This is a genomic window from Sulfitobacter sp. 15WGC, assembly GCF_005068605.1.
In the GTDB taxonomy this organism is placed as follows: Bacteria; Pseudomonadota; Alphaproteobacteria; order Rhodobacterales; family Rhodobacteraceae; genus Sulfitobacter; species Sulfitobacter faviae.
The window spans coordinates 74661-132331 of sequence record NZ_SZNL01000009.1 but is presented as its reverse complement, the minus strand read 5'-3'; the positions used below and the strand labels follow the sequence as shown (position 1 = coordinate 132331).

Annotated in this window: 45 protein-coding genes and 1 tRNA gene; 29 read left to right on the top strand and 17 right to left on the bottom strand. The window is 63.3% G+C overall.

The genetic code is table 11. The features are described from left to right. Positions 1-62: 62 nt before the first annotated feature. From yidD to rpmH, 3 genes are read right to left on the bottom strand one after another with little or no spacing between them, the layout of a single operon-like run. Positions 63-284: a membrane protein insertion efficiency factor YidD gene (gene yidD / locus FCK22_RS09810; protein ID WP_067267460.1), complete on the bottom strand. Its 222-nt coding sequence runs from the start codon at positions 282-284 to the stop codon at positions 63-65. Then, on the bottom strand, positions 281-703 hold the full coding sequence (gene rnpA / locus FCK22_RS09805) for a ribonuclease P protein component (protein WP_067267461.1): 423 nt from the start codon (positions 701-703) through the stop codon (positions 281-283). The genes yidD and rnpA overlap by 4 nt, the downstream gene beginning before the upstream one ends. 26 nt (positions 704-729) lie before the next feature. Beyond that, positions 730-864, bottom strand: coding sequence for a 50S ribosomal protein L34 (gene rpmH, locus FCK22_RS09800; RefSeq protein ID WP_007118882.1), 135 nt, complete (start codon positions 862-864; stop codon positions 730-732). A 316-nt stretch (positions 865-1180) separates the two neighbouring features. On the opposite strand from rpmH, the gene FCK22_RS09795 reads away from it, so the two are divergent. The 4 genes from FCK22_RS09795 (at position 1181) to FCK22_RS09780 (ending at position 4880) form a co-directional block, all read left to right on the top strand. Then, positions 1181-1915: a VTT domain-containing protein gene (locus FCK22_RS09795; protein WP_067267463.1), complete on the top strand. Its 735-nt coding sequence runs from the start codon at positions 1181-1183 to the stop codon at positions 1913-1915. Then, entirely contained in the window at positions 1912-3333 is a 1422-nt protein-coding gene (locus FCK22_RS09790; RefSeq protein ID WP_067267465.1) for an FAD-dependent oxidoreductase, read from the top strand. The genes FCK22_RS09795 and FCK22_RS09790 overlap by 4 nt, the downstream gene beginning before the upstream one ends. Before the next feature lie 8 nt (positions 3334-3341). Then, a complete protein-coding gene (locus FCK22_RS09785; protein ID WP_067267467.1) occupies positions 3342-4727 on the top strand; it encodes a HAMP domain-containing sensor histidine kinase in 1386 nt (461 codons plus the stop codon). A 76-nt stretch (positions 4728-4803) separates the two neighbouring features. Continuing rightward, positions 4804-4880, top strand: a tRNA-Arg gene (locus tag FCK22_RS09780). Positions 4881-4918: 38 nt separating this feature from the next. Here the strand turns inward: FCK22_RS09780 and FCK22_RS09775 are convergent. The 6 genes from FCK22_RS09775 to FCK22_RS09750 all read right to left on the bottom strand — a co-directional run bounded on the left by FCK22_RS09775 (position 4919) and on the right by FCK22_RS09750 (position 17244). Next, positions 4919-5560, bottom strand: a complete 642-nt coding sequence (locus FCK22_RS09775) for a 2-hydroxychromene-2-carboxylate isomerase (RefSeq protein ID WP_067267471.1) — start codon at positions 5558-5560, stop codon at positions 4919-4921. Positions 5561-6183: 623 nt separating this feature from the next. Then, complete coding sequence (locus FCK22_RS09770; protein WP_067267472.1) at positions 6184-6912, bottom strand: hypothetical protein; 729 nt, start codon at positions 6910-6912, stop codon at positions 6184-6186. 225 nt (positions 6913-7137) lie between these two features. Then, a complete protein-coding gene (locus FCK22_RS09765) occupies positions 7138-12879 on the bottom strand; it encodes a DUF11 domain-containing protein (protein ID WP_136720400.1) in 5742 nt (1913 codons plus the stop codon). Positions 12880-12998: 119 nt separating this feature from the next. Next, positions 12999-15632, bottom strand: a complete 2634-nt coding sequence (locus FCK22_RS09760; protein ID WP_067263981.1) for an NEW3 domain-containing protein — start codon at positions 15630-15632, stop codon at positions 12999-13001. 60 nt (positions 15633-15692) lie between these two features. After that, positions 15693-16205 carry a hypothetical protein gene (locus FCK22_RS09755; RefSeq protein ID WP_067263978.1) on the bottom strand — a complete coding sequence of 171 codons (513 nt, stop codon included), beginning with the start codon at positions 16203-16205 and terminating at the stop codon, positions 15693-15695. Between the two features lie 418 nt (positions 16206-16623). Continuing rightward, positions 16624-17244, bottom strand: coding sequence for a response regulator transcription factor (locus tag FCK22_RS09750; protein WP_067267389.1), 621 nt, complete (start codon positions 17242-17244; stop codon positions 16624-16626). A 251-nt stretch (positions 17245-17495) separates the two neighbouring features. Here FCK22_RS09750 and FCK22_RS09745 point away from each other — a divergent pair, with 251 nt between their 5' ends. From FCK22_RS09745 to FCK22_RS09705, 9 genes are all read left to right on the top strand, one after another. Further along, complete coding sequence (locus tag FCK22_RS09745) at positions 17496-17978, top strand: molybdopterin-dependent oxidoreductase (RefSeq protein ID WP_067267391.1); 483 nt, start codon at positions 17496-17498, stop codon at positions 17976-17978. A gap of 78 nt (positions 17979-18056) precedes the next feature. Further along, entirely contained in the window at positions 18057-20591 is a 2535-nt protein-coding gene (locus tag FCK22_RS09740) for an ATP-binding protein (protein WP_231886429.1), read from the top strand. 529 nt (positions 20592-21120) lie between these two features. Next, positions 21121-26232 carry a GEVED domain-containing protein gene (locus FCK22_RS09735; RefSeq protein ID WP_067267395.1) on the top strand — a complete coding sequence of 1704 codons (5112 nt, stop codon included), beginning with the start codon at positions 21121-21123 and terminating at the stop codon, positions 26230-26232. Positions 26233-26420: 188 nt separating this feature from the next. Continuing rightward, positions 26421-27338: an iron-siderophore ABC transporter substrate-binding protein gene (locus tag FCK22_RS09730; RefSeq protein WP_082852132.1), complete on the top strand. Its 918-nt coding sequence runs from the start codon at positions 26421-26423 to the stop codon at positions 27336-27338. Continuing rightward, positions 27338-28339 (top strand): iron ABC transporter permease, encoded by a 1002-nt coding sequence (locus FCK22_RS09725; RefSeq protein WP_136720399.1) that lies wholly within the window; start codon positions 27338-27340, stop codon positions 28337-28339. The genes FCK22_RS09730 and FCK22_RS09725 overlap by 1 nt, the downstream gene beginning before the upstream one ends. Continuing rightward, positions 28336-29367, top strand: coding sequence for an iron chelate uptake ABC transporter family permease subunit (locus tag FCK22_RS09720; RefSeq protein ID WP_067265487.1), 1032 nt, complete (start codon positions 28336-28338; stop codon positions 29365-29367). Before FCK22_RS09725 ends, FCK22_RS09720 begins: the two co-directional genes overlap by 4 nt. Further along, positions 29364-30188 carry an ABC transporter ATP-binding protein gene (locus tag FCK22_RS09715; RefSeq protein WP_067265489.1) on the top strand — a complete coding sequence of 275 codons (825 nt, stop codon included), beginning with the start codon at positions 29364-29366 and terminating at the stop codon, positions 30186-30188. Before FCK22_RS09720 ends, FCK22_RS09715 begins: the two co-directional genes overlap by 4 nt. A gap of 98 nt (positions 30189-30286) precedes the next feature. Beyond that, a complete protein-coding gene (locus FCK22_RS09710) occupies positions 30287-32383 on the top strand; it encodes a TonB-dependent siderophore receptor (RefSeq protein WP_067265492.1) in 2097 nt (698 codons plus the stop codon). A 60-nt stretch (positions 32384-32443) separates the two neighbouring features. After that, entirely contained in the window at positions 32444-33487 is a 1044-nt protein-coding gene (locus FCK22_RS09705) for a siderophore-interacting protein (protein WP_067265494.1), read from the top strand. Positions 33488-33494: 7 nt separating this feature from the next. On the opposite strand, the gene htpX is transcribed toward FCK22_RS09705, so the two are convergent. Both htpX and FCK22_RS09695 read right to left on the bottom strand, forming a co-directional pair. Further along, entirely contained in the window at positions 33495-34433 is a 939-nt protein-coding gene (gene htpX, locus FCK22_RS09700; RefSeq protein ID WP_067265496.1) for a zinc metalloprotease HtpX, read from the bottom strand. A 96-nt stretch (positions 34434-34529) separates the two neighbouring features. After that, positions 34530-35186 carry a GntR family transcriptional regulator gene (locus FCK22_RS09695; protein ID WP_067265499.1) on the bottom strand — a complete coding sequence of 219 codons (657 nt, stop codon included), beginning with the start codon at positions 35184-35186 and terminating at the stop codon, positions 34530-34532. A gap of 173 nt (positions 35187-35359) precedes the next feature. Here FCK22_RS09695 and FCK22_RS09690 point away from each other — a divergent pair, with 173 nt between their 5' ends. The 3 genes from FCK22_RS09690 (at position 35360) to FCK22_RS09680 (ending at position 38135) form a co-directional block, all read left to right on the top strand. Next, on the top strand, positions 35360-36169 hold the full coding sequence (locus tag FCK22_RS09690; RefSeq protein WP_067265501.1) for an ABC transporter substrate-binding protein: 810 nt from the start codon (positions 35360-35362) through the stop codon (positions 36167-36169). 80 nt (positions 36170-36249) lie between these two features. Then, positions 36250-36921, top strand: coding sequence for an amino acid ABC transporter permease (locus FCK22_RS09685; protein WP_067265504.1), 672 nt, complete (start codon positions 36250-36252; stop codon positions 36919-36921). Positions 36922-36995: 74 nt separating this feature from the next. Next, on the top strand, positions 36996-38135 hold the full coding sequence (locus FCK22_RS09680; protein WP_067265505.1) for an aminotransferase class V-fold PLP-dependent enzyme: 1140 nt from the start codon (positions 36996-36998) through the stop codon (positions 38133-38135). A 25-nt stretch (positions 38136-38160) separates the two neighbouring features. Here FCK22_RS09680 and FCK22_RS09675 read toward each other — a convergent pair whose 3' ends face one another. Further along, entirely contained in the window at positions 38161-39750 is a 1590-nt protein-coding gene (locus FCK22_RS09675) for an ATP-binding protein (protein ID WP_067265508.1), read from the bottom strand. Between the two features lie 249 nt (positions 39751-39999). Between FCK22_RS09675 and FCK22_RS19085 the strand changes: the two genes are divergently transcribed. Next, positions 40000-40236 carry a hypothetical protein gene (locus tag FCK22_RS19085; protein ID WP_211243562.1) on the top strand — a complete coding sequence of 79 codons (237 nt, stop codon included), beginning with the start codon at positions 40000-40002 and terminating at the stop codon, positions 40234-40236. Next, positions 40233-40853 carry a fumarylacetoacetate hydrolase family protein gene (locus tag FCK22_RS09670; RefSeq protein WP_282705402.1) on the top strand — a complete coding sequence of 207 codons (621 nt, stop codon included), beginning with the start codon at positions 40233-40235 and terminating at the stop codon, positions 40851-40853. Before FCK22_RS19085 ends, FCK22_RS09670 begins: the two co-directional genes overlap by 4 nt. 31 nt (positions 40854-40884) lie before the next feature. On the opposite strand, the gene FCK22_RS09665 is transcribed toward FCK22_RS09670, so the two are convergent. Together FCK22_RS09665 and FCK22_RS09660 are read right to left on the bottom strand one after the other, a co-directional pair. Continuing rightward, positions 40885-42957 (bottom strand): ATP-binding protein, encoded by a 2073-nt coding sequence (locus FCK22_RS09665; protein WP_136720398.1) that lies wholly within the window; start codon positions 42955-42957, stop codon positions 40885-40887. 162 nt (positions 42958-43119) lie between these two features. Beyond that, positions 43120-43983, bottom strand: a complete 864-nt coding sequence (locus FCK22_RS09660) for an alpha/beta hydrolase (protein WP_067265513.1) — start codon at positions 43981-43983, stop codon at positions 43120-43122. Positions 43984-44216: 233 nt separating this feature from the next. Here FCK22_RS09660 and FCK22_RS09655 point away from each other — a divergent pair, with 233 nt between their 5' ends. Further along, positions 44217-44822 (top strand): helix-turn-helix transcriptional regulator, encoded by a 606-nt coding sequence (locus FCK22_RS09655; protein WP_067265514.1) that lies wholly within the window; start codon positions 44217-44219, stop codon positions 44820-44822. Between the two features lie 13 nt (positions 44823-44835). Here FCK22_RS09655 and FCK22_RS09650 read toward each other — a convergent pair whose 3' ends face one another. Beyond that, positions 44836-45060 carry a hypothetical protein gene (locus FCK22_RS09650; RefSeq protein WP_136720397.1) on the bottom strand — a complete coding sequence of 75 codons (225 nt, stop codon included), beginning with the start codon at positions 45058-45060 and terminating at the stop codon, positions 44836-44838. Between the two features lie 286 nt (positions 45061-45346). On the opposite strand from FCK22_RS09650, the gene FCK22_RS09645 reads away from it, so the two are divergent. Together FCK22_RS09645 and FCK22_RS09640 are read left to right on the top strand one after the other, a co-directional pair. Next, entirely contained in the window at positions 45347-47872 is a 2526-nt protein-coding gene (locus tag FCK22_RS09645) for a PAS domain-containing protein (RefSeq protein ID WP_067265516.1), read from the top strand. 1 nt (position 47873) lies between these two features. Continuing rightward, positions 47874-48512 carry a response regulator gene (locus FCK22_RS09640; protein ID WP_067265519.1) on the top strand — a complete coding sequence of 213 codons (639 nt, stop codon included), beginning with the start codon at positions 47874-47876 and terminating at the stop codon, positions 48510-48512. Between the two features lie 104 nt (positions 48513-48616). Here the strand turns inward: FCK22_RS09640 and FCK22_RS09635 are convergent, their stop codons facing one another. Then, the gene (locus tag FCK22_RS09635; RefSeq protein WP_067265521.1) at positions 48617-49738 is read right to left on the bottom strand and encodes a Do family serine endopeptidase; all 1122 of its coding nucleotides are present in this window, start codon (positions 49736-49738) and stop codon (positions 48617-48619) included. 161 nt (positions 49739-49899) lie between these two features. Here FCK22_RS09635 and FCK22_RS09630 point away from each other — a divergent pair, with 161 nt between their 5' ends. The 6 genes from FCK22_RS09630 (at position 49900) to FCK22_RS09605 (ending at position 55653) form a co-directional block, all read left to right on the top strand. Then, the gene (locus FCK22_RS09630) at positions 49900-50571 is read left to right on the top strand and encodes a response regulator transcription factor (RefSeq protein ID WP_067265524.1); all 672 of its coding nucleotides are present in this window, start codon (positions 49900-49902) and stop codon (positions 50569-50571) included. After that, positions 50568-51917: a HAMP domain-containing sensor histidine kinase gene (locus FCK22_RS09625; protein ID WP_067265527.1), complete on the top strand. Its 1350-nt coding sequence runs from the start codon at positions 50568-50570 to the stop codon at positions 51915-51917. Before FCK22_RS09630 ends, FCK22_RS09625 begins: the two co-directional genes overlap by 4 nt. A 90-nt stretch (positions 51918-52007) precedes the next feature. Further along, positions 52008-53486 carry a cytochrome ubiquinol oxidase subunit I gene (locus FCK22_RS09620; protein ID WP_067265529.1) on the top strand — a complete coding sequence of 493 codons (1479 nt, stop codon included), beginning with the start codon at positions 52008-52010 and terminating at the stop codon, positions 53484-53486. Between the two features lies 1 nt (position 53487). Beyond that, positions 53488-54495, top strand: a complete 1008-nt coding sequence (gene cydB, locus FCK22_RS09615) for a cytochrome d ubiquinol oxidase subunit II (protein ID WP_067265532.1) — start codon at positions 53488-53490, stop codon at positions 54493-54495. Next, positions 54495-54605, top strand: a complete 111-nt coding sequence (locus tag FCK22_RS09610) for a DUF2474 family protein (RefSeq protein WP_136720396.1) — start codon at positions 54495-54497, stop codon at positions 54603-54605. Before cydB ends, FCK22_RS09610 begins: the two co-directional genes overlap by 1 nt. 82 nt (positions 54606-54687) lie before the next feature. Continuing rightward, positions 54688-55653 carry an NADPH:quinone oxidoreductase family protein gene (locus FCK22_RS09605; RefSeq protein WP_067265534.1) on the top strand — a complete coding sequence of 322 codons (966 nt, stop codon included), beginning with the start codon at positions 54688-54690 and terminating at the stop codon, positions 55651-55653. Here FCK22_RS09605 and FCK22_RS09600 read toward each other — a convergent pair. Further along, on the bottom strand, positions 55650-56630 hold the full coding sequence (locus FCK22_RS09600) for a DMT family transporter (protein WP_067265537.1): 981 nt from the start codon (positions 56628-56630) through the stop codon (positions 55650-55652). The genes FCK22_RS09605 and FCK22_RS09600 overlap by 4 nt on opposite strands. Positions 56631-56733: 103 nt before the next feature. Here FCK22_RS09600 and FCK22_RS09595 point away from each other — a divergent pair, with 103 nt between their 5' ends. Both FCK22_RS09595 and FCK22_RS09590 read left to right on the top strand, forming a co-directional pair. Further along, entirely contained in the window at positions 56734-57255 is a 522-nt protein-coding gene (locus tag FCK22_RS09595) for a carbon monoxide dehydrogenase subunit G (protein WP_067265539.1), read from the top strand. 63 nt (positions 57256-57318) lie between these two features. Next, positions 57319-57671: ATP-binding cassette domain-containing protein (locus tag FCK22_RS09590; protein WP_136720406.1), on the top strand; the 353-nt coding region annotated here is incomplete at its 3' end.

Here is a 57671-nt window from a genome sequence, read left to right as displayed (position 1 = left end):
GGTCTCTCACTATCAGCTTGGCTTCACCTAGGGCATTTTGCCCCTTTGCCGCAAGCGCGGCGCTAATCGGGAACGTTGTCGATCCCGCTTTGCCCCCAAGGGTGGCAGCGCGCGATCCGGCGGGCGGCCAGCCATCCGCCCCGCAGCCCGCCGTGTTTTTGCAAGGCTTCCAACGCATAGGCGCTGCAGGTGGGCTGATAGCGGCAGTTATGCCCGACCCATGGGCTGAAGATCAGCCGATAGCCGCGCACGGGCAGGGCAAGAAGCGCGGCCAAGGGAGTCATTTTCGGACCCCGTGCAGAATATCCAGCGCGCGGGCCAGATCGGCGAGCAATTGATCAAAGGGCAGGGTGGCTGTCGCCTCGCGCCGCCCGACAAAGACATAGTCCATGCCCGCGCGCCCCGCCTGCGGCAGGGTGAGCCGCGCGATCTCGCGCAGGCGGCGCTTGGCGCGGTTGCGGGCCACGGCATTGCCGACCTTCTTGGAACAGGTGAATCCCACGCGAATGGGCGCCGCGCTGGGCTCATCCTCCCGGCGGGGGCGCATTTGCAGAATGAAGCCGGGGGTGGCCACGCGTTTGGCGCGGCTGGCACGTTGGAAATCCGCCCGTTTGGTCAGGGTCTCCAGACGCAGAGAAACCGCCGGGGCAGGGTTCCCCTTCGTGGCGCAAGTGCCATTCAAGGGTGCCTCCGGCGGTGTCATATTCTGGTTCCGAAGATCGAGGGCGCTTATGCGCTCAGCGATTTCCGGCCCTGTGCGCGGCGTGCGTTGATGATCTTACGGCCGGCTTTGGTGGCCATGCGCGCGCGGAAACCATGGCGCCGCTTGCGCACGAGGTTCGAGGGTTGAAAGGTGCGTTTCATCGCTCCGTCTCCATCTAAAGCTGGCTGGGCACGGAATCACTTGAAGGTTCCACCGCGGCCAGCGTCAATTCAAGCCCGTCCTCTAATGCGGCGGGGCGCGCAAGTCAAACCCCCTGACAGGGAAAAACCGCGCTTTGCAACAAAATGCCGGTTTGCGGGGCCGGAATTGTTTCAGTTCACCCCGTAACTTTGCAAAATCGCCCTTTCCCGCACAAGTCCCATCAAGCGCGCGTGAGGAGCCTGTTCCCGCGCCCCGCTTCACGCCATCATTGAGGAAAGCGAAATTGGTCTGATGCAGGCCCAAGGAAGTGTGAAAATGAGCCGCAATGACCAAAGTAAACCCGCGCTGATGCGCTATCTGCCCCTTGCGCTGATCGCGGTCGTCGCTGCCATCGGGGCCTTTACCCTGCGCGATTACCTGAGTTTCGACGCGCTGCGTGACAATCGCGAGGCGCTGATCGCCTTTCGCGACAGCAACTACCTGCTGACCGCGCTGGTCTTTGTCGCCGCCTATGTGGTGATCGTGGCTTTCTCCCTGCCGGGGGCCACGGTGGCCACTTTGACGGGCGGCTTCCTCTTCGGGCTGTTTCCGGGCGTGCTTTATAACGTCAGTGCTGCGACCTTGGGCGCGGTGGTGATCTTTCTGGCCGCGCAATGGGGCCTTGGCGCACGGTTGAAAGACCGGATGGACGCCTCCGAAGGTATGGTGCGCAAGATCAAGGCGGGGATCGACGACAACCAATGGTCGATGCTCTTCTTTATCCGGCTGGTGCCGGTGGTGCCCTTCTTTGTCGCGAATCTGCTGCCGGCCTTCCTTGGCGTGCCGCTGTTTCGCTTCGTGATCTCGACGTTTTTCGGGATCATGCCGGGGGCCTTGGTCTTTACCTCGGTGGGCGCAGGGCTAGGTGCGGTTTTCGCCCGGGGTGAGTCGCCCGACCTTGGGATTATTTTCGAGCCGCATATTCTATTGCCCATTCTGGGCCTTTGCGTGCTGTCGCTGCTGCCCGTGGCGATCAAGACATTTACCGGTAAGAAGGATCTGCTGAAATGACCAACCGTATCAAGACCGACGTTCTGATCATCGGCGCAGGCTCTGGCGGGTTGTCGGTGGCGGCGGGGGCCGTGCAGATGGGCGCGGATGTGACCCTTCTGGAAGGGCATAAGATGGGCGGCGATTGCCTGAACTATGGCTGCGTGCCCTCCAAGGCGCTGATCAAGACCGGCAAGACCGCCTATACCCAGCAACACAGCGCGCAATACGGGGTGGAGGCTGCCGCCGGGGCGGTGGATTACGCCGCTGCCAAGGATCACGTGGCGGATGTCATCTCGCAAATCGCGCCGGTCGACTCGGTTGAGCGGTTCGAGGGCTTGGGCGTGCGGGTGATCCGCGAATACGGACGTTTCATTTCCGATAAAGAGGTGCAGGCGGGCGATACCATCATCACCGCGCGGCGCATCGTCGTGGCCACCGGCTCCTCTCCGCTGGTGCCGCCGATTCCGGGGCTGGCGGATGTGCCCTATGAGACGAATGAGACCCTCTTTGATCTGCGCGAGAAGCCCGAGCATCTGATCATCATCGGTGGCGGCCCCATCGGCATCGAGATGGCGCAGGCGCATGTGCGGATGGGCTGCAAGGTCACCGTGATCGAAGGCAGCCGCGCGCTTGGCAAGGATGACCCCGAATTGTCCGAGGTGGTGTTGCAGACCATGCGGGACGAAGGCGTGGTTTTCGAGGAAGGCAGCGATGCGGCCAAGGTCAGCGGTGCGGCGGGGGCGATCACGGTCGAGACCAAGGATGGCCGCGTGATCAAGGGCTCGCATCTGCTGATGGCCGTGGGGCGCAAGAGCAACATCGACCGGCTCGATCTGGATAAGGCCGGGGTGGAGACCACCAAGGCAGGCATCAAGGTCGACGACAGCCTGCGCAGCAGCAACCGCCGGGTCTATGCCATCGGCGATGTGGCAGGCGGGCTGCAATTTACCCATGTGGCGGGCTATCATGCCGGGGTGGTGATCCGCTCAATCCTTTTTGGCTTGCCGAGCAAGACGAAGCTGCACCATATCCCATGGGTCACCTATGCCGCGCCGGAACTGGCGCAGGTGGGGCTGACCGAAGCGCAGGCGCACGAAGAGCATGGCGACAAGCTGGAGGTCGTGCGGTTCCACTATAACCACAACGACCGCGCGATTGCCGAGCGTCAGACCAAAGGGTTCATCAAAGTCATGGTGGTCAAGGGCCGCCCGGTGGGGGCCAGCATCGTCGGCCATCAGGCGGGCGAATTGATCACCCTGTGGTCGCTTGCGCTGGTCAATAAGATGAAGATGAGCCAGATTGCTGCTATGGTTGCCCCTTACCCCACGATCTCGGAGATTAACAAACGCGCGGCGGGGGCCTATTTCAGCCCGCGCCTGTTCGAAAGCGCTCTGGTCAAAACGGTGGTGCGCGCCGTGCAGCGCCTCTTGCCCTGAGATCGCCCATGATCCACTCGCTTTCTGGCCGCCTGCTGATCCTCACCACCATCTTTGTGATGCTGGCCGAAGTGCTGATCTTTGTCCCCTCCATCGCGCGGTTCCGCGAGGAATATATGCTGACGCGGTTGGAGCGGGCGCAGATCGCCTCGCTGGCGCTTTTGGCCGACGATATGCTCGACCCGGAGTTGGAAGAGGAACTGCTGCGCAACGCCGAGGTGTTCAACGTGGTGCTGCGCCGGGATGAGGCGCGGCAATTGGTGCTGGCCTCCCCCATGCCGCGCATGGTGTCGCAGACCTATGATTTGCGCGATGCCTCGGCGACGGTCTTGATCCGCGATGCGATGTTGCGGCTGTTCCGCCCGGGGAATGAGGTGGTCCGCGTGATCGGCGCGCCGGTGCGCGAAGCGGGGCTGCTGATTGAGGTCACGATGGAGACAGCGCCCATGCGTGTCGCCATGCTCGATTACGGGATTCGCATCCTCATCCTTTCAGCGGTGATCTCGGTCATCACGGCGGTGCTTTTGTTCTTTGCCATGCGGGCCTTGCTGCTGAAACCGATCAAACGGGTGGCGGGGCATATGCAGCGCTATGCCGCGGCGCCCGAAGATGCGCGGCGGATCATTGAGCCTTCTGCCAGCGTGACCGAGTTGCGCGAGGCCGAAGAGGCGCTTCAGAAGCTGCAAACCGACCTTACGCAGGCGCTCAAACAGAAAGAGCGTTTGGCCCAATTGGGCAGCGCCGTCAGCAAGATCAGCCACGATCTGCGCAACATCCTCACCTCTGCCCAGCTGTTCACCGACCGGATCGAAATGTCCGAAGACCCGACCGTCAAGCGCATGGCGCCCAAGCTTGTGGGGTCGATCACCCGGGCGGTGCACCTATGCGAATCGACGCTGGCCTTCGGCAAGGCCGAAGAGCCGGGGCCGACGCTGACGCTCATGCCGCTCGAAGAACTGGTGGAAGAGGTCATAGACGGCGAACGCCTTGCCGATCCCGAAAGCATCGTGCGCTTTGCCGCGGATATTCCCGCGAATCTCACCGTGCGTGCGGACCCTGAGCAAATGTACCGCGTGCTGGCCAATCTCATGCGCAACGCCCGGCAGGCGATCACCGCCACCGGCAAACCGGGCGAGGTCTATCTGCGGGCCGAGGATATGGGCGAGGCATGGTGCATCACTGTCAGCGATACCGGCCCCGGCCTGCCACCCAAGGCGCGGGAGCATCTCTTCACCGCCTTTCAGGGCGGGGCGCGCAAGGGTGGCTCCGGTTTGGGGCTGGTAATCGCCTCTGAACTGGTGCGCGGCCACGGCGGCAGCCTTGCACTGCGCAACAGCGGGCCGGAAGGCACGGTTTTTGACATAACACTGCCCAAGGGGGACGGCGCCCTGTAGATTTTTGAAGAAAATTGCATTTCCTTGAAACGAGGGCTTGCAACTCCCCGGGGCTAAGACTAAACCCCCGCTCAGTGGACCGATAGCTCAGCTGGATAGAGTACCTGACTACGAATCAGGGGGTCGGGGGTTCGAATCCTCCTCGGTCCGCCACTACCCAAAATTGAAGAACCTAGCCCTTTCGGGGCGTCTTATCCGTCTCGCGGCGGGTTGTAGAAGCCCGTGTCGCGGTAGGGCTGGTCAAAGGCGTGATCCATCAGTTCCAGATGGTCTTGGCCGTAATACATGTCACCATTCAGAAAATAGCTAGGCGAGCCAAAGATGCCGCGGGCGATCGCCTCTTCGGTGTTTTGCGTGTGGATTGCCTGGACATCCTCCTCCATCGCCCGTGCGATCAGCCCGTCGCAATCGGGATCGACCGCTTCTGTCGCGCGGCGCAGATGCGCGGGATTCGCGAGATCGATATCATCGCGCCAATGGGCCTGAAGAATCGCAAAGGAAAGCGCGTCGACATCCCGCCCCGCCTGAGCGGCGGCGATCAGGTAGCCGTTTGCAAGGTTCAGCGGGTTGTCGTGGTGGGTCGGGCGGTGGTTGAGAATCTCCAGCCCGCGATACTGCGCCCAACGCTCAATCTCTCGGCCGAAGAAATAGTCTATGTAATGGGGCGTGAAACCGCGGAAATGGCTGACACGGCCTGAGGCGATCACGGGGGTGAGGTCAAAGGGACGATGCATCAGCCGCGCACCGCGGGCCGCGCAAATCTCCAAGAGCTTACGATGCCCCAGATAGGCATAGGCGGAATGGGCGGAATAGAAATATTCAATGGTGTCCAAGGTCGGCTCCCTCCGGTTTTGCCAGCATCATGGCGGAAACCGACGGGGAGACAAGAACGGGGGCCGAAAGCCGAGTGCGGAATCGCGGGTGTGGTCGCAACAGGATGCTTCTAGCCGCGATGACGCTTCAATACCGGCGGTTATGCAATCTGTTCGCCCGGGGCCGGGGCGCGATTGCGCGGACCTTCCGAGGCTGGGGGCGTTGCTTGGCCATGAATGCCACTGCCGCCACCGCGGCCATGATCAGGATCAAGAGTTCGTAAGTCCACATGAGCCATTCCTCCTAGGGCATGTTCATAAGGTTAACCTTAGCGATGCCCGATGGGTTCCGTCTTGGCCGGGATGGTGGCGGCCTTTGGCCGGGGCCGCAAGTCAAAAAGGCCACCGCATTTCTGCGACGGCCTTCTTCCGGCAGTGCCCGCTCCGGGCGTCAGCCCATTTGCCGCACCACGGCCATGGTGGCGATGGCGGGTAGGGTCAGTAGCGCGCCGATGGGCCTGAAATCTTCTTGGAAATGCCGCGCGAAATGCAGCACTGCGGCTAAAAAGGCGGCCAAAGCGGCGAAAATACGCGCGCTTTGGCCTGGAGGGAGACGGAGAGAGAGAAGAGAGTGGAGCGCGCGGTCAGGAGGTGCCGCGTGCCGTGTTTTCAAAGATGCTTTTCATATGGCTGTCGAACTCGTTCCAAGTGATGACAGCCCGGTTGCCCGCATGGCCGTGATAATAGGACCGGCCCGTCGAAGTGGGCAGCCCGGCCCAGATGCGGGCGAGGTTTTCCATGAAACGATGGCGGCTGATCTTGCCCTTCATGAAGGGGGTAAACCCCGCATCTTCGAGCAATAGATCGGCCAGCAGGTCTTGGACCTGCGGAGTGAACCGGTCACTCTTGCTTAGCCCCGCTTCGGCGACGAGCGTTTTCAAAGTGTTGGGGATGAACTGGTAGCGCCCGATGGCATGGGGCTGGCCGGGGGTGGCCTTGATCCAGCGATAGATTTCGCCGATGGTCATGCTTGTGGGGCGCTTGGGCGGCTTGACCCGCGCCCCATGTTGCACCGCGTCATAGCCTTTCGCGCCCGCCTCTGCCGAGGCGATGACATGACGCACCGCCGCCGATGGGCCACCGCGCGGGGGCAGGGTCAGTTTGCGGGGGGCCTGAGCATGTTTGACAGGCGTCTGGATCATGGCCCGGTTAAGGTGGATCCGCGCATCCGAGGCGGAGGGCGACAGGGCGAAGTTCAGGCCGGTGACGGCGATCTTGCGGCTGTCGAAACGGGCGAAATCATTTGCATTTGCCGCGCCGGAGAGGGTGGCGGCGATCAGGCAAAAGGCAGTGCTGGCAGCGAGCTTTTTCATCGGAGTTTCCCATCGGGCTGGAGGTTTGCATTGTCCCTGATCATGCGCCTTCAAAATCGATATTTCATTAATGCGGACAGCTAGTTAGCGTCTCGAAAGGATAGTCGGCCCGGCGCTTGGAGTAGGCCGGGTCGACTTTGGAGCGACGCCGCGCTCTGAAAGAGAAATGAGCCACGTTCCAGATGCGCTTGGAACGTGGCTCTCCCTCGGGGCTGAGTCTCCCGGTCAGCTTCCGAGGAACTGGTCGAACTGGGTCCAGAGTGAGTTGTCCAACAGCAGGTTGAACCGGAAATAGAACCCTTCGTCATAGAGGTTGCTTTGCCCTGCCACCCGGCCACGGGCCTTGTTGTAGCCGAGCGCCAGCAGGACACCTTCGCGCGGGGTGAAGCCAAATTCGGCGCCGATCCCGTTGGAAGAATTGCCCTCGCTGTCCCACAGATGCGTGGCGTTGAGGCCGAGTTGGAAACGGTCGTCGCCGAATTCGTAGTTCAGACCGCCTTGGATCAACTGCGTGGTGGTATTGGCCCGCGCGCCGGCATTGGTGCCGATCTTCTGATGCTGGCCGGCATATTTGCCGTTGATCCGCAGGTCGGCGTCGATCTCGTAATTCGCGTCGATCGACCACAGATGCGTTTCCGTGCTGGCGTGTTTCTCTTCCAGCCGGTGCTCGTACCACGCCAGCACATCCAGGCGGGCGTTGTCCTTAGGGCGATAGGCGGCCCCGATGCGGGTGCGCATGCGGCGGGAGTTCTCGCCCTCGCGGCGGTCAAGCGCGGCACGGCTGCGGGCCAGAACGGTCAGCTCAGGGGTGACATTGCCCGCGATGCCGAAGCTGGCATAATGGGTCTTGCCGCTCTCTTCCCAAGTGGTTTCCAGCTCGGCATCGCCGACCCAGTCACCATCCGCCGATTCCCAGCTTGTGCCGATGGCAAAGGAGGTGAGCTCCCCGTCATTGGTCTCAAGGTTGCGCGAATGCTCAAGGTCGGCGCGCAGATTGGTGCTCTCGTTGATGTCCCAATCGACCGACAGGCCCTGAACCATGGTGGTGTCGCTGGTGCCGCTGGCCTTGGTCATCTCGGTCCGGCCGGTGACCCATTCGTTCATCGTATAGGTGAAGCCATAGGCCGCGCGGGTGACCAGAGCGTCGCTGCCGAACTGAAGCTCGATCTCGTTATAGACGCGCCAGCCGTTCTTGGGCTCGTCGTAAAGGCCGAGGGTCAGTTCGGTGGGGGCGTCACCGCTGAGCGGGGCGCGCAGCTTGGCCTCGATCACGGTGCCGGGGCGGGCCGCTGGGGTCCAATGCGCGCCGAGGATCAGGGCGGTGTCGCTCTCGCTGCCGCTGGCGGTGCGGTCCCGGCTGTACTCAAGGCCGATCTCGCCGCGCAGGGTCTTGCTCAGATGCCGGGAATAGATCGCATCCACGGTCAGCCGCGTGCTGTCGTTGATCCGGTCGCGGGTGTATTCCGCGCCGAAGGCGATGTCGCTGCGCCGGTCGATCTCTTCGCCATAGCTCAGACGAACCTGCGTGGTGCCGGGGCGTGCCAGCCCACCCTGAGCGTAGAAATCGCGGCCCGTGTGGATCGCCTCGAAAGCGAAGTGGCGGGTTTCAGTCTTCAGCTCATAGGACAGGCGCGCAGCGTTGTCCTTGTCGCCCATGGCGTTCTCCGACCGGGCCACCTCGGCCTCCCACAGCCCGCCTTGGCGGTCTTCGTGCTGGAGGTAGGCAGAGTGCATCCGCTGGCGGGCCGCGTTGCCCAAGGGGGCGTCGGCATGGACCGCACGGGCGCCGACAGAGGTCCGCTCGGACAGGGCATAGTTCACCTCGCCTCCGTAGAGCCAATAGGCCTCGGCGCCCTCGGCCTCGACCTCATAGGTCACGCGGATCGACACGGGGTTGCCGTCAAGGTCGAACTGGCGCACCGGGCTGTCGAAAGTGATGGTGTTGCGGAAGAAGTCGAGCAGATAGTCGGTGCCGCGCAGCAGGGGCGTGGCCGACAGGATATCGCCGCCCTCTTCGTCCCGCACGAGGATCTCCACCCGTTCGGAGCCTTGCACATAGCCGCTCAGGTCAAGGTCATAGGGGCCAGAGACACCGCGCCCGCGGATTTCCTGAATCTGCTGCTCCTGCGCCGTCCGGGCGGCGAAGACGGTGACCGAGACGCGGTCGTTCTCCCAATGGCCCTTGGCGCCGGTGGCGACACGTTGCAGGCCGCCCAGTTTCAGCGCGCTCGCCTCGGGCGCGATGGCAATATCGCCGTAGAGCACATAGGAACGGCCTTTCTCCACTTTCACGAAGAGGTTGGACGAAGATTGCGCATCGGCCCCGCGTTCGGAATTGTCGCCGTAGACGGGGTAATATTCCTCACCCCGGATGTCGCGGAACAGGCTGTCTTCGGTGTCCCGGTCCGAGCTGTAGCGCAGGGTCAGCAGGGCATCGCCACGGATCACCCCTTTGAGGTAAAGCTCACCCCGGATCCCGGTGGTGGTGTCCTCGAAGGCGCTGATACGGTCTTCTTCGATAACATTGCCCGCATCTCCGCTCAGCGAAACCGCGCCTTCGATCACACCGATCAGCACACGTTCGTTCAGGTCGGGGGTGAAGGTCACCCGCGCCTCGGCCTCGCCAAAGGAGGAGCGCACGGTGATCAGATCGGGGCCGGAGGCCTGCGGCGGGATCAGGTTGAAGGTCGCCTCGCCATTGTCGAGATAGGCCTGCACGCCGGGCGCGCTGCTGCGGATGTCGGTCACATCCCAAAGCGACCGGCGAGCGGCGAGGGTCACGGTGCCCGATGCGGGCACCGGGCGGCCCCCGGCGTCAAGCACGCGTACCACGACCGGCACCACCGAGGCGGGATTGGCCGAAGCGGTTTCCGGCATCAGGATCTCGATCCGGGCAGGTTTGCCGGGGGCGGTCAGGCGCAGCTCTTTGCGGACGCGTTCGATGCCGAATCCGTCACGGCCCACCAGTGTCAGCACATTCTCGCCCGAGGCCAGTTTCACGGCCACATATTCCAGCGCCTGCACATTGTTTTTCGCCAGATTGGTGCGTTCGCCCACCCGGTCGCCGCCCAGCTCGCGCCCGTTCACCAAAAGCGACAGCGTGAGATCGGCCTTGCCCTTGATCCGGATGTTCTGCGTGGCGCGGGTGACAGACGTGTCTTCGGCAAAGTCGACAAAGCCCGGCGCGCTATCGAGGTTCTGGATCATGCTGTCGAGCGATTGACGCTGGGCCGAGGCACGGGCCGCTTGCGCGACAGAGGAAGGTTCTTGTCCGGCCTCTTCGCTTTGTGCCGCGATCATGCCGGGGGTCAGCTGGGTGGTGGTGGCGATGCCAGCCTCACCGCGCACGGAGCGGGTGCTGCTGCGCTGGCCGTCGATCGGCAGATCGGCTGAATTCATGCCGGGGGTCTGACGTTTGCCGGCGAAATGGTCGCGGCGTTTGCCGACTTCCTCAAGCGCTTCGGGGGTGCATTGGGCCACGGCAAAGTTCTCGGTCCGCAACTCGCCCTTCTTCAGCGGCACGATGCGCGAGCCACCCCGGCGCAGATCGTTGGTGCGGGTCACCTGCACCGCGGTTCCGGCGGGAAGGGTTTCGGGCTGCACGAGGAAGGCATGTGTCACCGGGCGCATGCCGTTGAGCGAATAGGCGCCATTGATATCGGTCACCACAAAGAGCCCTTCCTGGGTCACGATGCGCACACCGGGAATGCCGGGTTCATCCTCAACGCGGTCGCGCAGACCGTTGCCGTTGCAATCCATGAAGACGGCGCCCAGCACGGTGCCTTGGCGCGCAAAGACACCGCCCGAATTGTCGAGCCGGACCATAGCGCGCGCGGTCTGCGATTGTTGCAGCGTCCCGGTGCCCGCTTGGCGGCCCGACAGGATGGCGGTGTTCTCGTTGCGGCCTTCGCGGGCGGCGGCAGAGAATTGCATCACATAGGACAGCTCATGGCTCGACAGCGGCTCAAGCATGCCCACGTCAAAGCGCAGATCGCCATTGCCGATCTCTTGCGGGTCGTCCAGCGGCTCTCCGTTGAGAGTCACCGTGCCGGGCACGAAGTTCACACCATAGGCGGGCCGGTCGAGGATTTCGCCGCCGATCAGCGCTTGGTGCATGTTGTTGGTGAAGCTCAGCGTGTAGGTGACGAATTCACCGTGACCCACGCGGTCGAGGTCGGCGGCTTTGTCCAGCGCCAGCGGCGTGCCATAATTCGGATCAACCGGGATGTCGGAGACGAACAATGCGCCGCCGGCGTGACTGAACGCGCGGCCCCAACCGGCATCCATCACCCTGCGGCCCATACCGGCATAGTCCAGACGCGCGGAGGGGAAGATCCATGCGGGCGCGTCCATCACGGCATAGCGGTAGTCGCCTTCGGGCATTTCGGAGAAGGTGAAAAAGCCGCGCTGGTCGGTCTGGGTGCGGGCCATTTCGTTGCCCGAACGGGCATCGACAAGCGCCACCGCCACGCCGTCAATCGGGGCGTTGGTGACGGAGTTGAACAGAAAGTTGCCGGGGTTGATCATCAGATCGTCCTCAAGCACCGCGCTGTCGCAAGACGCCGTCGCGATGAAGCTATCGCCAAAGTCGGTGGCCATGACCTGATCCCCGGCAACGGCGGGCGACATCTGCGCCATCGGCAGGGCGGGGGTGAGGAAGACACCGGTGTTGGCCCCGGTCTCGGTCGCGATGATGGTTTCCACATCGCCGGTCAGCATGCTTCGGATGGTCACCGCCGTGCTGTCGACTTCGGTGCTGATGTTGCAGGCGCCCGAGGTGAGGCGCAGGCGGGTGTCGCTGCCCGGCGTGCCATAGGGCTGGTCCGCGCCGGTCTCAGGGTGTTCAAAGACCAAGGTGCCGACCGTCTCTGTATCGCGGTCATAGACCACGGTGTTAGAGGCCAAGAGCAGGGTGCTTTCTTGGTTGTTGTAAAAGGCCGAGGCGGTGTTCTGCACCTCTACCTTGCCCAAGTCGGCAGGCACGCGCACCGAGAAGCTGGGATCGGTCGCATGGCCGACGGCGTAGTCGCCCTCATGAAAGAAGGCCACCGCATCCACGTCATGGGAAAGCCCGGCTGGGGCGACGCTGACGTAGTGGTGGTCGGGCGCGCCGCGCATGTGAACCAGCGCGGTCATGGTGCCCGAATCCTGCACCGCGTGGAACACGGTGTTCAGCGGGATCGCATCGCGCAGCAAGACACCGGTCCGGGGGGTGCCATCGATCACGATCGGCTGGCCTTCGACCTCGGGGTAGCCGAAGGCGTCCCGCTCGGAATCGTTGCGCAGCCGCAGGGTGTAGGTGATGAGCGCGCCCTCGTCATTCTCGGCGACGACCTGCTCTTTGGAGACTTCGAGCCCGCCTTCCTCGACCCGCGAGACACCCATAGCGTCTTCGGTCAGGTTTTGGCCATCCTCGGTCACGGCAGATGCGGTCAGCATGCTGGTGAATTGGGTGCTGACGGGGGTCTCGGCGGAGATGCGGAACTCATAGATCAGTTGCAGCCGCTCGCCCGCGGCGAGCATGAAGGGCGCGGACATGTCGAAAGCGCGGTCTTCGGTATCGATCAGGCCGTTGCCGTTCAGGTCAGGGAAAAGCGATTGGCGCGACATCATTCTGGCGCTGCCTTGCTCGCTGATACTGACCGATGTGGAAAGCGGCACGTTGCCGCTGTTGATGACGTCGAAATGGTAGCGGCCAAAGGCACCACGGGTCAGCAGAAGGTCGGAGTAGCCGGTCACTTCCAGCCCGGGAACCGCGGCGACTTCGGCCCGTACCGGGTTCGAGAAGACGCGTTCCATGATGCCAAGGGAGGTGTTGAAATAGCTGACTTCTGCCACGTTGCGGATGAAAGACCCAGCGGGGGCCGGGGCGGCGGTGGCGGTCTGGGGGAGAAGGCTCAGGCCCAGTGCGGAGGCGCTGATCAGGGCCAGAGCCGGGCGGGCTTTAGACATAAGGAAACTGCGCATCAGCTTGCTCCTGTTGCGATCCCTGGGAAGGGCGTGAAAAATGGGGGAGACGGAAACGGGGGGAGGAGGGGGCGCCCCCGGGAGAGCATCGCTCAGCCCGGGGGCGCCCGAGAGGTCGCTTAGTCGTCGACCCGCACGGTGAACTCTACCCGGGCGAAGCCGCCGGGAAGGATGCTGCCATGCGTGCTCGATACGTTGGTCGAGGTGACGGTGGCCGTGCTGGTGCCCGGGAACAGGCTTTCAGGGCAGGCGCCGCCACAGTCCGTGATCGCGGTATAGGCCGGGGCCGCGTCCGTGATGATCACATTGTCCGCCGCAGAGGCACCTGTGTTCTCGGCTTCGACCATGTAGCGGATGCACTGGCCGGGCTCGACATCAAGGCGCGTCTTGGTGAAGGTGCCCACGGTGCCATCGCAGCTCGCGTCGATGTACTGATACTTGCTCAGTGTGACATCGCCCGAGATGATGACCACGCGGTCTTCGACGGCGTTGTTGGTCTGGTCGATATCGGTCCCGACACCGTTCAACGTGTTGTTGATGGTGATGGTGCCGACTTCGGACACACCTTGGGTGGCTGTCGACGGCGTCTGCACACGGTAGATCAGCGAGATGCTGTCGCCCGGGGCAAGTCCGTTCACACCCGGCGAGACGCCGTCGGTCAGGTCATTGAAGTTGTCGATCACCGGTTCGGACGGATCGATCACACCGTTGCCGTTCTGATCCCAGAAGATCGCGCCGGAGAAGTTGGTCAGGCCCGATTGCGTGATCGACGCTTCGGTGATGGCCACGTTCCCTTCGTTCGAGATGGTGTGGAGGATGTCCACGATACCACCCGGCGAAGCCTGCGCGCTTTGGTCTTCGATGATCTTCACGTCATAGATTTCATTGACCGTGACTTGGTTGACGATCCGGTCACCTTGACCCGAGACGGAAGAGACGACCGCGACGTCGACCAGCGTGTCACCCGGCAGAGCGCCATCGGCGGGCGTGATCACGGCGCGGATGGCCTGCGATGCGCCTGCGGGGATGGTGCCGGTGTTCGACACGATCGATCCGTCGGGCAGTTGGAACTCAACCGTCCAGCCTGCGGGCAGGGCCTGATCCAGCGACAGGTTGAAGCTGTCCGAGGTGGGGCCGTTGTTTTCGACCAGCATCTCGAAGACAACCGGTGCGCCCGGGTCTGTCGACTGGGTGACCCATGGGTTGCCACCGTTCGTCGGTGCCGCGCCATCGCCTTCGGAACCGACGACGGCGTTCTCAAGATCGACCGAAGCCGCAAGAACCGCGCCGGTGAATTCGGCAGTCGACACATCGCTGACGCCGGAGTTGTCCGAGGTCGTTGTGATGACGGCGGTGTAGTTGGTGGTGGCGGTTGGTGCGACATCGGTTGGCAATGTGGTGATCAAGGTCACCTTGGCGCTGTCACCGATACCCAAGGGACCGACAGAGCCGACCACCGGTGTGATACCGTCGGCGCCCACAAAGCGGAAGGTGGTGCCAGCCGGGAAGTCGCCATTGGCCACGTCGAGGGTCAGGCTGTCCGGGCTGTTGGAGAGGTTGGTCAGCACGAATTCCTGACGGATTGTGCCGCCCTGATAGACATCGCCGGATTCCGTGACGACATCGTTGTTGGCCGCGTCATCGTCGGTGGCCGAGGCAATCGCCGGGTTGGCCGTGCCGTTGGAGTTGATCGCCGTATCAGCAACCGCCACCGCATATTGGTTGTCCACGGTGACAGAGGCGGTGTTCGATGGCGGGAAGGCCACGCCGTCAACGTCCTGGGTCGCCACGTTGGTAATGATGCCCGCATTGGCGGTATCCGCGATCACGGCACGGAAGGTCACCTCACCCGAGCGGCCAGAACCGACAGAGGAGATCAGGAAGTTGACGTTCTGCGCGTCGTCATAGTCCCACGCGATGGTTTCGCCAGAGCCGTTTGTCGCGTCGACGACGGTGGAGCCGTTGTCATCGTCCAGCGGTGTGGCAGAGTCAGACCAGCGGGCCGAGCCGGGCACATAGGTCAGGCGGCCATCGAGCACGTCCTGCACAGAGTAGCTGTTGGCCGCGGCCAGACCGGTGCTGGAGTAGGTCAGCGTGATCGTTACCGTATCGCCCGCGTCGATGATATTGGGGTTGCCGCCCGAAGCCGGGTCCGCCGTCATCGATTTGACCAACTCGACAATCGCGTCGTTGGAGATTGTCAGCGTGTCCGTATTGGTGCTCAGCACGGTGCCGTCGAGGGTCGAGGCCGCCGTGACGGTGATCGTGTCGGAACCGGTCGCCGTGGAGGCGACGGAGGCTTCGATCACGATGCCGAACTGCTCACCGGGGGCGAGGGTCGGGGTCTCGGTCAGCGGGGTGGCGCTATCGGCCACGCCGTCCATGTTGGCGTCGGGGTAGAAAACCAGCTGCGAGGTGTCGAGCGTGCCGGTGTCGGTTTCCACTGCCGTCAGCGCAAAGGCATCCGGGCCGTTACCATCGTTGGTGATGATGTGCGGCAGGAACGCCTTACCGCCGGGGGCGATGGTTTCGGTGTTGTCAGAGGTCAGGGTGACGCCGGCAACTTGCTGAACGACTGTCTCAACGGTGTTGGAGGTTACCGTGATCGTGTCGCCCGCGGCATTGGTATAGGTCGCCACGGCTTGGTTGCCGATGACAGAGCCCGCTTCGGGCGCCGCGAAAGCGACAGTGCCGATCACGGCGGTCAGAGCAACGGCGCTTACGGAGCGCAGGAAGGTTGTTTGGTGTTTCACGTTAATATTCCCTAGTTCTATAGTAGTTGGAGAGAGAGTGGAGAGAGAGAGGCGCCGGGATTAGTTCAGGCGCACGCGGTAGCTGTTGAAGGCGGAATCGCCTGCTTCGAGCGGTTCGGAGAGGGTCCAGCGCACGGCGGCGACAGCCTCTTCAGGGAGCGGCTCTTCGGTCATGTTGCCATCGGCATCGACGACCTTGCGGATGGCGGGAACGGTGGACCATTCCAGCCCTTCCTGTTCGGGGTCCATCTCGGCCTGGACTTCAAAGACCGCGGCGACAGAGGTCACTTCGGCGCCCAATGTGATAGAGACGCCCTCGGGGACCGGTGCGGCGATGACGAGCCCTTCCATGGCGCCGTCGGTCATGTTCTGGTGGCGCAGCTCATAAGAAATGACTTCGCCCGGGCGGACCGTCTCACGCTCAACGAGGACTTCTTCGCCCTCGGCATTGGTTTCCACCACGCGGAAGGAGAATTCGCTCGTGAGCGCGTCGGCGGCAGCCGCGAAACCCGCGAGCGACAAAGCCGTACTCGTGATGAGTGTCTTGGACAATTGGGAGATATGGATACGCATCTAGTAGTTCCCTTGTTGGCCGGTGAAGAGCCGGCGATTGCAATGAACGGACACGCTCATTGCGTTGTCCTGTTCTCATCTTCGGGGAACCGGATACCGATATCATCTGAGCGAACGGTTAACTCGCTGAGCCTGTGGTCAGGCGCTTAACCGAAAGGATAGGTGGCCCTATCAGGTCGCGCCGCGGCCTATCATTTGGCGCGGAAATGGGGCCGGGCGCGGGCTCCGCAGATGGTTAATTTTGCTGGGAAAATGGGGCTTCCGAATCTTTGATTCGATGCGGGCCGTCATAGGCCGAACGCAAAAACGCCCGCGCGGGGCGGGCGATTATGGTTTACGCTCAGAGGGGAGACGGGGGGGCGCTACAGGGTGCGCGCTGGGCCGATGCCGGGGGTGGTTCAGGGGTGTGAAACGGGCCTCAAACGAAGCCCGCATCGCGCGCAATGATCGCCGCATCGGTACGATTCTTTGCGTCCAGTTTTCGGCAAAGTGTTTTGACATGCAGTTTGATCGTCACTTCCTGCAGATCGAGGTCGCGGGCGATCTCTTTGTTAGACTGCGCGTTCATCAATCCGCGCAGCACTTGGCGCTCCCGCTCGGACAGGGATTTCTCGAAATCCGTCTCTTCGGGATTGTCCTTGCCCGACATGAAGGTGACCGGGGCATAGGTCTCTCCCGCCGCCATGAAACGCACCGCGTTGACCAGTGACTTGGCGGGCAGCGTCTTGGGCAGAAAGCCGATCGCCCCCATTTCGAGCGCCTGTTCGGCAATGAGCCGAGTGGCGGTGCCGGAAATCAGCCCGACCGGGCGACCCTCATTGATATCAAGAACGGTTTGCAGACCCTGCAAGCCCTTCATGCCGGGCATTGTATAATCCAGCAGCACCAGGTCGTAGGGCGGCTCTGATTTGATCTTGTCCAGCGCTCCGGCCAGATCGCTCGCCGCTTCGGTGACGGTGGCCCCATCCGCATCAAGAAACATGGCGATGGTCTCTCGGACCATGTCGTGATCATCGGCAATTAAAATACGCAAAGACATAATAGATCTCCTGAAGCCAAAATGGCCGGCGTTCTTTAATTGGTAGAGTGTGCCCGTTTCAAAAGAAAGATGAAAGCCCAAGGGGGAAGGGGGGCAAAGGCATGCGCCGCTATCCTTTGGTATGGCAATGCGGGCCGCGCGGGGACAGGCGCACCTATCCTTTGGTATAGGGGGGATGCGCTTCTGCGCCTTCGCGCCTGTCATTCGGGCAGGGTATGGTCAGGTCACAACGCCAGATAAGGAAATTTGACATGACCTTTCAGTACCTCAGCAAGACCATCACCGCGGCCGCCCTCTCTCTGGGTCTTGCGTCGGCGGTTGCCGCCCAAGACGAAGAGGCCGTGCTCGAAGTGACGCTGGCCGAGGAAACCCATAGCTTCACCCTCTCAGATCTCAAATCCATGCCTGTCTCTAGCTTTGAGACGACGACGATCTGGACCGATGGCACGCAGGCATTCGAAGGTGTGTCGCTGAAGGACCTGTTTGAGACGCTGAACGTCGAAGAGGGCACCATCACCGCGACGGCGATCAATGATTATGCGGTGGAAATCCCGATGTCCGACGCGGTCGAAGACGGGCCGATCATCGCCTACCATACCAATGGAGAGGAGATGTCGCGCCGGGACAAGGGGCCGCTTTGGGTGGTCTACCCCTATGACAGCGACATCGCCTATCAGACGGAACTGGTCTACAGCCGGTCGATCTGGCAGCTTGACCGAATTCGTGTCGAGTAACTGGTAATGGCGCAGAGGGCTTGGATGAACGACGCAGGAAAATTCGGGCCCGCGCGCGCAAGAAGCCGACAGGTCTTGATGCTTATCCTCGTGCTGGGGATGAGCATCGCCGCCTATCTGGCCTATAACGTCTGGGACCGGATTCAGGCGCTCGACAGTGCGCAGCAAGACCACGCTGAATGGGTCTTTACGCAGATCGAGATCGAATTTCTCAAGACCGACCGCGCCTTGGCGCAGGCGAAATCCGCCACGCCCGAGGCGCTGGACGAGTTCCGCAAAAGGTTCGACATCTTTTATAGCCGCGTTCTGTTGGCCGAACGGGTGCGCAACAACGCAAAGGCCAAACCGAAAATCCGTGAGTTGCGGGCTCTGCTGGATGGGTTCCTGCCCGCGATCGACGGCTCTGATGCCGACCTGATCGCGGCATTGGACGATATCGACGCCATGTTGCGCAGCATCGAAGACGTGCCCCGCGAGATTGCCCTCGCCTCCATCGCCATTGCCAGCGAGATGTCCCAAAACGAACGCCATGAGATCGTGCGGCTGATCGAGGTGATGGCGGCGATCGTCTTGATCGTCACCCTTGCCTTGGTCGGGGCGGTCTATCGCCTCTCGCGGCAAGCCAGCCGGTTGAACCGCACTTCGCAACTGGTCGAGGAAAACCACCTGCGTCTTGCGACCACCCTTCAGGCATCGCTCGACGCCATCGTCGTCATCAATGAGCGGGGGGAGATCGAAGATTTCAACGGCTCCGCCGAAGAGATCTTCGGCATCACCCATGAGGCGGCGGTGGGCAGGGACTATATCAGCCTGCTGATCCCCCCGGCCGACCGCATGGTGCACCGCGAAAGGCTTGAAAGGTTCCGTCGCACCGGCGAGACCGAGGTCGCCGACAAGGGCCGCCGCGAGTTTGAGATGATCGACCACGCCGGGCGCATTTTCCCGGTCGAGATGTCCGTGTCGCAATCGCCGATGGGGCATGGGTCGCTCTTTATCGCCTATATTCGGGACATCACCGAAAAGCGCCTTCGCGAGGCCGAGATCATCGCCGCGCGGGATGAAGCGCTTGACGCCTATCAGGAAAAATCGCGTTTCTTCGCCATGATGAGCCATGAGATGCGTACGCCGCTCAATGGTGTGATCTCGGCCCTGCAACTGCTGCAAGATGACCGGCTTGATGATGAGCAAAAGCGCTATCTCGATGCGGCGATGACCTCGGGTGAGATTTTGTTGGGCCATATCAATGACGTGCTGGCCATTGAGCGCAGTGAGGCGGGAACTTATGAACAGGTGCGTCAGACCTGTGACATGACCGTGCTGATGGCGGGAATCATCAACACGATGGACCCTCTGGCCGAGGCCGGGGGCACCCGGCTGCATCTTGATCTGACCCAGTTAGACGACAAGGCCATCGTTACGGACCCGCGGGCGATCCAGCAGATTTTGGTGAACCTTTTAAGCAACGCGATCAAGTTCAGCCCCGGCGGCGATGTGACCCTGCGCGGGTGGTTCGCGAAATCCGCGGGCAAGGGGGAAGCGTTCCACCTGCAGGTCGAAGATGACGGCTCCGGCATTCCGGCGGGGGATATTGACCGTATTTTCGAAGATTTTGTCTCGCTCGACAGCCGCTATGAGCGCCGCACCGGGGGCACCGGTCTGGGGCTTGGGATCGTGCGCCGTCTGGTCAAACGTCTGGGGGGTGAGATCACCTGCGAGTCGACGGTGGGGGAGGGGACATGTTTCACCCTGCGCCTGCCCGTAGAGCTTGCTGATCTGGCCGAGATCGACTGCGATGCGGCCCCCGACCCGCAAAAGCGCGCCGAACCCGCGGCGGCCCAGCGGCTCAACCTTCTGCTGGTGGACGACAATGAAATCAACCGCGAGCTGATCAAGGCGATGCTTGAGAAGATTGGCCATGACGTCACCCTCGCCACCGGCGGGCGCGAGGCGATCGAACTGGCCGAAGACGCGCCCTTCGATGCGATCCTGATGGACATCTCCATGCCTGAGGTGAACGGCATTCAGGCGACCAAGGCGATTCTCTCCGGCGAGGGCCCCAACCGCGAAACGCCGATCATCGCCGTGACCGCCCATGCCATGCCGAAAGAACGGGCGGAGTTCAGCGCCGTCGGAATGTCGGGGTTCATGCAAAAGCCGCTGGATATGAAGGTGCTGCGCGCCAAGCTGCGCGAGCTTTCGGGGCGCGCGGTGATACCGGAGCAGGCTCTGCCCGAGCGTTTGGCCAGCGCGCAGTCATCGGTACAGGCGAAATCCGCGAAACGGCCCCTGTTGAACGAACAACAAATCGCAGATTTGCTCGACCTGCTGGGTGCGGAGAAACTGCGCGAGCGGGTGGAAAAGCTCGACCAACAAGTCGCGACCGATCTGCCCGACCTGATGGCAGCCGATGCTCTGCCTGACCTACAGGCCCGCGCCCATGCCATGGCCGGGATGTGCGGCATGCTCGGCGCCGACCGGCTGCACGGCCTGCTCAAAGAGATCGAGACCGCCTGCAAGACCGACAAGGACGAAGAGGCGCGCGCGCTGGCTGAGGCTTTGCCCGCCACCTGCGACGCGACGCTGGCGGCGATGAAGGCGCAGCTTGACCTCTGACAAGTCTGCTTGGGCGGGGCGGCGGAAACCTATCCTTAAGACTAGTCCGATTATACCCCCGCCCAGATGCAACGATGCGAGGCGCGACCTATAGTTAGTTATGCCCGTCGATAGACGGGTCTGCACGAAGGCGTCATTGACCAGACCAATGACCGCGTCCCAAGCTGGCAACCGGTTCATTTCGACCGTTTCGCCTGAAAATATGCTTCGCGACGCGGGCCTTCTCGGGAGCTGCTGCCCGTTCCCCTACCCCAGGGAGCGGCTCCCTGATAGCTTTGCAGCGATGCGCCCCACCGGTTTTCCCCGTCCTCCCCTCGGGGGGAAGACCGGGGGCGCATTTGGCGATCTGGCGAGAGCTGTTTCACCTATCCGTAAGTATATCGCGCTATCCGCAGCGGCATCTGCATTGACCGGACGCACCTTCGCATTGGCACCGACAATTCGCGATAAATGTCCGGTAGATTTTTGCTCGTATTCTCGCTGGGTGCCTCGTTGCGCGGGTTCTCCGGTTCGGACCGAAAGGTGAATTGTGAAACGTCTCTCTAGCCGAAAAGCGCTGCGCGGTGTCTCCTTCGCCGTTTGCGCCGCCCTTGCCGTCTCCTCCTCTCCCGCGGATGCCGGGGATTTCTCGATCGATTGGTCCACTTTCGATTGGCCCGCAGGCTTTGCCGGGCCTTTGCTGCGGACCCTGTCGGACCAATATGGTTTCGAGATCGACACGACGGTCGAGATCACCGGCAATCTGCGCCCCTATAGCACCGATGCGCAAGGCAATCCGATCTTCACCCCCGACGATGTCAATGTTCTGGGCGGCGGTGTCGATTCGCTTGTCATCGTGGGCGATGCCGGGCCGAATGCGGGGCGGCGCGGCGATGACCGGATCACCGCCAGCGTGTCGGCCAGTTCCGGCGGCGTCGCGTTTCAGGTCGACAACCTTACCGTCGACATCCTCGACATCGACCCCACCGACAATCACAGCACCGGGGACCGCTGCGATTTTGTGACCGCCTTTGGCGATAACGGCAACCCAAGTATCACCACATTGGGGCCGGCGCCCACCGTCGTGGTCGGCCCCGGGCCGGGGTCCGGCGACACCGGTTTGCTGAACGGGAACGAGGCGCAATGTCTGTTCATCGACGGCAGCGCCTTTCTCTCTCCCGGCTCGGGCGATGATACCAACGGGTCGATCCGGCTGAGCTATCCCGATGCGACCTCACGGATTGAGATTTGGTACGACGAAAGCATCGGCGAGGTCCGCAGCTACTACAACCCGGTGACCCTGCCCTATGATGCGGGGGCGCGGGGGATCGGTATCTTCGCCGATGTGAACTTTACCACCGAACAGACCATCAGTCTTGCGCGGTTTACCAGCCCGCTCTCCGCGCTTCAGGGCACGACGGTCACCTTTATCTATGAGGTGACCAACACAGGGGAGCTGCCCTTCAACCCGAACCAAGACGTGGTGATCGAAGACAGCCTTGTCGGCACGGTCACTTGCCCGGCCATCACCGCACCTGTGGCCCCGGGCGGCAAGGTGACCTGTACTGCGGAATATACCGTGACGGCGGCGGATGCCCTGTCGGGCGCGGTCGATAGCACCGCCACGGCGGGTATCGGCGCGATCGGCACGCCTTTCGTGTCGCGCCTGCAGTCCAATCCGCAAAACGCCAGCATCGTCGCCAATGTCCTGTCCACCGACACCGGCCCGCAAACCTGTACCCCGCGGTCGGTTTTCGCTCAGCCGCGCACGCAGCTGGCCGGGCCGGGCAGCGCGGCGGCGCTGACGACCTCGGACATCTTCGTCTTTGATAATGTCACCACCGACATCAATGGCAACGATCTGGATGTCGTGTTCCAAGCGACCCAGATCAGCAACGCCACTGCGGTCAATATCGACGGCTCGCTCGAAGCGCGGATGACGCCCGCTGACAACGGTTTCGTCACCTACCGTCTGCGCCTTGTCGAAGACGGCAGCGCCACCCCCTCCAACCCCCAAGGGCGGGCGGTCGAGCAAAGCCGTATCAACGGCGTGATCGTTCAGCAGACGGATGTGGACAGCCGCGGGGCCTCAGACGACAGTTCGGATGTGGTCGGCCCGCTGCTCGCGCCCGATGGCATTTCCTATTTCCACACCGCCCCGCTCGCCGGTTTTCCCGCCGGGGGGCAGGCGATCACGATGGACCCCGCCAAGGTGGGTGACCCGACCAATTGGACGGAAGAGCCGAACGAGACTGGCTTCGACAACTATGCCACCTATGAATATGGCACCTTCACCGAGGGGGAGTTCATCCACGGCTATACCGGCAGTTCGCTGAACAACGCGCGGCGCGGCTCGTCGATCCGGCTTTGCGCGGTGGCGAATACCTCGGCCAGCGTGGTGGCGGGCGACGATGACTATACCGCGACGCCGCTCAACAGCCTGCTTGGCGGCACGGCGGGAGAGGTCATGTCCAACGACACGATCAACGGGCTGCCTGCCGCCTTCCCCACCGCGACGCTTGCGGTGCTGACCGAAGCCGTACCCCAGAACAGCGGTGATCCGGTCCCCGTGCTGGAAACCCAAGGCGCCGATGCGGGCCGGGTGATCGTCCCGCCGGGGGTGCCCTCTGGCACCTATCTGATCGACTATGAGCTTTGCGACAGCATTGATCCCACGCAATGCGACAGGGCGCAGGTCACGGTCGCGGTCTTTGACGGGCTCGGGGTCGACTTTGGTGATGCGCCGATCTCTTACCTGACCGCCTCGCATGGGGTCAGCGATACGCCGCAGGTCTATCTTGGCGATGTGCCGCCCGATATCGAACTGGTGGCCCAGTCCGATGCCTCGGCCACGGCGGACGACCTGTTGGACAGCGATGACGAAGACGCGGTGGTCTTTCCGGTGATGACCCAAGGGATGATCAGCACGCTCAACATTCCGGTCAAAGGGGCGGGCTACCTTCAGGCGTGGATCGACTTTAACGGCGACGGGGTCTTCGAAGGGTCTTTTGGTGAGAACATCGCCCGCGACCTGCGCGACGATGGCACAGGCTTTGACGATGTGGCGGGCGACGGCGTGATCCAGATCGACGTGACCGTGCCCAGCGATGCCACCACCTCCACCACCTTCGCACGGTTCCGCTATTCATCTGAGGCCGGGCTGCCGGTGGCGAGCTTTGCCGTCGATGGCGAGATCGAGGATTACTCCCTCATCATCGCGGCTGCCGATCTGGTGGACCGGGGCGATGCGCCTGCCAGCTATGGTGAGCCGCGCCATATCATCGTGCCGGACATCTACCTTGGCGGTGGCCTCCCCGATTCCGAGACCGAGAGCATGTTCAGCGCTAATGCAGATGGCGACGACCTCGACGGGATCGACGACGAGGATTCCGTGGCCGAGTTCCCGGTGCTTGAGGCGGGCACCATCGTGCCGCTGACCATTCAGACCCATGAGACCCTCAGCGCGCAACTGGCCCTCGGCCTGCCGGTGACCGAAGGCATTACCAATCTTCAGCTTTGGATCGACTTTAACCAGAACAATGTCTTCGATCCGACCGAACAGGTGGCCATTAACTTTCGCGACGGCGGCTTGGGCGATACCGATGGCGCGTTCAACAACCAGATCAGCCTGAACATTCCCGTGCCGGTCGATGTGGGCAATGGCACCACCTATGCCCGCATCCGCTGGTCGACCTCCAGCGCGCTGACCCAAGACCCCTTCAGCGGTCTGAACTTCGATGGGGAGGTTGAGGATTACCTCGTGACCCTCGTCAATCTGTTGCCGCAGGGCCGGATCGGCGGAACGCTTTATGAGGACGCCGACAGTTCCGGCAGCCGCGACGGGGCCGAAGTCACGCTGCCCGCAGGCATCACCGTGACGCTTTTCGACGATGCTGGCACGCCCGGCGACCGGGCCGATGATACGCAGGTGGCGGTGACCGAAACCGATGCGGCGGGGGCCTATTCCTTCAGCAACCTCGACCCGGCGCGCGCCTATCTGGTCGAAGTGGATGAGGCCGACCCCGAAATACCGGCGGGCCTCACCCTGACCACCGGAAACCCGATCGCGAGCCTTGCCGTCGATGCGGGCAGCGGCAGCCCGGTGAGTTCTGATTTCGGTTTTGAAACCCTGCCGACTGAGGCCGATTTGGCCCTGACCCAAGCCATCCTACGCGCGGCGGACGCCAGCCCCGCGACAGAGGCCACGGTGGGAGAGGCGCTCGACCTCGTGCTGACCGTGACCAACACTAGCCCCGGCAGCCCCTCGGATGTGCGGGTGCTCGATCTCATCCCCGATGGCTTCGCCTATGTCTCGGACGATGCGGCGGCGCAGGGCGATAGCTATGATGCTTCGACCGGTCTGTGGCTGCTTGGCGACGTGCCCTCGGGCAGCAGCCACAGCCTGACCATCCGCGTCACATTGCAGGGCGAAGGTGCCACGGAAAATCAGGCAGAGATCATCGGCGCGTCGCTTCCTGACCCCGACAGCGACCCCGGCACCGGCGCGCTGGTGGATGACCTCGGCGATGGGCTGGCCGATGATGACGAGGCGTCAGCCCGCGTGGCCCGACGCTCCAACGGTCCGGTGCTTTCTGGCGTGGTGTTTTTTGACATCGGCGCGGGGAGCGACGCCTATGACGGGGCCCAGCAGACGGGCGAGGCGGGCACGGACCGCGCCCTGGTCGAGATTTTGGACGCGGGCGGCGCTTTGCTGGTCACGCCCGATCTGGCGGCGGACGGCACATGGCGCGCGGCCTTGCCCGAGGGGTATAGCGGCGCGGTCACCGTGGTGGCCCAGCCCGGCGCGGGTCTGCTCAATGTATCCGAGGGCGGCGCGGCCTTGCCCGGTGTGGTCAACGGCGATCCCCATGACGGGCGCTTCACCTTCACCCCCGCGGCGGGCACCGCCTACGCCGGGCTCGACTTCGGCCTCATCGAAGCGGCGCGGCTGAACCAATCGCAGGACAAGACGATCCGTGCCGGGCAGGTCTTGGCGCTGCGGCATGAATATATCGCCTCGGCCCCGGGAAACGTGAGCTTCAGCGTCACCGCCGAAGCCTCGGCCCCCGAAGGGGCCTTCTCGACCGCGCTTTACGAGGATACGGATTGCGACGGCACGCCGGACCAAGCGATCACCGGGGCGCTGCCCACCAATGCGGGCGGGCTGATCTGTGTCCTTGCACGGGTCACCGCCTCGGGCGCGGCAACGCAGGGATCGACCTATCGTTTCGATCTGGTCGCCGACACCAGCTATGGCTCCAGCGGCCTCGCCCAGCGAAACGTCAACACCGACCGGCTGGTGGTTGAGGCGGCGCAGGGCACGTTGAAACTGACCAAAACCGTCCGCAACGTGACGCGCGGCACGCCCGAGGGGGTCAGCAACGGCGCCGCTGCCGGGGATGTGTTGGAATACCGCATCTATGTCGAAACCGTGGGCACCGTGCCCGCGCGCGACATCGTCGTCTACGACAAGACGCCGCCCTACACGGCTCTGGCCGCGGCGGTGCCCAGCCCGGTTACCCTGGCCGATGGGGTGACCTGCACCTTGGACGCGCCATTGGCGAATGCGCCGGGCTACGACGGGGCGCTGCGTTGGTCCTGTACGGGGGCGCTGCAACCCGGCGCGCAGGGCTTCGTCTCCTTCGAGGTCAGCATCCAATAGCCACAGTCCGGGGCCGTTTTACAGGTGGCCCCGGCACCGCCCGCCCACGTGATCCGATGAACTGCCCTGTTGCATCCCCGCCCGCTGGGGCATAACAGGCAATAGTTTACTAAAAGAATCGGATTAAGGGGGCCGCGGTGCTCAGAACGTTGTCATTCATTTGCTTGGCTTTTGGCGCGACCGCCGCCATGGCGCAGGACTTTCCCGTTACCGTCGAACACGCCTTTGGCGAAACCACCATCGAAGAGCGGCCCGAGCGGGTCGCCTCGGTCGGTTGGGCCAATCACGAAGTGCCCTTGGCGCTTGGCATTGTGCCGGTCGGCTTCGCCCGCGCCTCATGGGGGGATGACGATGGCGACGGGCTGCTGCCTTGGGTGATCGAACGGCTGGACGCGCTCGACGCCGAAGTGCCAACGCTCTTTGACGAGGGCGACGGTATCGATTTTGAGGCCGTGGCCAGCACCCAGCCCGATGTGATCCTCGCCGCTTATTCTGGCCTGTCGCAGTCGGACTATGAAACCCTCAGCCGCATTGCCCCGGTCGTCGCCTACCCCGAAGCGGCATGGACCACGACATGGCGCGAGATGATCCGCCAGAACGCGGCGGGCCTTGGCATGGCCGAAGAGGGCGAGGCGATGGTCGCCGAGATCGAAGAGCGGATCGCGACCGCCCGCGCGGCGCATCCCGAACTGGCGGGCAAGACCGGTATGTTCGTGACCCACCTTGACCCGCGTGACCTCAGCACCATCGGTTTCTACGCCGCCGCCGACCAGCGGGTGCAATTCCTGACAGACCTCGGCATGGCGACGCCGCAGGCGGTGCGCGAGGCCAGCGAGGCCGGGAAATATTCAGGCCGGGTGAGCGCCGAGCGGATCGACCTGTTTGACGATGTAGACGTTGTGGTGACCTATGGCGATCAGGCGCGGTTGGACGAACTGGCCAAAAACCCGCTGATCGCGCGTTTCCCGGCAGTCGCCCGCGGCTCGGTCGTGCTTTTGGCGAATGACCCGATGGGAACCGCCGCGAACCCGACGCCCTTGTCGATCGACTATGTGCTCGACGACTACCTCGCGCGGCTGAGCGCCGCCGCCACGCGCGGCGAATAATGCAGGTGCAGCGCCCCCAACGGCTGGCGGGCCTCGCGCTTTTGCTGGGCCTGCTGCTGCTGATGACCGGCCTGTCGCTGACCGTGGGCGCGCGCGCGGTGCCGTGGGGCGAGATCTGGGCGGGCATGACCGGCCGGATCGAGACCATCGGCGCGGCGGCGGTCGCGGTGCGGATGCCGCGCACGGCGCTGGCGATCTTGGCGGGCGCGGCGCTTGGTCTTGCAGGCGCGGTGATGCAGGGCATCAGCCGCAACCCTTTGGCCGATCCGGGCATTCTGGGCGTCAACGCGGGGGCAGCGCTTTTTGTCGTGGTGGGCATCGCTTGGTTCGACATCAGCGGCGCGCAGAGCTTTCTGTGGCTCGGCATCGCCGGGGCCGGGGTCACGGCGGTTTTCGTCTATCTGATCGGCTCTGCCGGGCAGGGCGGGGCGACGCCGCTCAAGCTGACCCTTGCGGGCACCGCGACCTCCGTCGCGGTGTCGGCCTTCATCATCGCGGTGGTGCTGCCACGCAATGACATCGCGGGCTCCGTGCAATCTTGGCAGGTCGGTGGCATCGGCGGCGCGAGTTTCGAGACGCTTTTGCCCGCCTTGCCCTTCGCGCTGGTGGGGCTGGCGCTGAGCCTCGCCTCGGCCCGGGTGCTTAACGCATTGGCCTTGGGCGAAGAACTAGCCACCGGCCTTGGCCAGAGCGTCGCCTTGGGCCGGGTCATGGCGGCGGCGGGGGCGGTGGTCCTTTGCGGCACGGCGACGGCGCTTTGCGGGCCGATCGGCTTTGTCGGACTGGTGGTGCCGCATCTGTGTCGGATGATCGCGGGTGTCGATTACCGGCTGGTGCTGCCGCTCTCGGCCTTGGCGGGGGCCTCCATGCTGGGGCTGTCGGATGTGCTGGGCCGCGTCATCGCCCGCCCGAATGAGTTGGACGTGGGCATCGTCACGGCCTTTGTCGGCGCGCCCTTCTTTATCTGGACGGTGCGCAATCACAGGATGCGCGGGCTATGAGCGATGTGACCATCACCGCACCCCGCCGTTTCCGCCCTGCCGCGACGCGGCGTGTTCAGGTGCTGGTCGCACTGGCCGCGCTCGTTTCTGCGCTTATGCTTCTGACACTGAGCTGCGGGCGTGGTTGCCTGCCGCCGGGCGATGTCTGGGCTGCGCTGAGGGGGGCGCCGGGGGCCAATGCCTCATTCGTGGTGGCCGATTTGCGCCTGCCGCGCGCGGTCATGGGGCTCTTGGCCGGGGCCAGCTTTGGCTTGGGCGGGGTGGCGTTTCAGATCATGCTGCGCAACCCGCTGGCCAGCCCCGATATCATCGGCATCAGCGCCAGCGCAGGTGCGGCGGCGGTCTTTGCCATCGTCATTCTGGCCCTCGACGGTTGGCTGGTGTCGCTCGTCGCGGTTGTGGCAGGGCTTGGGGTCGCGGCGATGATCTGGGCGCTGTCCTCGCGGCGCGGTGCCGCAGGGGCGCGGTTAATTCTGATCGGCATCGGCGTCTCTGCCATGCTCGACAGTGTGACGGCCTATGTGCTGCTCGAAGCGCCTGCATGGGACCGGGCCGAGGCGATGCGCTGGCTGACCGGCAGCCTCAACGGCATGCAACTCGTCCAAGCGCTGCCCGTGGCCGGGGCACTGTTGGTCTTCGGCGGGCTCTTGGCCGTTACCGCCCGCGACTTGGAGGTGCTGCGCCTTGGCGATGACACCGCCGAAGCGCTTGGCGTGCGTGCTGACGCCACGCGGCTGCGGGTGACACTGGCCGCCGTTGGCCTTGTGGCCATCGCCACGGCAGCGACCGGGCCGATTGCCTTTGTCGCCTTTCTCTCTGGCCCCATCGCGGCGCGGCTTTTGCCGGGCACGACCGGGTTGCTGTTGGGGGCCGGGCTGGTTGGCGCTTTGCTGGTCATCGCGGGCGATTTCGTGGGGCAGTTCCTGCTGCCCGCCCGCTTGCCCGTGGGGGTCGTCACCGGCGCGGTCGGCGCGCCCTTCCTTTTGTATCTCATCGTTCGCGCCAATAGAAATGGGGGCACCCTATGACCCACGACCACCGTCTTGAAACGCGCGATCTGGGCGCGGGCTATGAAAAGCGCGTGATTTTGGAGGGGGTGACGCTCACCGTCCCGGCGGGGAAGATCACGGCCATCGTGGGCGGGAACGCCTCGGGCAAGTCAACGCTTTTGCGAACGCTGGCGCGGATTTTGCAGCCCAAGTCCGGTGCGGTTCTGCTGGATGGCGAAGCGGTGCACCAAATGAAATCGCGCAAGCTGGCGCAGGTCATGGGGCTGCTGCCGCAATCGCCCATCGCGCCTGAGGGGATCGCCGTGGCCGATCTGGTCGGGCGCGGGCGGCATCCGCATCAGGGGCTGTTCTCGCGCTGGTCGGCAGAGGATGACCGCGCCGTGGCCCGCGCGCTGGCCGCGACGGGGACCGAGGAACTGGCCGAGCGCGATCTCGACACCCTGTCGGGCGGTCAACGCCAGCGGGTCTGGATCGCCATGGCCCTGGCGCAAGAGACCGATCTGCTGCTGCTGGACGAGCCGACGACTTTTCTGGACGTGGCGCATCAGGTCGAGGTGCTGGACCTGCTGGTCGATCTCAACATGGCGCAGGGCACGACGATTGTCATGGTGCTGCATGATCTGAACCTCGCCGCGCGCTATGCCGATCACCTGATCGCCGTGGGCGATGGCGGCATCCGCGCCGAGGGGCCGCCCGCCGAGGTCCTGACCGAGGAACTGGTGAAAACCGTCTTTGGCCTGTCGTGCCGTATCGTCAACGATCCGGTCTCGCAGACCCCCTGCATGGTGCCGATTGGGCGTCACAAGATCGGGCCGCCACGCAAGAATGCCGCGGCCTAAAAATAACTGACTAATTTAGTCAGATTGACTCTGGTCTCCTCCGTATCATAGGGGTAAGGGAATCCCGACTGATTCACTAGGTTATTACGGAGACCGCCATGTCCTCTTCCAAACTCATCCCTTTGCAACTGGGGCGCGGCTCTCTCAAGACGGCGCTTTTGTGCTGTACGGCGCTGGTGCCGGGCACGCTTTACGCACAAGAGGCCTACCAGTTGGATGACGTGATCCTCGAAGCCGAGGCGCAGACTTCGGGCGCGGCGGATGCCGAAACGGTTGTCGCCAGCGAGATCAGCAGCGGCGGCAAACTGTCGGGTGAGATCATCGACATCCCGGCCAGCGTCTCGGTCATCACCAGCCGCGAGATCGAAGCCCGCGGTGCGGATAGCGTGGAGCAGGTGTTGAACTACACCGCCGGTGCGAACACCGACAGCTATGGCGCGGATGACCGGTTCGACTATTTCATCCTGCGCGGGTTCGAAGCCTATACCTACCGCGATGGGCTGACCCTGGGTGCGAACTTTGGCGCCGTCCGCGAAGAGCCTTTCGCCTATGAGCGCGTCGAAGTGATCCGCGGCGCGTCGTCGTCGACCTTCGGCCTCTCCGATCCCGGCGGCTCGGTCAACTATGTCAGCAAACGCCCCCGTGACGAACGTTTTGGCAGTGTCTACACCTCGGTCGACTCCTATGGCAGCTTGGAAACCGGTGTGGATTTCGGCGACAAGCTGGATGAGGAAGGCACGCTCAGCTACCGTTTCACCGGCCTGCTGCGCAATGGCGAGCTTGAGTATCCCTATTCCGAGAACGATGAGGTTTTCGCGATGGGTGGCCTGACATGGCGCCCCTCCGATGCGTCGGAACTGACCGTGATCGTCGACCACCTTGACCGCGACTCCGTGCCCGGCAGCGGCGGTTTCCCGGCGGGCGGCGATTTTGACCGCAGCGATGTGTTCTACGGCGAGCCTGACTATAACTACCGCGGCACCGAGCGGACGACCGTCTCTGTTCTGGGCGCGCATGACTTTGGCAACGGGCTGAGCTTTGGCGGCACCCTGCGCTACAGCGACAGCGCCGATGACTTCGGCTATGCCTATGTCAGCGACTATACGCCGGATGACGACACCGTGGATCGCGCGTTCTTTGGCAGCGATGGCACCAGCGAGAGCATGATCTCCGACCTGCATCTGACCTATGAAGGATTCTTTGGCGGGGCGGCCAGCACCACCACGGCGGGCGTCGAATTCTCGTGGTCCGACGAATCCGACCAGCGCTTCTACGGCGCGGCGCCTTCGGTTGACCGTGATGATCCGACCTATACGGGCCGTCCGACCAGCGTGCCGATGTATGCCGATCTCGATACCGAGACGGAAGGCAAAGCGATCTACGCTCAGCAAGAGCTGAACTGGAACGAGCGTTTCATCGCCTCCTTCGGGCTACGTCACGACTGGATCGACGTGACAGAGACCAACAACCTTGCCGGCACGGTGCAGACCAACGACATCAGCGAGACGACAGGCCGCCTGGGTCTGACCTATAAGATCAAACCCAACCTCTCGGTCTTTGGGAACTACGCACAGTCGGTCGTGCCCGCAGGCTTTGGCGTCGAGCCGGAAGAGGGCGAGCAGTTCGAGCTGGGCACCAAATGGCAGCCTATGGGGACCAACGCGCTGTTGACGGCCTCGGTCTATGACCTGTCGAAAAGCAACATCACCCGCACCAATCCCGCGACCAACCTGCCGGAAACCATCGGTGAGATCGGCGTGCGCGGCATTGATCTGGAAGCCAAGGCCGAGATGGGCGCCTATACCCTCACCGCCGCCTACAGCTATCTGGATGCCGAGATCAAAGAGAACGGCACCGCGGGCAATGTCGGCAACCGCCCCGGTCTGGTGCCTGAAAACGTCGCTTCGATCTGGGCCAGCCGGACTTGGGAAAACCTTGGCCGTGGTGATCTGACAGTCGGTTTGGGCGCGCGGTTTAACAGCGGCTACTACTATAGCGACAGCAACACCACGGGTGAGACCGGCAGCTTTGTCGTGGTCGACGCCGCGGTCAGCTATGATCTGTCCGAGCAGACTACCCTGTCGGCCAATGTCACCAACCTGTTCGACGAAAAGCACACCTCCTTCGGCGGTTTCTACGCTGACTTCTACAGCCCCGGCCGTGAAGTCACCGTGAAGCTGGCCCATAGCTGGTGAGCCTAGAGCGCGGCACTCCCCTCGTGTGCCGCGCTTTCTTTTGACCGGGAGGAGCCACGGATGACCATCGCCAAAGCCAAGACCACCATCCCCATGGATGCCCCGCAGGAGATGCTCTCGCAAATCCTGTCGCATCTTGTCGATGATCACGGCATGGCGTTTCGCGCCAAGGGGCCGACGGGTCATGTGTTTGAGCAAGACGGCTACCGGGTGGAATTCGATCTTTGCCCGCGTGGGCTGGAGGTCAGCCTGCAAGCTCCCGGCGAAAACGCCATGCAATTCTCGAAAGAGGGCATGGTCCATCATGTGGCGGAGTTTGACCCCGCGCTGGCCGATCGCATCCGCTGGCAGGGAGTGGCGCAAGAGGCCGGAGAGACGCCGCAGAACTTCCGCTTGTTGGAGGTGCTGAACAGCGAAATCCTCTTCGAAGGGATGCAGCGCGTCACCCTGCATTACCCGGATATTGCCGAGCTTGCCCCGCAGGGCATCCATCTGCGCCTGATCCTGCCGCGCGATGCCAGCCGCACGCCGGTCTGGCCGGTGATGGGCGCCAATGGCGCGCCGGTTTGGCCCAAGGGTGCGGATGAGTTGCACGCCCGCTATGTCACGCTCAAGAACATACGCCTTGAGCGCGAAGAGGTCGATATCGACGTGGTCCGCCACGGCTCGGGCCTGATCTCGCAATGGGCGCAGAACGCCCATGCCGGGCAACGGATCGGTGCGATGGGGCCGGTGGGCATCAGCGCCTTGCCGAAAGCCTCTTCCTATTTCCTCGCCGCCGATGGCACGGGGCTGCCCGCCGTAGCGCAGCTTTTGGCGCGGCTGCCGGAAGATGCGGTGGGCGATGTGGTGGCGGCCCTGCCGCGCGGCGTGTCGTATCGCGACTACCTGCCCAAGACCAAGCTGCGCGTCCATGCCCTGCCGCCCGCCACCTTCGAGGCCGAAGTGCTTGGCCATGCGCAGGCGCTGACGGATGACGGTTTAGGCTATGCCTTTTTCGCCGGGGAGTTCCAGAACGCGCAGCAATTGCGCGGGCATTTCAAAACCCAGCTCGGCATGGATAAAACCCGCCAGATTTGCACCGCCTACTGGCGGCGGGGCTAAGCGCGCCCTAGCGCCACGGCCCCGCGTCGCGGCGTCTGCCGGTTTTCGGGATGCGGCTGCTGCTGATGGTCGCGCTGCTGGTGGGGCGCGGGCTTTCGGCGCGCCCTCGCGCGGCGTTGGGTGTCATCGCACGCAGAGCTGCGATGCGGTTCTCCGTCGCCGGGTGGGTGGCGAAAAGACTGTCATGTTTATGTGCGTGTAGCGGGTTGATGATGAACATATGCGCCGTGGCCGGGTTGCGCTCTGCCGCGTGATTGTCGATCCGCGCAGCCCCCATGGCGATCTTTTCAAGCGCGGAGGCGAGCCAGAGCGGATGGCCGCAGATCTCGGCCCCCGCCTTATCGGCGGCATATTCCCGCGTCCGACTGATCGCCATCTGCACCAGCGCGGCGGCCATGGGGGCGAGGAACATCATCATCAACGTCCCGATCATCCCCATCCGCTCACGCGCGCCGCCGAAGAACAGCGCGAAATTCGCCAGCATCGAAATCGCACCGGCGAAAGTGGCCGTCACGGTCATGATGGCCGTGTCATGGTTGCGGATATGGGCCAGCTCATGTGCGATGACGCCCGCCAGTTCCTCGCGGCTGAGGCTTTGCATCAGCCCTTTGGTCACCGCCACGGCAGCATTGGCCGGATTGCGCCCGGTGGCGAAGGCGTTGGGCTGGGGCGTGTCGATCAGATAGACCTTGGGCTCAGGCAGACCCGCATTCCGCGCAAGCTCTGCCGTCATGGCGTAGAGCCCCGCGCGGTCTCCCGGCGAGACGGGCTGCGCATTGTGCATCTTGAGCACCATGCGGTCGGAGTTCCACCAGGTGAAGGCGTTCATCCCCGCCGCCACCACCAGCGCGATCAGCGCACCGCCCGATCCGCCGATCAGATAGCCGACCCCCATGAAAAGCGCGGTCATCGCCGCCATCAGCATCGCTGTCTTTACATAGCCCATCTTGGTCTCTCGCGGTTGTCCTTTGCAAAGAGATATGGGGCAGGTTCGGCGCGGTGCAAGGCAGGCCGAGCGGGCAGGGTCGGTCGCTTCGTCGGTTTACGCCTGCTCTCTGGCTTTCAGCCGCAGGAAGCTGTCCTCTCCGGCCAGAACGTAGCGCAGCAGCAAAAGCTCGACCTTGGCCGCGTCGCGGGCAGTAAAGGCGCGCAACATGTCGCGCTGCAATTCCACAAGGGTTTCATGCGCGACCGCGTCGCGCAGCGTGGCCATGCGAACGGCCTGAATTTGGGCCATGTAGCGCAGGATCGTGTCCCGCAACTCGATGTTGGGCACCGCCATGATCCAAGTGCGGCGGATGTCTTCGGACGCGGCATAGAGGCTTTCGATATCGCCGGTTTCCAACGTGCGCTCGGATTGTTCCACCGCGCGGGTCAGGGTGGCGATGTCCTCATCGGTCAGCTGGTTGGTGGCCAGCGCTGCGGCGCGCGGCTCCAGCAGGCGGCGCAACTCGAAAATCTCGCAAATCTGGCGCATCGACAGGTTGGGCAGGGTGAAGCCCCGCGTCGTGCTGTCGAGGTAGCCTTCATGCGACAGGCGCATTAGCGCATCGCGCACCGGCATCCGCGAGACGTTGAACTCTTCGGCGACGGCGGTGTCGACAAAGCGGTCGCCATGGCTGATCTCGCCCCGCTGAATGCGCCCGAGGAAGATGTCGTAAATCTGATCTTTCATGTGGCGCTTGGCTGAGCGGGGCATTCCGACCTCTCTGAAAAGTATGCGATTGCAGGCCGAGCATGCGCAAGAAATACGCTTATGGCTAGGTATAAGTTTGCATACTTGTAAAATTCAATTGAATTCGTATACGAAAGCTGGCAGCCAATAGGGGGAAGCTTGCCGCGCTGCGCGGGGGTGTTCACAGGGAGTAAAACATGAATCTGAAAAATAATCTGATCGTTGGCCTCACCGTCGCGGCGCTGACGACAATGTCGGGCGTCTCTGCCATGGCGCAGGATGTGCTGAAAATCGGCTCTTACCCGGCGAACCCGCCGTGGGAGTTCAAGAACGAAGCGGGCACCTTCGAGGGGTTCGAGGTCGACATCATCAATGAGGTCGCCGCCCGGCTCGGCAAGACGACCGAAATCAGCGGCTACGACTTCCGCGCGCTTTTCGTGGCCACCGCCTCTGGCCGGGTGGATGCGGTGATTTCCTCGCTCACCATCACCGATGAACGGCTTGAAGCGCAGTCTTTCACGCAGCCCTATTTCTCGGGCGCATTGGGGGTCGGCACCAAGACCGACGCCGGGATTGCCGATCTCGACGGGCTGGAGGGCAAACGCATCGGTTCCATCGCCACATCCTTCCCAGAGAACTGGTTGAAAGAGCGGGAGGGTGAGCTCGGCTATAAATCCTATTCCAGCTATGACACCACCGCCAATATGCTGACCGATCTGCGCAGTGGCCGGATCGATGCGGCGGTGAACGATATCGTCAGCCTGCGCTACGCCTTTGCCCAGCCGACGATGCAGGGCTTGCAGGTCTCGGTCGAGATTCCGACGGGCGATAAATTCGCGATTATGATGCCCAAGGGCTCTGAGCATCTGGAGGCGGTCAACGATGCGATCTCTTCAATGAAAGAGGACGGCACCATGGCGGCGCTCTATGAGAAATGGCTCGGCGTGGCCCCTGCCGAAGGCAGCCTTGCGGTGACCCCGCTGCCGGTGCCCACCTCGGCTGACTGATACCTTTGGGCCGTGGGCGGGGCGCCGCTCCGCCCACGGCCCAAAGCTCGCCCCCTGCGATCAAACTGACGGACTGCGCAATGGAAATCATCGACATCTTCTTCAATCTCGACGTGATGCGCCGCGCTTTCCCGATCTTGATGCGCGGGCTGCTCAACACCATCCTGCTGGGCGCTTCGGCGATTTTCTTTGGCGGTATCCTTGGCGTGCTGGTCTGTCTGGTGCGGCTTTACGCGGCCAAGCCGTTCCGGCTGCTGGCGGTTCTGTATACGGATATCTTCCGCGCCATTCCGGTGCTGGTGGTGCTGATCCTTGTCTACTACGCGCTGCCCTTCGCGGGCATCGTGTTTTCCTCATTCGTGGGGGCAACCATTGCGCTGGCGCTGGTGCTGGCGGCCTATACGGCAGAGGTCGTACGCGCGGGGATCGAAGCCGTGCCGCGCGGCCAGTTCGAGGCCTGCGATGCGCTTGGCCTGTCTTTCTTTACCACCATGCGCAAGGTGATCCTGCCGCAGGCGTTTCGGATGATGATCCCGCCGCTGGCCTCCTATGCGGTGGCGATCATGAAAGACACCTCGCTCGCCTCGGTCGTGGCGATGGATGATCTGCTGAAACAGGCCACCGACGCGCAGGCGCTTTTCGCCAATCCGACGCCGCTGCTGCTGGCCGCGCTGATCTACATCGCGATCCTTTGGCCGATGGTCCGTTTCACCGGCTGGCTAGAGCAGCATTACAAGCGCGGCTACCGCTGAGCCGAAGCGGCCCCGTCCCCCCACAAAACTACCGCCCCGCGCGCCTGCGCGGCCAACACCCTACGGAGATTACAATGTCCACAGAAACAGGAACGGGCGACGCCTATCTCCTTTATCACTCCATCGGCCAATACCCCGGCAAACATGCGGATATGCTGGCCGGGCTCACCGATTTCACCGATGCATGGGCCGCGCCCAATGGCGATCAATGGGCCGATGTCTTGCCCAAGCGCCAGCAGTTCATTGACCTCTGGGCCGAGTTGATCGGCGCGCCGAAGGGCACCGTCACCACGACAGAGAGCGTCACCACCGGGCTGATGGCCGTCATCGGTGCGCTGCCCGAAGGGACCCTGCGCGGCAAGAAGGTCTTGGTGGCTGAGGATGGTTTCCCCTCTCTGCACTTCCTGCTCACCGGCCTGTCGAAGCGTTTTGGTTTCACGTTGAACACTGTGCCGATCCGGCAAGGGGGGCATTGGGTCGAGGCCGAAGACATCATCGCCCATTGGGATGAGGAGGTGGCGCTGGCCCTGCTCACTTGGGTCAGCTCGACGACCTCGCACCGGTTGGACATCCCGCAATTGGTGGCGCATGGCCGCAAGATGGGGTCGCTCATCGGGGTGGATATGACGCAGGCCGTGGGGCTGCTGCCCTATGACGTGACCGCGCCGCGCGTCGATTTCGCCCTGTCGACCAGCCTCAAATGGATGTGCGGCACGCCGGGGGCGGGGATCGTCTATATGGATGCCGATCTGATCCCGCAGTGCCAGCCCGAGATGCGCGGCTGGTTCTCGCAAGGCAATCCGTTCTCATGGGATCTCGACGCTTTCGAATTCGCGCCCGACATTCGGCGGCTCGACAGTGGCACGCCCTCGACCGTTCCTGCGGTGGCCAGTCTGCCGGCGATGAAATGGCGCATGGGGCAGAACACCGAAGCCTTGGCGGCGCATAACCGCAAGCTGACCACGCAGCTACAGGCGGGGCTTGAGGGGATGGGCCTCACCCTTGCCAGCCCGGCGGACCCGGATCAGCGGGGCGGCAGTCTCATGGTGGTTCTGCCCGATCACATCGACGCGGCGGATGTGGTGGCGCAGTTGGCGGCGCTGGAGATTTACGTCGACAACCGCAGCCAGACCCTGCGCATGTCGCCGGGGGTGCTGACCACCGCCACCGGGATCGACCGCACGCTGCACGCGCTTCGGGCTTTTCTGACCTGACCCCCGCCGGGGCCGCGATGCGCCGTCAGGAGGCGGCCATCGCATCCGGCCGCCCTTCGAGCGGCGGGAAGTCTACGAAGAAGGTCGTGCCTTCGCCCTCGGCGGTTTCAAAGCGGATTTCCCCAAGGTGTTGGTCGACAATGGCTTTGACGATGCTCATCCCCAGCCCATGCCCCTCTTTGACCCGGTAGCTGGAGCCGCGGGAAAACCGTTCGAAAAGAACCGGTTGCAGTTCCAAAGGCAGGCCGCTGCCGTGGTCTTTGACCCAGAAACCGGTGCCATCTTCCGAAAGACCAAGCTGAACCGTGCCGCCTTCGTCCGAGGCTTTGATCGCGTTCGACAGCAGGTTCGACAACAGCCGCGTGAGCCGCCCTTCGTGCAGCCGCAACAGCGGTGCGGGGGCCTCGGACGGGGTCATTTCCAAGCCAACGCCGCGCTCTTTCGCGTAGGAGACCAAGGTCTCCGAGGCTTGGGCCAAGAGCGGTGCCAAGGGGCGTTCGGAAAACCCCGATTGATCCGGTCTGCGCAGGGTTTCGACATCCAGAATATCCCCCACCATCTGATCGATCGCCCGCGCGTTGCGCATCGCAAGCTGCAACAGTTTGCGCTTTTGCGGCGGCAGATCGTCCGGGTTCAACTCAAGCAGGCGCAGCGCCCCGGTCAGCGCGGTCAGCGGGGTTTTCATCTCGTGGCTGACGGTGGCGATAAGCTGGTCCTTGGCGCGCTCAAACTCGCGCTGCTCACTGACATCGCGCACCACGCCGAGATAGCCCAGATGCTCACCGCGGTCGGTCTCGACCTTGGCGGTGGCGACTTGCCCCTCGAAAGTAGAGCCATCGGCGCGGCGGCAGGCGACGGTAAAGCCGCTTTCCTTGCTGGCCGTGCCTGCATTCGAAAGCTCTTCGCCCATACGTTCGTAGCTGCCGAGGGTCTCGTAAAGAACCGCCGTCTGTCGCCCCAGAAGCGCGTCGGGGCTGTAGCCGAACAGTGTTTCGACCGCCGGGTTCACCATGGCCACGCGGCGGTTGGGATCGGCCATGATGATTGCCTCGGGCACGGCATCGACCATCGCCTTGAGCAGCCCGCGCTGTTCGCGCAGCGCGCGGCGCTCGGATTGCCGCGAGAGCTCGCTGCTCAGCCAGCGGGCGAGGAACTGGACGAATTGGGTCTGCGCCTTGCTGAACGGGGCGGGGCGCGGGGCGGTGCCGGAAAAGTTCAACGTCCCAAAGAGCGCATCGCCGATTTTCAGCGGTGCCCCAATGTAGCTTTCCAGCCCAAAGTTCTCATAGCAGGGATGGGCCGAAATCTCTTGCTGGCCCGCGTGGTGAAAAGACGTCACATCATCGTTGCCAAGCGTATGCAGGCAATAGGTGCCATTGATGTCGAAGGTGCTGCCGGGGGCGGGTGCCCAATCGGGCCCATGAACATAGACGCATTCATAGACCGGGTGATCCACGCGGGAGACGATGCCAAGTTCGAGGTCGAGCGCCTCTGTGCCCAGTTGCAAAAGCTTGGCGATCTTGTCTTCGACAGAGAGGTCAGGTTCGACAGCAAGCATATAGAGTTGCCGCAGCGGATCGTCGAAATCCGCCAAAGCGTTGTAAAAGTCGTTCATATTTGCCTCTGTCGTGGTCTTTGCATCTGTCTTGGCGCGTGGGCAGATGTACACCCAAGGTATCCCCCGCGGGCACCGCTGCCAATGCCGCAACGACTAAATTGGGGCAAGAACAAGACTTTTTACCCCGGTAAGCAGACGGATGCCGATTGGCAGGGGGCGAGTGCGCCACTTTGCAAAGCGGTGGTCATCGTAAATCCAGCAGCTATGGTACGGCCAACGAGGGTTGCGAAGAGGGGAGATTTGACCATGCGATTGATGCGATACGGGGCGCGGGACGGCGCGAAAACGCCGGTGGTGCTGGATGCGGGAGGGCAGCCGCGAGACGTCAGCGCCCTTGTGCCAGACTTCACGCCCGAGACGATCCCGACGCTGCGCGATGTGTTTAAGGGCGTCGATCTGGAAGGGCTGCCGCTGGCCCAGACCCAAGGCCAGCGCATCGCCGCACCGGTCAGCCAGCCGCGCAACATCTGGGCGTCGGGTTGAACTATTCCGACCATGCGGCGGAGTCGGGCATGGAGGTGCCGCGCGAGCCGATCCTGTTTAACAAGGCCAGCCGAACCTATTGCGGGCCGAACGATCCGCTTCTCTATTCCAAGGAGATGAGCAAGCTTGATTGGGAGGTCGAGTTGGGTGTGGTGATCGGGCGCACCACCTTGAACGTCAGCCGCGATCGGGCGCTGGATCATGTGCTGGGCTATTGCGTCGTCAACGACGTGTCCGAGCGCGCGTGGCAGGCCGAGCGGGGCGGGCAATGGGTCAAGGGCAAGAGCTTTCCCAACTTTTGCCCGACAGGGCCGGTGCTCGTGACGGGGGATGAGCTGGGCGATCCGGGCAAGCTGTCGCTTTGGACTGAGATCAATGGCGAGCGGCTGCAAGACGGCTCTACCGAAAAGATGATTTTCAATGTGGCGACGATTATCTCCTACATGTCGGAATTCATCCAGTTGGAGCCGGGCGACCTGATCTGCACGGGCACCCCGCCGGGCGTGGGCATGGGGCTGAAACCGCAGCGCTATCTCAGCCCCGGCGACCGGGTTCGGCTGGGCGTGCAAGGGCTGGGCGAGCAGGAGCAAGTGGTGGAGCACCTTCCCGCGCGGTGAGCCGCGATATCGAAGAGCCGAGGCGCGGCGTTCAAGCCACCTCGGCCTCCCGCGCTTCGGCGGCGGCGAGGGCAATGGCAGGGCGCAGGGGCAGGGTCAGCAAAAAGCTGCTGCCCTTGCCCATGATGCTGGTCGCAACAAGGCTGCCGCCATGGGCGGTGGCGATGTCGCGCGAAATCGCAAGGCCCAGCCCGGTGCCGCCAAAGCGCCGGGTGGCGGTGGAATCGACCTGATGGAAGGGTTCGAAAACGCGCTCAAGCTCATCTTCGGGGATGCCGATGCCGGAATCCGTCACGCGGAATTCCACCACCTCTCCCCGGATGCGGCAGGTCAGCGAAATGGTCCCTTCGTCGGAGAATTTCGTCGCATTGCTCAGCAGGTTGATCAACACCTGCTGAATGCGTTTGCCATCCGCCAGCATCACGCCGCTGGCCGATTTCACCTTTAACTTCAGCCCTTTGTCCTCGACCATCGGGCGCAGCTGATCTGCGGTCGGGGTGACGATATCGTCAATCTGCACCGGCTCCATCGCAATGGACAGGCTGCCCGCGTCGATCTTGGCAAAGTCAAGCACCTCGTTGATCAGGGTCAGCAGGTGATTGCCCGACCGCTCGACCGTTTGCATGATGTCACCCAGTTTGGACATGGTCGCCGACAGCTTGGGGGAGAGCGTTTCGCGGGTCTGGGGATCAGCCTCGATGGCGGCGCATAGATCACGCGCTGCCGGGGTCCGGTCGAAATGCCGCGCAAGACGGACATGGCCCAGAATGACGGTCAGCGGCGTGCGTAGCTCATGGCTCAGCACGCCCATGAAGTCTGTCTTGGCCTTGTTCGCGTCCTCGGCGGTCAAAAGCGCCTTTTTCAGATCGGTCACGTCGATCCGCAGACCCACGACGCTGCCGTCCTTCATCCGCCGGTCCGACGTGCGGATGATGCGACCATCGGGCATGCGCTGCTCGGTCTCGAAGGCGCCGTTCTCCCGCTTTTCCAGCCAGATGCGGATCCATTCCTCTTCCTTGCCGATGGCATCGGGGACCATGCCGCGGCGAATGCTGTCCCGCACGATTTTTTCATAGGTCGAGCCGGGCTTCACCACGTCGCTATAGCCATGAATCTCGCGGTATTTTTCGTTGCAAAGCACCAAGGTGCCCTTGGCGTCATACATGACAAAACCGTGGTCCAAAGCTTCGACGCCGGTGCGCAGGCGTTCTTCGGCAAGTTTGCGGTTGTCGGTCAGCCGCATGATATACCACGCGAAAATCGTAACGCCGAGCGCGCCTTGCAGACGCAAGAGCCAGTTCAGCCAGAAGTCCGGGCGGTGCTCTGGCCAGCCGCCTTTGACCGTGGCGGCCAGTTGCCAAGTGCCGAAGGCAAAGTTGAAGTCGAGCTTGATCGGGTCGACCAAGGTCAGTTCGGGGTCGCCGATGATGGTCTGTTCGACCTCTCCCTCTGGCGTCAACTCGCGGATGGCCAGATCGTATTTCTCGGTCAGTTCGGGGATTTGCAACCGGGTGACGAGGGCGTCGTAATCGACCACCATCGAGAGGATGCCCCAAGGCGTGTCCGGTGCGGCATTGGTGCCGGTTGAATCAAAGATCGGATGTCGCAGGATCAGCCCGCGCCCGCCCTGCACCAGATCGACCGGGCCGGTCACCAGACCCTCGCCGCTTTGCAAAGCCTGTTCGACTTTCGGCAATTGCGCGGCGTTCTGGCGGTAGTCCAGCCCCAGCACGCCGCGATTGGCCTCATAGGGGTGGACGATGGTGACAACGAGGTCGGGGGCCACGGCGAGGTTGATGACATCCGGGTTCTCGGCCATGAACTCTGCCGCGCGGGCGCTGAATTCGGATTGGGTGATCGTCGGGTTCTCGCTGATGACGGTGGCCAATTCGCGCAGTTTCAGGATCTGCTCGAAGATATCCGCGCGGATCCGTTCGCGGACTTCGATCAGCTCCAAGGTGGTGTCGAGTTCCAGATCCTGCATGTAGGTCTGGTAGGACAGAGTCTCGATCCGGTGGCCAAAGCCAAGGACAACGGCGCAGAGCGCGACCAGCACGACAATCCGTTTCGCACGCTGAGACAGCGCATTTCTGATCTTTTCCATGCCGGCTTTGCCCAAAATGGTCCCTCTCCTCCACGCTCCGGCCTTCTGAGGGCCGGATACGCCCCGGGGGCATTAGACCGCACAGTTCTTTGTTGACGCAAGGAAAATACCCGGACGCATGCAAATGCCGGGGCGGTAGCGTCAATTTTGCATAAATCGCGCCTATGAGGGCGCGGATTGTCCCAATAGTTCAACCAGAACGCGACGCAGCAGGGCGATATCTTGGGGGTTGGACATGCTGGGGGCATGGCCGCAGCCGGGGAATTCGGTCATGTCGGGCCGGGGGCCGCTTTGCGTCATGCGCTGTGCGGCCTTGGGTTGCAACAGGTCCGACTGCGCGCCGCGCAGCAGATGGGTGGGCGTGCGGGTCCGTGACCAACGGTCCCATGTCGACAACTCATGCGCCGAGGCGGTGAATTGCACAGTGATGCGCGGATCATAATGCAGGGTCAGCCGCCCATCTCCACGGCGCCGCAGTGACGACCGCGCCATGCGCTGCCAATAGGCATCTGCCGCCGGGCCGAAGGGGGCATAGGTCTGCCGCAGCCAGGCTTCTCCTTCGGCGAAACTGTCGAAGGCGGGCAGGCTGCCCACATAGGAAAGGATCCGCTGCACCGCGGCCTCGGGCAGTTCGGGGCTGATGTCGTTCACCACCAGGGCGCTGACGCGCTGCGCCTCGGGGCTAGAGGCGACATGCATCCCGATCATGCCGCCCAGAGAGGTGCCGAACCACGCGGCGCGGTCGATCTGGAAGTGATCCAAAAGCCCCGTCGCGATCTGCGCGTAATGTTCGACCGAATATTCCACCTCAGGGTCTCGCGCCCAGCTCGACCTTCCGCGCCCGATCATATCGGGACAGAGCACATGGAAATCCCGCGACAGGGCGGCGGCGGCCTCATCGAAATCGCGCCCGGTGCGGGCCAGACCGTGCAGCATTAGCAATGCGGGCTTCTGGCGATCACCCCATTCGGCGACATGCACCTCATGGCCCATTACGGGGACAAAGTGGAACTGGGGGGCGGTCATTGGCGCGTGCCTTTCCGGGTCAGCATGGGCATAGCGCGGGTGATGCCACCCGCGCCCTTGCCCCCTGCTAGCCGGACCCGCGCGACCGCGCCCCGCGCGATCATGGCGCGTCCGCCATGCGCTTGCGTGTTAGCATCGCGTCCTCCCTGCACGGGCCAGCGCCGTGTTGCGCCGCCTCCTCCCGTCGACTAGCTTGCGGTTTCAGCATCGGAAATAGAGTTAGACGGAGCAAGATGGTGGAAATACGTACCGACGATTGCTTTGCGCAGGGGCGCTTTGAAGAGCTTGCCTTTGTTCATGCGCCCGTCGGGCTTGTGGTGACCGAGAACCGCTGCATCCGTGATTGCAACAACGCCTTCGCGGCGATGTTCGGCTATGCGCGCGGCGATCTGCGCGACCAGCTTTTCGCCATTCTCTACCCCTCGGATGAAGAGTTCGTAAACATCCGCGACCGCGGCGTGGACCAGCTGCGCAAGACCAATACCTATTGGGACGAGCGCATCATGGCACGGCGCGACGGCAGCCTGTTCTGGTGCCGGGTGCGCGGCCATTCCTTCACCCCCGAGCGCCCGCTCGACCGTGCGGTCTGGAGCTTTGCGGACCTTTCTGCCGAACGGCCCTACCTGCCGCTGACCCGGCGCGAGCGCGAGATCCTGAGCCATCTGGCAGAGGGGCTGACCAGCAAGCAAATCGCGCTCAACCTCGATATTTCGCACCGGACGGTAGAGGTCTATCGCGCCAAATTGCTCAAGAAATTCGGGGTCAGCAATACGTCGGGACTGTTTCATTCGTTGGGCGGGATCGACAGTGACCATGTGGTGTCCAACAGTACGAAGTGAGCGGTCTCGGCGCTTAGCCCGCGTCATTTCGTTCATCACCCTGTTCGGCGCTCGGTGGGGGCGGGGCCGCGGCAGGCTGCTCTTCACCGTCGGATTTGCCTGCTTTCTCAGCGGCTTCGGCCATCGCGTCGGCCTGAGCGTAGAGGCTGCGAATCTCCATCAGATCGGCCTGCGTGGGCGTCTTGCTTTCTGCCTTTTCGTCAGAGGGCTTCGAGGGTGGGGTTTCACTATCTGTCACTGCAAAATCCGCGTTTTGACCATAAATCACACGGCCAATTCCGTGGGGTGAGCACAAGCTACCGGCCTGAAATTGCGCCGCCAATTGGGCAAAGCCCCAGCCGGGTCAGGGTTATCCCTTATAGCTGGGAACAAGCTGCTGAAATTGGGGAAGATATTTTCACGAATTTATGGCGCGCCGTCGTATACCCGTTCTACGAGGCGGTTTAATCGGCCCTTGTCAGGGTTTCCCCCAATAGACAGGGGGGCGGAAAAAGCCGACCTTTTGAGGGAAAGTAGAGGTGCGCATGAGCTTGGTCGCGGCGTTTACATTGATTGCGCTGTGCGGGATCGTCTTGTCCGGCGTGATGATCGCCAAGCAGATCGGTGATGCGATCAACCGCTTCGCCGTGGGGGGCGCGGTTGCGGTCTTGGCGCTTTATATCGTCGTGGTCTTGGCATCGGCCCCGCGCGGCGGCGCCTATGGCGACCCGATCGAACTGGTCTTTGCGGTGGCGGCGCTTGCGGTGCTGGTGGCGCAGGTCTGGCGCGTGATGCGCAACCGGCGCAAGCTGCAAAACACCGCCAATACCGATGAGACACGGCGCAGATTGCCCGACTTCCTCGACCATTTGCCGGTGCAAGCGGCCTTTCTCACGCCTGATATGACCTATGCTTTTGTCAATGACGCCTATTGCGCGTCCTTCGGCAGGCCAGCGGATGAGATCGTGGGCAAACACCTGTCGCAGATCGTACCACCGGACCTGCTGGAGGAGATTTCGGACAACCTGGAAAAGGCCTTGGCCGGGCGGCAGGTCACATGGCATTTCGATTTTTCGCGCCCCGTGCTGGACCGCACCCAAGGGGCGGCGGTCTATCAGCCGCTGTCCGACCGGGGGCAGGTGGTGGGCGTTTTGGTCATGATCATGGACCGCTCCGCCGTGCAGGACGCGGTGCATGAGGCAGAGGTCAGCGCGGCGAAACATGCGCTTGCGGCAGAGGTGGCGGGGATCGGCTATCTGGAGTGGGATCAGCAGGGCGCGCTGGTCGATGCCTCGCCCGAGGTGGAAGCGCTTTTGGGCCGCGACGCGCAAAACCTGCGCGAGATGTGGCAGCAGGGGCAGAGTTTCGTGGAGCCGCGCAGCCGCGCCACGATCCGTAACAACTTGCATATGGTTCATATGGCAGGCAGCCGCCCGCGCGATGTGGTGGAGAACGTCAAGTTTCTTGCCGCCAGCGGACGCCAGATCGAAGCGCGGGCCTGCATTCGCCGTTTGGACCGGGGCCGTCATGTGCATCTGCTGGCCGCGATCCAAGATGTGACGGATCAGCAAAACGTGCTGACCGAACTGGTGGAAAGCGAAACCCGCTTTCGCGACTTCACCGAAAGCGCGACCGATTGGGTCTGGGAAATGGACGCCGAAGGGCGTTTCACCTTTCTGTCGGGCGGGGGCCGTCAGACCGACAGCGAAACCCCGATTTTCGATCTGGGCAAAACCCTTTCCGACGCCAATGTGGCAAAGGACCAAGGCGATTACGACCTGCTAAAACAGCGCTTCGCCGCGCGAGAAGCCTTTCGCGATCTGCGGTTGATCCTGCCCTCGGGCGAGGGGCGGGCGCGGCAGATCGACATGTCGGGCAAACCTTTCTTCGATGCCCAAGCAGAACTGGCAGGCTATCGCGGCACCTGTTTCGACATGACCGAAATCGCCACCGCCGAGACCGAGCGCAAGAGCGCGCTGGAGGCTCTGGCGCTGGCTTTCGAGAATATCTCGACCATGGTGGCGCTCTTCGACAGCAGCGACCGTCTGGTCTATTGCAACGAGGAATATCGCGCGACCTATGCCGGGATGGAGGGCGATATCATCGGCAAACACTTTGATGAATTGCTCGCCCATTTTACCCAGACCGGCAAAATGGCAACGACCACCGAAGGCAAGACCCGCTGGAGCGCGCAGCGGCGCGACCGGCGCAACGCCCCGGCCAAGTTCTTTCGCGCGCGGACATCGACGGGCCGTTGGCTGGAGGTGACGGATTACCCCGTGGCCGCGGGCGGGCTTTTGACCATCGCCTCCGACATCACCGAAAAGGTCGAGCGCGAAGAGCGGCTGCACCGGCATGAAACGGCGCTGCAACTGCTCAACCGGCGCGAAACTCTGGGCCAGATGACCGCCGCCATCGCCCATGAGTTGAACCAGCCTTTAGCCGCTATTCACAATTTTGCCGCAGGCTGCGTGCTGCGTGCCAAGAACGACCAGCTTGAGAGAGAGGATATGATCGCCGTGCTCAACAATATGCAAAGCCAATCTGAACGGGCCAGCGCCATCCTGCGCTCCATGTCGAACTATCTGCATAACGACGATGCCGACCGCGATGCGGTCCGCTTTGACGATATCCTCCGCTCGGTGCAGCTGCTGATCCAGCCAGAGAGCTCGGCCACCGGGGTCGCCGTGACCATCGACGATCAATGTGGCGAAGTCGCCCTGCATTGCGCGCGGATCGAGATCGAGCAGCTGTTGATCAACCTGATCAAGAACGGCATCGACGCCTGTCGGGAGGCGGAGCGTGCGGATGCCGAAGTGTCGGTCACCGCGCGCTGCGAAGCCGGTGAAATCGTGATCGACGTGGCCGACGCGGGGCGCGGCTTTGCCCCGGACATGCCCGCGCAGACCGCGTTCAGCGCCTTCCGCTCGACCAAGGACAAGGGGCTTGGCGTGGGGCTGGCGATTTGCGAAACGATCGTTCTGTCCCATGGCGGAACGATCGCCGTGACGAAATCCGATGCCGAGGGCGCCTGCCTGACCGTGCGTCTGCCGTTGGAGGTGCAAAAGTAGAATGTCGCAAGAAGGGATCGTTTACGTCGTCGATGATGACGCCGCGGTGCGGGAGTCTCTGGTGTGGTTGCTGGGCTCCGTCGGGCTGCGCGCCATTCCCTTTGCATCGGCGGCAGCGTTCCTTGACAGCTATGAGGACAGCGGTTGCTGCTGCCTTGTAAGCGATGTGCGGATGCCGGGGATGAGCGGACTGGAGTTGCAAAAGGCGCTGAACGCGCGGGGGATCAAACTGCCGCTGATCCTGATGACGGCCTTCGGCGATGTCTCTACCGCCGTGACGGCGATGAAGGCGGGGGCGGTGGATTTCATCGAAAAACCCTTCAACAACCAAAACATGCTCGACCTGATCAACGCCGCCCTTCAGTCCGATGCGGCCCGGCGCAAGAGCAAGGCGGCAGAGGTCGAAAACGCGCAGCTTCTGGCCCGGCTCACCCCGCAGGAGCATCGGGTGTTCGAACGTGTGGCGGCAGGGCTGTCGAACCGTGAAATCGGCAGCGAGATGGACATCTCTATCAAGACGGTCGAGGTGCATCGCGCGCGGGTGATGCGCAAGCTTGAGGCGAATTCCGTGGCGGAACTGGTGCGGTTCCATATGCACAATGCGCCATCAGGCGAAGGTGATGGCGGCGAGGGGACATAAAAAGCCCCGGCAGTGCAGGACCACCGGGGCAGGCTGCCCAGCCCTCGGCGAGGGCGAAGGGTTGGGGCTTCCCGGCGGCATGAGGGGCGCCGGGAAGGCGTGGATCACGCCGGCTTGGGTTCCAGCGCGCCCACGGTCACGTCGAGGGTCTGTTCGGACCCTTTGCGCAGCACGACGACCTCTGCCGCGCTCTCGGGCGTGGTGGTGGCCACCGCACGGGTCAGGTCGCGCAGATCGTCCACCTCTGTGTCGCCGAAGGACAGGATGATGTCGCCCTTCTTAAGGCCCGCTTTGGCGGCGGGGCTGTCTTCGGTGATCGCTTCGATCACCGCGCCGCGCGGCTCGTCATAGCCCAGCACATTGGCGACCTCGGGGGTCATGGGCCGGATTTGCACGCCCAGCCAGCCCCGCTCGACCGAACCGTCATCGGCCAGATCGGCGACGATGGTCTGCACCAGATCCGAGGGCACCGAGAAGCCGATTCCAACAGAGCCGCCACCGGGGCTCAGGATCGCGGTGTTCACGCCCACGACCTCGCCGTCGTTGTTGAACAGCGGCCCGCCGGAGTTGCCGCGGTTGATCGCCGCGTCGGTTTGGATAAAGTCATCGAAGGGGCCTGCCTGAATATCGCGCGACAAGGCCGAGACGATGCCCGAGGTGACGGTGCCGCCAAGGCCGAAGGGGTTGCCCACGGCCACGACCTCATCCCCCACGCGCAGGGTTTTCGATGTGCCGAAGTCGACCTTGGGCAGGTCCACATCCGCAGAGACTTTCAGCAGCGCGATGTCGGTCATCGCATCGCTGCCCACCACTTCCGCGTCGAACTTACGGCCATCGGCGAGTTTCACGGTCACTGTCTCGGCGCCGGCGACGACGTGGTGGTTGGTCACGATCTGGCCGTCCTCGGAGATGATGAAGCCCGAGCCCAGACCCTGACGCGGGGCGGGGGCGGCGCCATCCTGACCGGGCAGCATGTGCTCGAACCGGCGGCGCAGTTCCTCGGGCATGCCGGGGGGCAGCTGTTGCTGGGCCACGGCCTGTTGCTGCTTGCCCGTCACCTCGATGAAGACGACGGCCGGGGAGACGGCCTCGACAAGGTCGGCATAGCCGCCCGGCGGGACCGCAAGCGCGGCCGAGGGGGCCAGTGCCAGCATCGGCGTGGCGGCCATCGCGGCGCTCAGCGCAAGGGCGGCGGCGCGGGGGGCTTTGGAAAGGGTCTTGGTCATTGCATGCTCCTTGCTGTGCATTCGGTCGTTCCGGGAGCTATCTGGACCTGCGGTTTTACAGTGCCTTGCCGCGCCCTATACAAATTTGTGAGATTGCCGACTGCGGGCTGCACGGGCCGCGAATTTGGCATAATTCATCGGCAATCCTACATGAGGACACGATGAAACTGCTTGTTGTCGAAGACGATACCACCACCAGCACCTATATCGCGCGCGGTCTGCGCGAGGAGGGGCATGCGGTGGATGTGGTGGCCGATGGCCGCGACGGGTTGGTGCAGGCCACCACCGGGCAATATGACGTGCTGATCCTTGACCGGATGCTGCCCGAACTGGACGGGCTGACGCTGCTGAAAACCCTGCGCGGGGCGGGCAATACCACGCCCGTGCTGCTGCTTACGGCCATGGGCGCGGTGGAGGACCGGATCGACGGGCTCAATGCCGGGGCGGATGACTATCTGGTCAAACCCTTCGCCTTCGGAGAGCTCTCGGCGCGGGTCAACGCGCTGGCCCGCCGTCCGCAGGCGCTAGAGCAGGAGACCACCCTGCGCGCGGGCGACCTGACCATGGACCTCATCAGCCGCCGGGTGACGCGGGCAGGGCAAGAGATCGACCTGCTGCCGCGCGAGTTTGCCCTCTTGGAGCATCTCTTGCGCCGCAAGGGCAGGGTGCAGACCCGCACCATGCTCTTGGAGGCGGTCTGGGACATTTCCTTCGACCCGATGACCAATGTGGTGGAGACCCATATCAGCCGGTTGCGGGCCAAGGTCGACCGGCCCTTTGACAGCGAACTCATTCAGACCGTGCGCGGCGCTGGCTATAGGATCGACGCGTGAGGGCGCGGCTGGCGGGGCTCTGGCGGTCGATGCCGCTGCGTCTGGCGCTTTTGCTGGTGCTTTTGTTCACCATCGTCAGCCTGCTCAGCCTCGCGGCCAGCTATGCCGTGACCCAGCGGTCCTTCGAGCAAGCGATCCGCGCCGATCTGGCGCAGGACATGGCAGGCTTTCGCGCCGCCCCCGGCGCCGCTGCCCTCGCGCGGCTGGTCGAGGCGGAATCGCGTGAGACCGACCCGAACCGGCTGATCCTCAGCTACATTGGTCCCAACGGGCGCATTTACGGCAACGGGGCCATCGCGCGGGATAACGAGGGCTATCACATCGTCTCGATCGGCGCGGCGCGGGCGGAGTATCGGGGTGTTTACCTGACCCTGACCGACACGCTCTATGGCGGGCTTTTGACCATCGCGCGCAGCCGGGCCGAGATCACGGCCCTGCGCGAGGTTTTCGTCAATATCCTGCTGGTGAGCCTGCTGCCCACGGTGCTGATCGCGCTGTCGGGCGGGCTGATCCTTGCCCGCCGCTCCAAACGCCATGTGGAGGTGATCCGCGCCACGCTAGACCGGCTGACAACGGGGGATCTGGCCGCAAGGGTCGCGCCGGGGCCGCGCTGGTCGGATGACCTGCTGCGCATCGGTGAGGCGGTGAACCAGATGGCTCGGGCGCAGGAAACGTCCGTCGCGGCGCTGCGGCAGGTGTCACTTGATATCGCGCATGATCTGAAGACCCCGATTCAGCGTGTCTCTGTCCATCTTGATGATCTGGACCGGGCCGAGGCTGCGGGCGCGGACCCCGCCGAACCGCTGGCCCGTGCCCGGGCCGAGTTGGAGGGCATCGCCGCGATCTTTCAATCGCTTTTGCAATTGGCGCAGGTGGAGCAGGGCGAGGCCCGCGCGCATTTCGCCTCCGTCGACCTTACCGCGCTATGCCGCACCATGGTCGAACTTTACGAGCCTGCAGCAGGGGAGCAGGGCAAACACCTGCTTTGCGATCTGCCCGAAACGCCTGTTCATGTCACCGGTGACCGCGCGCTTTTGGGGCAATTGCTGGCCAATCTGATTGAGAACGCCCTGCGCCATTCCGGGGATGCCGAGGCGGTAGAGGTCGCGCTGAAGCAGGCGGCGGGGCAGGTCACGCTCACGGTGGCGGACGGCGGTCCCGGCATTCCGGCTGAGAACCGCGACAAAGTGTTGCAGCGGCTTTACCGGCTGGATCGCAGCCGGGGCACGCCGGGTCATGGGCTGGGTCTGGCGCTGGTCGATGGGGTGGCGAAACTCCATGGGGCAAGGCTGGAGCTTGCCGACAACGCGCCGGGGCTGCGCGTCGTGGTGACGTTCGACAGCTAGAGCGCGGGCCAAGCACTGCGGCAATTTAGCCTGTGCCGCTCCCGCCGCCCGGTCCTATATAGGTCAGGAAACAATACGCGGGGGCTTCATATGCTCGACGGTTACACCGCCGAAATCCTAGCGCGGGTGCAGTTTGCATTCACGGTTTCGTTCCACATCATCTTCCCGGCTTTCTCGATCGGGTTGGCGAGCTTTCTGGCCGTGCTCAACGCGCTCTGGCTGTGGAAACGCGAAGAGACCTATCTGAAGCTCTTCAACTACTGGAAGAAAATCTTCGCGGTGGCCTTTGGCATGGGGGTCGTCTCGGGCATCGTCATGTCCTACCAGATCGGCACCAACTGGTCGGTCTTCTCTGACAAGGCGGGGCCGGTGGTCGGGCCGCTGATGGCCTATGAGGTGCTCTCGGCCTTTTTCCTTGAGGCGGGCTTTCTGGGCATCATGCTTTTTGGCCGCAAACGGGTGGGTGACGGGCTGCATATGTTCGCCACAGCGCTGGTCGCGCTTGGCACGCTGGCCTCGGCCACATGGATCCTGTCGGTGAACTCTTGGATGCAGACACCTGCGGGCTTTGCCATCAATGACGTAGGCCAATTCGTGCCCGAGGATTGGTGGGCGATCGTTTTCAACCCCTCCTTCCCCTACCGTTTGGTGCATATGGTGTTGGCGGCCTATCTCACCACGGCGCTGGTCGTCGGCGGCGTCGGGGGGCTGCACCTGCTGCGCGACCGTGCGGATGCGGCAGCGCGGCGGATGTTCTCCATGGCGATGTGGATGCTCTTGCTAGTCACACCGCTCCAAATCCTTGCAGGCGATATGCACGGGCTGAACACGCTGGAGCATCAGCCCGCCAAGGTCATGGCGATGGAGGGGCATTACGACAGCCACCCCGAAGGCGCGCCGCTGATCCTCTTTGGCATCCCGAACCCCGAGGAAAAGCGCATCGACCACGCGGTGGAGATCCCCAAACTGTCGTCGCTGATCCTCAAGCATGATCTGAACGCGCCGCTCGACGGGCTGGACACGATCCCGGACGCGGATGAGCCGCCGGTGGCCATCGTTTTCTGGTCCTTCCGCATCATGATCGCGCTTGGCTTTGCGATGCTGGGGCTGGGGCTTTGGGCGGCCTTCGCGCGGCTGCGCGGGTGGCTTTACGATGCGCCGATGTTGCACCGTCTGGCGCTGCTGATGGGCCCCACCGGCTTTGTGGCGGTGCTGGCGGGCTGGATCACGACCGAGGTCGGGCGGCAGCCCTTCACCGTCTACGGGCTGTTGCGGACCTCGGAAAGCCTTGCCCCGATTGAGGCACCCGCGGTCGCGACCTCCCTGATCGCTTTCATTGTGGTCTATTTCTTCGTCTTCGGCGCGGGCACTTGGTACATTCTGGCGATGATGCGCAAACCGGTCGTCGGCCATGTGTTGGAGGATGAGCGCGACGATGTTCAGGGCGAGCAGCCGCAAGACGGCAATGCGCAGAACGACCCGGCGCGCGGCGAGGGGCCGATCCTTGCTGTCGGCGAAGAGGCGGCGGTCAGAGACAAGACCGCGCATAACAAGGGCGAGGAGAGCTGAGATGTTGGGACTTGAACTTTCGTTCATCTGGGCCGGGATCATCGCCGCAGCGGTCTTGATCTACGTCATCCTCGATGGCTTCGATCTGGGCGTTGGGCTGCTCTTTCCGATGACCAAGGATGAGGGCGAGCGCAATGTGATGATGAACTCCGTCGCCCCCATCTGGGACGGCAATGAGACATGGCTGGTGCTGGGCGGCGGCGGGCTTTTCGCCGTCTTCCCGCTGGCCTATGCGGTGGTGATGCCTGCGCTTTACATGCCGATCATCTTGATGCTGCTGGGGCTGATCTTTCGCGGCGTGGCGTTTGAGTACCGCTGGCGCACGAAACGCTGGAAACCGCTTTGGGACATGGCATTCTTTGGCGGCTCGCTGGTGGCCTCCTTCTGTCAGGGCATCGCCTTGGGCGCGCTGGTGCAGGGGATTGAGATCGAAGGCCGCGCTTATGCGGGCGGCTGGTGGGACTGGCTCACGCCCTTCTCGATCCTGACCGGTGTGGCGGTGACCACGGGCTATGCGCTCTTGGGCGCCACATGGCTCAACATGAAGCTTGAGGGCCGCATCCAAGCGCATATGCGTCGCCTTGCATGGCCGCTGGCGGTGGCGACACTGGTCTTCATGGGGCTGGTCAGCCTTTGGACGCCCTTCACCGATGCGGTCTATTTCGAACGCTGGTTCGCATGGCCCACCGCGCTCTTCAGCGGCATCGTGCCGCTCTTGGTGGCGCTGGCGGCTTTCGGCATGCTGCGCGGGTTGCAACGCCGCGGCGACAAACAACCCTTCTTTTGCGCGCTGGCGCTCTTCGTGCTGGGCTTCATCGGCATCGGGATCAGTTTCTACCCGCATATGGTGCCGCCCAGCCTGACCATTGCAGAGGCTGCCGCCCCGGATGAGAGCCTGATGTTCGCGCTGGTCGGCACCTTGGTGCTGCTGCCGCTGATCCTGAGCTACACCGCCTATGCCTATTGGGTGTTCCGCGGCAAGATCGACCCCGAGGAGGGCTATCACTGATGCGCCATTGGCTGAAACGCGCGGGCTGGTTCGTAGCGCTTTGGCTGGCCAGCGTCGCCCTGCTGGCGGTGGTGGCCTATGGCATCCGGCTGGTGATCATGCCCGGCTGACGCAGCGGCGCGGGCCACGGGCCTTGCCAAGCGCGCTGGCTTCTGGCCTCTTCGGGCCAAAGCAGCACGAAAGGACAGCCCGATGCGCGCCATGCAAGTCACCGCCTATGACGAACCTCTTACCCTGCAAGAGCTTGAGATGCCCATCCCGGGGCAGGGCGAGGTGCTGGTTCAGGTCGAGACCTGCGGGCTGAACTTTGGCGACCTGCTGATCATCAAGGGCACCTATCAGGAAAAACCGCCGCTGCCCTTCACGCTGGGGATGGAGATGGCGGGCACGATCACCGCTCTGGGCGCGGGGGTGGATCACCTGAAGGTCGGCCAGCGCGTGGCGGCCTATACCGGCTTTGACGGTCTGGCCGAATATGCCGCCATTCCCGCCGCCGTCTGCGTGCCGATTCCCGAAGAGATGACGGCAGTGGATGCGGCGGCCTTTCTGATCGCCTATGGCACCAGCCATGTTGCGCTGGACTACAAGGCGCGGTTGCAGCCGGGTGAGCGGCTGCTGGTCTTGGGCGCCTCGGGCGGCATCGGGCTGACGGCGGTGGAACTGGGCAAGCTGATGGGGGCCGAGGTGATCGCCGTGGCGCGCGGCGAAGATAAGCTTGCCGTTTGCAAAGAGGCGGGCGCCGATCACCTGATCAATTCCGAGACCGACGACATCCGCGCCATCGTCAAGGAATTGGGCGGGGCGGATGTGGTCTATGACCCGGTGGGCGGTGATCAGTTCAAAGCCGCCATGCGCGCCTGCAACCCCGAAGCGCGGCTGATCCCCTTGGGCTTTGCCAGCGGTGAGGTGCCTCAGATTCCGGCCAATATCCTGCTGGTCAAGAACCTCACCGTCTTGGGCTTTTACTGGGGCGGCTATGCCAAGATCAAACCTTCGGTCCTAACCGACAGTTTCGCCGAGCTGATCAAATGGTATGTCGCGGGCAAGCTGAAACCCCATGTCAGCAACGTCATGCCGCTGGAACAGGCGAATGAGGCGCTGGCCCTGCTGCGCGACCGCAAGGCAACGGGCAAAGTGGTGGTCAAGGTGGCGGCTTAAGCCCGCCGCCCGCCCTGCAAACGGGTCACGCGCAGCGCCTTCTGGCGCTCGCGTAGGTAGACGAACAGACCCGAGGCGAGGATCAGCGCGATCCCGACCCAGACCTCCCAGACCGGGAGGTCGCCGAAGATCACGAAACCCCAGAACACCGCCAGCGGCAGGCCGATATATTCGAACGGGGCGACGGTGGCGGCATCCCCCAGCCGGTAGGCTTGGCTGAGGCAATAGCCGATCAGCGCGATGTTCAACCCGATCCCGAGGAAGGTGAGGTAATCCTCACGGGCAGGCCAAATCCACGCGCGCAGCAGGAACTGGAGCGAGGCACTGCTGCCCTCATCCACGAACCGCCCATCGCCCGCGATCAGGAAAAACCCCAGTGACACGGCGACAAAGGCGGCTTGGATATAGACCATAAGCGCCGAGGCTTTGGAGTTCACGCCCAGCTTGCGGGTCATCAATTGGTTCAACGCATAGGTCAGCGCCGCCAGCATCGGCAGAAGCAACACCCAGCGAGAGACTTCGAGCGTTGCGGTGCTGGCCCAAGGGCGCATCATGATCACCATGCCGATGAACCCCACGATCACCGCGCCAAGCCGCAGCGGGCCGACCTTTTCGCCCAACAGTGGGATCGACAGCACCGTGATGAACAGGGGTGCGGCAAAGAACAGCGCCGTCGCCTCGGCCAACGGCAGAACCGATAGCGCCAGAAAGAAGGACATGTTCGAGATCACGATGAGCAGCCCGCGCAGCAGATGCAGCCCCGGCTGCCGCGTTTTAAGCAGGTGAAACCCGCCTTCGAGTTTGACCAGCACCAGCCCCAGCAGAATCCCGATGGCCGAGCGGGTAAAGACGATCTGATGCAGCGGATAGCCGCCCGACAGACGTTTGATCAGCATGTCATTGACCGAAATCGCGGCGACGCCGAGAAGGATCAGCCCGATCGCCAGTCCGGCGCGGTTATGGGAGTTACTTGTCATGGCAAAGACCTATCAGCCCGGCCCGTAAGGTCCAGCGCTTTGACATTGGTTTGCGCAGAATTACCCGCTAGACTGCTGCGATACGCCAAAGGGAGAGCCAGCCATGCAGATGTCCGACACCCGCCAGATCGCCGCCACCCCCGCCGAGGTTTACGCGGCATTGCTGGACCCGGAGATGCTGCAAACCTGCGTGCCCGGCGCGCAAGACGTCTCAGGCTCGGTCGAAGAGGGCTATGACGCGACGGTGGTGCAAAAGGTCGGCCCGGTGAAGGCGACGTTCAAGGGCCATGTGACGCTCTCCGATCTGGTGCCGAACGAAGCGCTGACCATCACCGGCGAGGGCAAGGGCGGTGCCGCCGGTTTTGCCAAAGGCGGGGCCGAGGTGCGGCTGGCCGAAAAGGACGGCGGGACCGAGCTGAGTTATGATGTCGAGGCCAAGGTCGGCGGCAAGCTGGCGCAGCTTGGCAGCCGGATCATCGACGGTTTCGCCAAGAAAATGGCGGATCAGTTCTTCGACAACCTGCAATCCTCGCTCGAAGGTCCGGCAGAGCAGGGCGCAGAGGCGCCGGCCACCGAAGAAGACGCGCCTGCCAAAAAGGGCTGGTTCGGCCGCGCCAAGACCTGAAGGCATCTGTTCAGCCGGTGCAAAGCCGGTTAGGTTGCGCGCCTTACCAAAGCGGAGACGACCATGCCGACAATCGTGGATATTCAAAACCTGCGTAAATCCTACGCGGGCGGTTTCGAGGCGCTCAAAGGGGTCAATCTACAGATCGAAAAGGGCGAGATTCTCGCGCTTCTGGGCTCGAACGGGGCGGGGAAGACGACGCTCATTTCGACCATCTGCGGCATCACCACTGCGACCAGCGGCAGGGTGACCGTCGGCGGCCATGACATTCGGGATGATTTCCGCGCGGCCCGTTCCATGATCGGGCTGGTCCCGCAGGAGATTAATCTCGAACCCTTTGAGAAGGTCATCAACACCGTGCGCTTCTCGCGCGGGCTGTTTGGCCGTCCGGCGGATGAGGCGGTGTTGGAGAAAAT

Coding starts and splice junctions, on each gene's coding strand:
- FCK22_RS09725 (WP_136720399.1), top strand. CDS start 27,338: ATGCAGGTGCAGCGCCCCCAACGGCTGGCGGGCCTCGCGCTTTTGCTG.
- rnpA (WP_067267461.1), bottom strand. CDS start 703: ATGACACCGCCGGAGGCACCCTTGAATGGCACTTGCGCCACGAAGGGG.
- FCK22_RS09610 (WP_136720396.1), top strand. CDS start 54,495: ATGCGCCATTGGCTGAAACGCGCGGGCTGGTTCGTAGCGCTTTGGCTG.
- FCK22_RS09770 (WP_067267472.1), bottom strand. CDS start 6,912: ATGAAAAAGCTCGCTGCCAGCACTGCCTTTTGCCTGATCGCCGCCACC.
- FCK22_RS09695 (WP_067265499.1), bottom strand. CDS start 35,186: ATGCCCCGCTCAGCCAAGCGCCACATGAAAGATCAGATTTACGACATC.
- FCK22_RS09630 (WP_067265524.1), top strand. CDS start 49,900: ATGAAACTGCTTGTTGTCGAAGACGATACCACCACCAGCACCTATATC.
- FCK22_RS09680 (WP_067265505.1), top strand. CDS start 36,996: ATGTCCACAGAAACAGGAACGGGCGACGCCTATCTCCTTTATCACTCC.
- FCK22_RS09620 (WP_067265529.1), top strand. CDS start 52,008: ATGCTCGACGGTTACACCGCCGAAATCCTAGCGCGGGTGCAGTTTGCA.
- FCK22_RS09720 (WP_067265487.1), top strand. CDS start 28,336: ATGAGCGATGTGACCATCACCGCACCCCGCCGTTTCCGCCCTGCCGCG.
- cydB (WP_067265532.1), top strand. CDS start 53,488: ATGTTGGGACTTGAACTTTCGTTCATCTGGGCCGGGATCATCGCCGCA.
- FCK22_RS09600 (WP_067265537.1), bottom strand. CDS start 56,630: ATGACAAGTAACTCCCATAACCGCGCCGGACTGGCGATCGGGCTGATC.
- FCK22_RS09665 (WP_136720398.1), bottom strand. CDS start 42,957: ATGGAAAAGATCAGAAATGCGCTGTCTCAGCGTGCGAAACGGATTGTC.
- FCK22_RS09765 (WP_136720400.1), bottom strand. CDS start 12,879: ATGCGCAGTTTCCTTATGTCTAAAGCCCGCCCGGCTCTGGCCCTGATC.
- yidD (WP_067267460.1), bottom strand. CDS start 284: ATGACTCCCTTGGCCGCGCTTCTTGCCCTGCCCGTGCGCGGCTATCGG.
- FCK22_RS09785 (WP_067267467.1), top strand. CDS start 3,342: ATGATCCACTCGCTTTCTGGCCGCCTGCTGATCCTCACCACCATCTTT.
- htpX (WP_067265496.1), bottom strand. CDS start 34,433: ATGGGCTATGTAAAGACAGCGATGCTGATGGCGGCGATGACCGCGCTT.
- FCK22_RS09740 (WP_231886429.1), top strand. CDS start 18,057: ATGCTTATCCTCGTGCTGGGGATGAGCATCGCCGCCTATCTGGCCTAT.
- FCK22_RS09685 (WP_067265504.1), top strand. CDS start 36,250: ATGGAAATCATCGACATCTTCTTCAATCTCGACGTGATGCGCCGCGCT.
- rpmH (WP_007118882.1), bottom strand. CDS start 864: ATGAAACGCACCTTTCAACCCTCGAACCTCGTGCGCAAGCGGCGCCAT.
- FCK22_RS09655 (WP_067265514.1), top strand. CDS start 44,217: ATGGTGGAAATACGTACCGACGATTGCTTTGCGCAGGGGCGCTTTGAA.
- FCK22_RS09635 (WP_067265521.1), bottom strand. CDS start 49,738: ATGACCAAGACCCTTTCCAAAGCCCCCCGCGCCGCCGCCCTTGCGCTG.
- FCK22_RS09790 (WP_067267465.1), top strand. CDS start 1,912: ATGACCAACCGTATCAAGACCGACGTTCTGATCATCGGCGCAGGCTCT.
- FCK22_RS09730 (WP_082852132.1), top strand. CDS start 26,421: ATGGCGCAGGACTTTCCCGTTACCGTCGAACACGCCTTTGGCGAAACC.
- FCK22_RS09645 (WP_067265516.1), top strand. CDS start 45,347: ATGAGCTTGGTCGCGGCGTTTACATTGATTGCGCTGTGCGGGATCGTC.
- FCK22_RS09705 (WP_067265494.1), top strand. CDS start 32,444: ATGACCATCGCCAAAGCCAAGACCACCATCCCCATGGATGCCCCGCAG.
- FCK22_RS09690 (WP_067265501.1), top strand. CDS start 35,360: ATGAATCTGAAAAATAATCTGATCGTTGGCCTCACCGTCGCGGCGCTG.
- FCK22_RS09675 (WP_067265508.1), bottom strand. CDS start 39,750: ATGAACGACTTTTACAACGCTTTGGCGGATTTCGACGATCCGCTGCGG.
- FCK22_RS09795 (WP_067267463.1), top strand. CDS start 1,181: ATGAGCCGCAATGACCAAAGTAAACCCGCGCTGATGCGCTATCTGCCC.
- FCK22_RS09745 (WP_067267391.1), top strand. CDS start 17,496: ATGACCTTTCAGTACCTCAGCAAGACCATCACCGCGGCCGCCCTCTCT.
- FCK22_RS09715 (WP_067265489.1), top strand. CDS start 29,364: ATGACCCACGACCACCGTCTTGAAACGCGCGATCTGGGCGCGGGCTAT.
- FCK22_RS09605 (WP_067265534.1), top strand. CDS start 54,688: ATGCGCGCCATGCAAGTCACCGCCTATGACGAACCTCTTACCCTGCAA.
- FCK22_RS09710 (WP_067265492.1), top strand. CDS start 30,287: ATGTCCTCTTCCAAACTCATCCCTTTGCAACTGGGGCGCGGCTCTCTC.
- FCK22_RS09640 (WP_067265519.1), top strand. CDS start 47,874: ATGTCGCAAGAAGGGATCGTTTACGTCGTCGATGATGACGCCGCGGTG.
- FCK22_RS19085 (WP_211243562.1), top strand. CDS start 40,000: ATGCGATTGATGCGATACGGGGCGCGGGACGGCGCGAAAACGCCGGTG.
- FCK22_RS09595 (WP_067265539.1), top strand. CDS start 56,734: ATGCAGATGTCCGACACCCGCCAGATCGCCGCCACCCCCGCCGAGGTT.
- FCK22_RS09660 (WP_067265513.1), bottom strand. CDS start 43,983: ATGACCGCCCCCCAGTTCCACTTTGTCCCCGTAATGGGCCATGAGGTG.
- FCK22_RS09750 (WP_067267389.1), bottom strand. CDS start 17,244: ATGTCTTTGCGTATTTTAATTGCCGATGATCACGACATGGTCCGAGAG.
- FCK22_RS09755 (WP_067263978.1), bottom strand. CDS start 16,205: ATGCGTATCCATATCTCCCAATTGTCCAAGACACTCATCACGAGTACG.